This window comes from Brevundimonas sp., assembly GCF_044336875.1.
Lineage (GTDB): Bacteria > Pseudomonadota > Alphaproteobacteria > Caulobacterales > Caulobacteraceae > Brevundimonas.
Genome location: NZ_JBIIOP010000008.1, coordinates 1 through 53,653, shown reverse-complemented (window position 1 = coordinate 53,653; position 53,653 = coordinate 1). Strand labels below are relative to the sequence as shown.

The 53,653-nt window shown below is 67.6% G+C and carries 57 protein-coding genes, 2 tRNA genes and 1 other annotated feature (1 of these 60 cut by a window edge); of the genes, 25 read left to right on the top strand and 34 right to left on the bottom strand.

All coding sequences use genetic code 11. The annotated features are described in order from the left end of the window. A protein-coding gene (locus ACIQ1T_RS11375) for a DUF4170 domain-containing protein (RefSeq protein WP_395944664.1) crosses the window boundary here: on the bottom strand, nt 1–208 show its 5' portion. 35 nt of this gene lie to the left of the window's left edge; 208 of the gene's 243 nt are visible here — the first part of the coding sequence; the start codon lies at nt 206–208; its stop codon lies beyond the left edge, outside the window. A gap of 170 nt (nt 209–378) precedes the next feature. Between ACIQ1T_RS11375 and ACIQ1T_RS11370 the strand changes: the two genes are divergently transcribed. After that, nucleotides 379–633 carry a hypothetical protein gene (locus ACIQ1T_RS11370; protein WP_395944663.1) on the top strand — a complete coding sequence of 85 codons (255 nt, stop codon included), beginning with the start codon at nt 379–381 and terminating at the stop codon, nt 631–633. On the opposite strand, the gene ACIQ1T_RS11365 is transcribed toward ACIQ1T_RS11370, so the two are convergent. The 7 genes from ACIQ1T_RS11365 to ACIQ1T_RS11335 form a co-directional block, all read right to left on the bottom strand. Further along, nucleotides 630–1,424, bottom strand: a complete 795-nt coding sequence (locus tag ACIQ1T_RS11365) for a 3'(2'),5'-bisphosphate nucleotidase CysQ (RefSeq protein WP_395944662.1) — start codon at nt 1,422–1,424, stop codon at nt 630–632. The genes ACIQ1T_RS11370 and ACIQ1T_RS11365 overlap by 4 nt on opposite strands. Next, a complete protein-coding gene (locus tag ACIQ1T_RS11360; RefSeq protein WP_395944661.1) occupies nt 1,421–2,776 on the bottom strand; it encodes a TldD/PmbA family protein in 1,356 nt (451 codons plus the stop codon). Before ACIQ1T_RS11360 ends, ACIQ1T_RS11365 begins: the two co-directional genes overlap by 4 nt. Before the next feature lie 41 nt (nt 2,777–2,817). Further along, complete coding sequence (locus ACIQ1T_RS11355) at nt 2,818–3,225, bottom strand: MAPEG family protein (protein WP_395944660.1); 408 nt, start codon at nt 3,223–3,225, stop codon at nt 2,818–2,820. Nucleotides 3,226–3,228: 3 nt separating this feature from the next. Further along, nucleotides 3,229–5,010 (bottom strand): M14 family metallopeptidase, encoded by a 1,782-nt coding sequence (locus tag ACIQ1T_RS11350; RefSeq protein ID WP_395944659.1) that lies wholly within the window; start codon nt 5,008–5,010, stop codon nt 3,229–3,231. A 178-nt stretch (nt 5,011–5,188) separates the two neighbouring features. Continuing rightward, nucleotides 5,189–5,506, bottom strand: coding sequence for a type II toxin-antitoxin system PemK/MazF family toxin (locus ACIQ1T_RS11345; protein ID WP_395944658.1), 318 nt, complete (start codon nt 5,504–5,506; stop codon nt 5,189–5,191). Further along, nucleotides 5,503–5,835: an AbrB/MazE/SpoVT family DNA-binding domain-containing protein gene (locus ACIQ1T_RS11340; RefSeq protein ID WP_395944657.1), complete on the bottom strand. Its 333-nt coding sequence runs from the start codon at nt 5,833–5,835 to the stop codon at nt 5,503–5,505. Before ACIQ1T_RS11340 ends, ACIQ1T_RS11345 begins: the two co-directional genes overlap by 4 nt. Before the next feature lie 62 nt (nt 5,836–5,897). Then, entirely contained in the window at nt 5,898–6,512 is a 615-nt protein-coding gene (locus ACIQ1T_RS11335) for a hypothetical protein (protein WP_395944656.1), read from the bottom strand. 155 nt (nt 6,513–6,667) lie between these two features. Between ACIQ1T_RS11335 and ACIQ1T_RS11330 the strand changes: the two genes are divergently transcribed. After that, on the top strand, nt 6,668–6,955 hold the full coding sequence (locus ACIQ1T_RS11330) for a hypothetical protein (RefSeq protein ID WP_395944655.1): 288 nt from the start codon (nt 6,668–6,670) through the stop codon (nt 6,953–6,955). Nucleotides 6,956–6,959: 4 nt separating this feature from the next. Here ACIQ1T_RS11330 and ACIQ1T_RS11325 read toward each other — a convergent pair whose 3' ends face one another. The 7 genes from ACIQ1T_RS11325 to folE form a co-directional block, all read right to left on the bottom strand. Beyond that, nucleotides 6,960–8,489: a UbiD family decarboxylase gene (locus ACIQ1T_RS11325; RefSeq protein ID WP_395944654.1), complete on the bottom strand. Its 1,530-nt coding sequence runs from the start codon at nt 8,487–8,489 to the stop codon at nt 6,960–6,962. Nucleotides 8,490–8,653: 164 nt separating this feature from the next. Beyond that, nucleotides 8,654–9,316 (bottom strand): Pr6Pr family membrane protein, encoded by a 663-nt coding sequence (locus ACIQ1T_RS11320; protein WP_395944653.1) that lies wholly within the window; start codon nt 9,314–9,316, stop codon nt 8,654–8,656. Nucleotides 9,317–9,331: 15 nt separating this feature from the next. Beyond that, a complete protein-coding gene (locus tag ACIQ1T_RS11315; RefSeq protein WP_395944652.1) occupies nt 9,332–10,174 on the bottom strand; it encodes an aldo/keto reductase in 843 nt (280 codons plus the stop codon). Nucleotides 10,175–10,206: 32 nt separating this feature from the next. Next, the gene (locus tag ACIQ1T_RS11310) at nt 10,207–11,091 is read right to left on the bottom strand and encodes a serine aminopeptidase domain-containing protein (protein ID WP_395944651.1); all 885 of its coding nucleotides are present in this window, start codon (nt 11,089–11,091) and stop codon (nt 10,207–10,209) included. A gap of 57 nt (nt 11,092–11,148) precedes the next feature. Next, on the bottom strand, nt 11,149–11,490 hold the full coding sequence (locus ACIQ1T_RS11305) for an MmcQ/YjbR family DNA-binding protein (protein ID WP_395944650.1): 342 nt from the start codon (nt 11,488–11,490) through the stop codon (nt 11,149–11,151). 88 nt (nt 11,491–11,578) lie between these two features. Beyond that, entirely contained in the window at nt 11,579–12,013 is a 435-nt protein-coding gene (locus tag ACIQ1T_RS11300; RefSeq protein WP_395944649.1) for a biopolymer transporter ExbD, read from the bottom strand. Between the two features lie 157 nt (nt 12,014–12,170). Beyond that, entirely contained in the window at nt 12,171–12,785 is a 615-nt protein-coding gene (gene folE / locus ACIQ1T_RS11295; RefSeq protein WP_395944648.1) for a GTP cyclohydrolase I FolE, read from the bottom strand. Between the two features lie 131 nt (nt 12,786–12,916). Between folE and cysS the strand changes: the two genes are divergently transcribed. Continuing rightward, nucleotides 12,917–14,341 carry a cysteine--tRNA ligase gene (gene cysS / locus ACIQ1T_RS11290; protein WP_395944647.1) on the top strand — a complete coding sequence of 475 codons (1,425 nt, stop codon included), beginning with the start codon at nt 12,917–12,919 and terminating at the stop codon, nt 14,339–14,341. Nucleotides 14,342–14,488: 147 nt separating this feature from the next. Here the strand turns inward: cysS and ACIQ1T_RS11285 are convergent, their stop codons facing one another. The 3 genes from ACIQ1T_RS11285 to ACIQ1T_RS11275 form a co-directional block, all read right to left on the bottom strand. Next, nucleotides 14,489–16,900 (bottom strand): TonB-dependent receptor, encoded by a 2,412-nt coding sequence (locus ACIQ1T_RS11285; RefSeq protein WP_395944646.1) that lies wholly within the window; start codon nt 16,898–16,900, stop codon nt 14,489–14,491. Between the two features lie 106 nt (nt 16,901–17,006). Continuing rightward, nucleotides 17,007–17,405: a hypothetical protein gene (locus tag ACIQ1T_RS11280; RefSeq protein ID WP_395944645.1), complete on the bottom strand. Its 399-nt coding sequence runs from the start codon at nt 17,403–17,405 to the stop codon at nt 17,007–17,009. Between the two features lie 69 nt (nt 17,406–17,474). Next, nucleotides 17,475–18,497: a DNA topoisomerase IB gene (locus tag ACIQ1T_RS11275; RefSeq protein WP_395944644.1), complete on the bottom strand. Its 1,023-nt coding sequence runs from the start codon at nt 18,495–18,497 to the stop codon at nt 17,475–17,477. A 114-nt stretch (nt 18,498–18,611) separates the two neighbouring features. On the opposite strand from ACIQ1T_RS11275, the gene rlmJ reads away from it, so the two are divergent. From rlmJ to ACIQ1T_RS11260, 3 genes are all read left to right on the top strand, one after another. Beyond that, a complete protein-coding gene (gene rlmJ / locus ACIQ1T_RS11270) occupies nt 18,612–19,424 on the top strand; it encodes a 23S rRNA (adenine(2030)-N(6))-methyltransferase RlmJ (RefSeq protein WP_395944643.1) in 813 nt (270 codons plus the stop codon). 78 nt (nt 19,425–19,502) lie between these two features. Continuing rightward, nucleotides 19,503–20,234 (top strand): type 1 glutamine amidotransferase, encoded by a 732-nt coding sequence (locus ACIQ1T_RS11265; protein WP_395944642.1) that lies wholly within the window; start codon nt 19,503–19,505, stop codon nt 20,232–20,234. After that, nucleotides 20,234–21,307 carry an FUSC family protein gene (locus ACIQ1T_RS11260; RefSeq protein ID WP_395944641.1) on the top strand — a complete coding sequence of 358 codons (1,074 nt, stop codon included), beginning with the start codon at nt 20,234–20,236 and terminating at the stop codon, nt 21,305–21,307. The genes ACIQ1T_RS11265 and ACIQ1T_RS11260 overlap by 1 nt, the downstream gene beginning before the upstream one ends. Here the strand turns inward: ACIQ1T_RS11260 and ACIQ1T_RS11255 are convergent. Further along, on the bottom strand, nt 21,288–22,346 hold the full coding sequence (locus tag ACIQ1T_RS11255; protein WP_395944640.1) for a YeiH family protein: 1,059 nt from the start codon (nt 22,344–22,346) through the stop codon (nt 21,288–21,290). The genes ACIQ1T_RS11260 and ACIQ1T_RS11255 overlap by 20 nt on opposite strands. A 79-nt stretch (nt 22,347–22,425) precedes the next feature. On the opposite strand from ACIQ1T_RS11255, the gene ACIQ1T_RS11250 reads away from it, so the two are divergent. Continuing rightward, complete coding sequence (locus ACIQ1T_RS11250; protein ID WP_395944639.1) at nt 22,426–23,301, top strand: LysR family transcriptional regulator; 876 nt, start codon at nt 22,426–22,428, stop codon at nt 23,299–23,301. A 414-nt stretch (nt 23,302–23,715) separates the two neighbouring features. Here ACIQ1T_RS11250 and ACIQ1T_RS11245 read toward each other — a convergent pair whose 3' ends face one another. Both ACIQ1T_RS11245 and hemF read right to left on the bottom strand, forming a co-directional pair. Beyond that, on the bottom strand, nt 23,716–23,907 hold the full coding sequence (locus ACIQ1T_RS11245) for a hypothetical protein (protein ID WP_395944638.1): 192 nt from the start codon (nt 23,905–23,907) through the stop codon (nt 23,716–23,718). Then, nucleotides 23,904–24,785: an oxygen-dependent coproporphyrinogen oxidase gene (gene hemF / locus ACIQ1T_RS11240; RefSeq protein ID WP_395944637.1), complete on the bottom strand. Its 882-nt coding sequence runs from the start codon at nt 24,783–24,785 to the stop codon at nt 23,904–23,906. Before hemF ends, ACIQ1T_RS11245 begins: the two co-directional genes overlap by 4 nt. A 101-nt stretch (nt 24,786–24,886) precedes the next feature. Here hemF and ACIQ1T_RS11235 point away from each other — a divergent pair, with 101 nt between their 5' ends. Further along, nucleotides 24,887–26,146, top strand: coding sequence for a dipeptidase (locus ACIQ1T_RS11235; protein WP_395944636.1), 1,260 nt, complete (start codon nt 24,887–24,889; stop codon nt 26,144–26,146). Nucleotides 26,147–26,192: 46 nt separating this feature from the next. Continuing rightward, nucleotides 26,193–26,254 (top strand) — a sequence feature (sul1 is cis-regulatory element that is thought to sense ions involved in sulfur or methionine metabolism; They are found in Alphaproteobacteria). A gap of 57 nt (nt 26,255–26,311) precedes the next feature. Then, a complete protein-coding gene (locus ACIQ1T_RS11230; RefSeq protein WP_395944635.1) occupies nt 26,312–27,751 on the top strand; it encodes a SulP family inorganic anion transporter in 1,440 nt (479 codons plus the stop codon). A 365-nt stretch (nt 27,752–28,116) separates the two neighbouring features. On the opposite strand, the gene ACIQ1T_RS11225 is transcribed toward ACIQ1T_RS11230, so the two are convergent. The 4 genes from ACIQ1T_RS11225 to ACIQ1T_RS11210 all read right to left on the bottom strand — a co-directional run bounded on the left by ACIQ1T_RS11225 (nt 28,117) and on the right by ACIQ1T_RS11210 (nt 31,648). Further along, nucleotides 28,117–29,691, bottom strand: a complete 1,575-nt coding sequence (locus tag ACIQ1T_RS11225; RefSeq protein ID WP_395944634.1) for an EAL domain-containing protein — start codon at nt 29,689–29,691, stop codon at nt 28,117–28,119. Between the two features lie 81 nt (nt 29,692–29,772). Next, on the bottom strand, nt 29,773–30,210 hold the full coding sequence (locus tag ACIQ1T_RS11220; RefSeq protein WP_395944633.1) for a flagellar basal-body protein FlbY: 438 nt from the start codon (nt 30,208–30,210) through the stop codon (nt 29,773–29,775). Next, nucleotides 30,207–30,518: a rod-binding protein gene (locus tag ACIQ1T_RS11215; protein WP_395944632.1), complete on the bottom strand. Its 312-nt coding sequence runs from the start codon at nt 30,516–30,518 to the stop codon at nt 30,207–30,209. Before ACIQ1T_RS11215 ends, ACIQ1T_RS11220 begins: the two co-directional genes overlap by 4 nt. Nucleotides 30,519–30,520: 2 nt before the next feature. Then, nucleotides 30,521–31,648, bottom strand: coding sequence for a flagellar basal body P-ring protein FlgI (locus ACIQ1T_RS11210; RefSeq protein WP_395944631.1), 1,128 nt, complete (start codon nt 31,646–31,648; stop codon nt 30,521–30,523). 183 nt (nt 31,649–31,831) lie between these two features. Between ACIQ1T_RS11210 and ACIQ1T_RS11205 the strand changes: the two genes are divergently transcribed. The 3 genes from ACIQ1T_RS11205 (at nt 31,832) to gltX (ending at nt 34,296) form a co-directional block, all read left to right on the top strand. Continuing rightward, complete coding sequence (locus ACIQ1T_RS11205; RefSeq protein ID WP_395944630.1) at nt 31,832–32,257, top strand: flagellar assembly protein FliX; 426 nt, start codon at nt 31,832–31,834, stop codon at nt 32,255–32,257. A gap of 178 nt (nt 32,258–32,435) precedes the next feature. Further along, nucleotides 32,436–32,870: an RNA polymerase-binding protein DksA gene (gene dksA, locus ACIQ1T_RS11200; protein WP_395944750.1), complete on the top strand. Its 435-nt coding sequence runs from the start codon at nt 32,436–32,438 to the stop codon at nt 32,868–32,870. Nucleotides 32,871–32,961: 91 nt separating this feature from the next. Further along, entirely contained in the window at nt 32,962–34,296 is a 1,335-nt protein-coding gene (gltX, locus tag ACIQ1T_RS11195; RefSeq protein WP_395944629.1) for a glutamate--tRNA ligase, read from the top strand. A 15-nt stretch (nt 34,297–34,311) separates the two neighbouring features. Here the strand turns inward: gltX and ACIQ1T_RS11190 are convergent, their stop codons facing one another. Together ACIQ1T_RS11190 and ACIQ1T_RS11185 are read right to left on the bottom strand one after the other, a co-directional pair. Then, entirely contained in the window at nt 34,312–34,605 is a 294-nt protein-coding gene (locus ACIQ1T_RS11190) for a CC_3452 family protein (RefSeq protein WP_395944628.1), read from the bottom strand. 105 nt (nt 34,606–34,710) lie between these two features. Continuing rightward, nucleotides 34,711–35,316, bottom strand: coding sequence for a TIGR00730 family Rossman fold protein (locus tag ACIQ1T_RS11185; RefSeq protein ID WP_395944627.1), 606 nt, complete (start codon nt 35,314–35,316; stop codon nt 34,711–34,713). A gap of 111 nt (nt 35,317–35,427) precedes the next feature. Between ACIQ1T_RS11185 and ACIQ1T_RS11180 the strand changes: the two genes are divergently transcribed. Next, nucleotides 35,428–36,171 (top strand): hypothetical protein, encoded by a 744-nt coding sequence (locus ACIQ1T_RS11180; RefSeq protein ID WP_395944626.1) that lies wholly within the window; start codon nt 35,428–35,430, stop codon nt 36,169–36,171. A 109-nt stretch (nt 36,172–36,280) separates the two neighbouring features. Here ACIQ1T_RS11180 and panC read toward each other — a convergent pair whose 3' ends face one another. Then, nucleotides 36,281–37,141, bottom strand: a complete 861-nt coding sequence (gene panC / locus ACIQ1T_RS11175; protein WP_395944625.1) for a pantoate--beta-alanine ligase — start codon at nt 37,139–37,141, stop codon at nt 36,281–36,283. A 75-nt stretch (nt 37,142–37,216) separates the two neighbouring features. Between panC and ACIQ1T_RS11170 the strand changes: the two genes are divergently transcribed. The 3 genes from ACIQ1T_RS11170 to ACIQ1T_RS11160 all read left to right on the top strand — a co-directional run bounded on the left by ACIQ1T_RS11170 (nt 37,217) and on the right by ACIQ1T_RS11160 (nt 39,334). Then, on the top strand, nt 37,217–37,909 hold the full coding sequence (locus tag ACIQ1T_RS11170) for an SPOR domain-containing protein (protein ID WP_395944624.1): 693 nt from the start codon (nt 37,217–37,219) through the stop codon (nt 37,907–37,909). Nucleotides 37,910–38,034: 125 nt separating this feature from the next. Further along, entirely contained in the window at nt 38,035–38,871 is an 837-nt protein-coding gene (locus ACIQ1T_RS11165) for a division plane positioning ATPase MipZ (protein ID WP_395944623.1), read from the top strand. A gap of 34 nt (nt 38,872–38,905) precedes the next feature. Then, complete coding sequence (locus ACIQ1T_RS11160) at nt 38,906–39,334, top strand: molecular chaperone DnaJ (RefSeq protein WP_395944622.1); 429 nt, start codon at nt 38,906–38,908, stop codon at nt 39,332–39,334. Between the two features lie 272 nt (nt 39,335–39,606). Here ACIQ1T_RS11160 and ACIQ1T_RS11155 read toward each other — a convergent pair whose 3' ends face one another. Next, nucleotides 39,607–40,350 carry an SDR family oxidoreductase gene (locus ACIQ1T_RS11155; protein WP_395944621.1) on the bottom strand — a complete coding sequence of 248 codons (744 nt, stop codon included), beginning with the start codon at nt 40,348–40,350 and terminating at the stop codon, nt 39,607–39,609. Nucleotides 40,351–40,454: 104 nt separating this feature from the next. On the opposite strand from ACIQ1T_RS11155, the gene ACIQ1T_RS11150 reads away from it, so the two are divergent. Beyond that, nucleotides 40,455–41,111, top strand: a complete 657-nt coding sequence (locus tag ACIQ1T_RS11150) for a TetR/AcrR family transcriptional regulator (RefSeq protein WP_395944620.1) — start codon at nt 40,455–40,457, stop codon at nt 41,109–41,111. Nucleotides 41,112–41,207: 96 nt separating this feature from the next. On the opposite strand, the gene ACIQ1T_RS11145 is transcribed toward ACIQ1T_RS11150, so the two are convergent. Next, entirely contained in the window at nt 41,208–41,819 is a 612-nt protein-coding gene (locus ACIQ1T_RS11145) for a TIGR02466 family protein (RefSeq protein WP_395944619.1), read from the bottom strand. A gap of 248 nt (nt 41,820–42,067) precedes the next feature. Here ACIQ1T_RS11145 and ACIQ1T_RS11140 point away from each other — a divergent pair, with 248 nt between their 5' ends. Next, entirely contained in the window at nt 42,068–44,032 is a 1,965-nt protein-coding gene (locus ACIQ1T_RS11140; protein WP_395944618.1) for an acetyl/propionyl/methylcrotonyl-CoA carboxylase subunit alpha, read from the top strand. 9 nt (nt 44,033–44,041) lie between these two features. Here the strand turns inward: ACIQ1T_RS11140 and ACIQ1T_RS11135 are convergent, their stop codons facing one another. Next, on the bottom strand, nt 44,042–44,332 hold the full coding sequence (locus ACIQ1T_RS11135) for an antibiotic biosynthesis monooxygenase family protein (RefSeq protein WP_395944617.1): 291 nt from the start codon (nt 44,330–44,332) through the stop codon (nt 44,042–44,044). 107 nt (nt 44,333–44,439) lie between these two features. On the opposite strand from ACIQ1T_RS11135, the gene ACIQ1T_RS11130 reads away from it, so the two are divergent. The 5 genes from ACIQ1T_RS11130 to ACIQ1T_RS11110 all read left to right on the top strand — a co-directional run bounded on the left by ACIQ1T_RS11130 (nt 44,440) and on the right by ACIQ1T_RS11110 (nt 50,972). After that, nucleotides 44,440–44,838 carry a DUF1489 family protein gene (locus ACIQ1T_RS11130; protein ID WP_395944749.1) on the top strand — a complete coding sequence of 133 codons (399 nt, stop codon included), beginning with the start codon at nt 44,440–44,442 and terminating at the stop codon, nt 44,836–44,838. Nucleotides 44,839–44,856: 18 nt separating this feature from the next. Beyond that, nucleotides 44,857–46,248, top strand: coding sequence for an MATE family efflux transporter (locus tag ACIQ1T_RS11125; RefSeq protein ID WP_395944616.1), 1,392 nt, complete (start codon nt 44,857–44,859; stop codon nt 46,246–46,248). A 117-nt stretch (nt 46,249–46,365) separates the two neighbouring features. Next, nucleotides 46,366–48,345, top strand: coding sequence for an ATP-binding protein (locus ACIQ1T_RS11120; protein WP_395944615.1), 1,980 nt, complete (start codon nt 46,366–46,368; stop codon nt 48,343–48,345). A 186-nt stretch (nt 48,346–48,531) separates the two neighbouring features. Continuing rightward, nucleotides 48,532–50,235, top strand: a complete 1,704-nt coding sequence (gene metG / locus ACIQ1T_RS11115; RefSeq protein ID WP_395944614.1) for a methionine--tRNA ligase — start codon at nt 48,532–48,534, stop codon at nt 50,233–50,235. Between the two features lie 23 nt (nt 50,236–50,258). Further along, nucleotides 50,259–50,972 (top strand): 2OG-Fe(II) oxygenase, encoded by a 714-nt coding sequence (locus tag ACIQ1T_RS11110; protein WP_395944613.1) that lies wholly within the window; start codon nt 50,259–50,261, stop codon nt 50,970–50,972. Between the two features lie 135 nt (nt 50,973–51,107). Here the strand turns inward: ACIQ1T_RS11110 and ACIQ1T_RS11105 are convergent, their stop codons facing one another. Genes ACIQ1T_RS11105 through rlmB form a run of 3 tightly spaced genes read right to left on the bottom strand, consistent with a single transcriptional unit; the run spans nt 51,108 to nt 53,180 of the window. Beyond that, complete coding sequence (locus tag ACIQ1T_RS11105) at nt 51,108–51,443, bottom strand: rhodanese-like domain-containing protein (protein WP_395944612.1); 336 nt, start codon at nt 51,441–51,443, stop codon at nt 51,108–51,110. Beyond that, the gene (locus tag ACIQ1T_RS11100; protein ID WP_395944611.1) at nt 51,440–52,249 is read right to left on the bottom strand and encodes a YjbE family putative metal transport protein; all 810 of its coding nucleotides are present in this window, start codon (nt 52,247–52,249) and stop codon (nt 51,440–51,442) included. Before ACIQ1T_RS11100 ends, ACIQ1T_RS11105 begins: the two co-directional genes overlap by 4 nt. A gap of 31 nt (nt 52,250–52,280) precedes the next feature. Further along, nucleotides 52,281–53,180: a 23S rRNA (guanosine(2251)-2'-O)-methyltransferase RlmB gene (gene rlmB, locus ACIQ1T_RS11095; RefSeq protein WP_395944610.1), complete on the bottom strand. Its 900-nt coding sequence runs from the start codon at nt 53,178–53,180 to the stop codon at nt 52,281–52,283. Nucleotides 53,181–53,328: 148 nt separating this feature from the next. Here rlmB and ACIQ1T_RS11090 point away from each other — a divergent pair. Together ACIQ1T_RS11090 and ACIQ1T_RS11085 are read left to right on the top strand one after the other, a co-directional pair. Then, nucleotides 53,329–53,412 (top strand) — tRNA-Tyr (locus ACIQ1T_RS11090). An 80-nt stretch (nt 53,413–53,492) separates the two neighbouring features. Next, nucleotides 53,493–53,566, top strand: a tRNA-Gly gene (locus ACIQ1T_RS11085). The last annotated feature ends 87 nt before the right edge of the window (nt 53,567–53,653 follow it).

Genomic DNA, 53,653 nt, shown 5'->3' with positions numbered 1-53,653 from the left:
CGTGCAGGATGAAGTAGCGCATATGGGCGTTGTCGACGGTCGCCTGGGCGCGGGCCTTCCAGGCCTTCTTGGCTTCGTCATAGCTGCCGTAGGCGCCGACGAACTCGACCTGGGTCACGTCGCGGAACACCGGCTCGTTCGGGTGGCGCAGCTCGCCGCCGATGACGATGTGCAGCAACTGGGACGGAACGGAGTTCAGGTCGGCCATCGGGGGAGATCCATGGGCTGGGAGGAGGTTTGCGCGGGGCATAGGCCGAGAACGCCCAAGGATCAATGTGCGCCGGGGTTTTTCCGTCCTCGGCCTAGGTCGAATACGGCACGTTTTTACAGGTCTGTCGCGCGTTTGCCGCTGCCGTCGCGATCAGGCATTATCGGGGCATGAGCCGCGATCCCGAAAATCTGACGCTCGTCTTCCTGCGGCGTATCGACGCCAAGATCGATGCGCTCGGTCTGGACGTGCGCGAACTGAAGGAAAGGGTGTCCGGCGTCGAACTGGGACAGACCTCCATTCGGCGCGATCTGGCGACCTTGGCCGAGACGGATGTGCGGCTCCAAGCTTCGTTCGACCGGATGCGCGAAGATGTCACCCGTATCCAGCGTAGGCTCGATCTCTACGAAGAACCGGCGACCTAGAGGGCCAGGGGCGCGCTGCGGCTGCGTCTGACGATCAGCGGATGCAGGGCCGGGGCGGCGCAGACCAGGCTGGCCTGGCGCGGGTCCGGCCGGTTGAAGGCCCAGGGCCGGCCGTGGTGATCGCTGACGATGGCCCCGGCCTCCTGCGCGATCAGGCATCCGGCGGCGACGTCCCAGTCCCATTTGGGCGTCAGGGCCAGGGCCGCGTCGAAGGCGCCGGCCGCGACCAGGGCCATCCGATAGGCCAGGGCGTTGCGTTTCTCGAAGCGCAGAGGCGGCCAGGGCTCGTCCCAGTGCGTCCCTTCGATCATGCGCGCGTCGCCCAGCACCGAGGCGTCGTCCAGGGTCTCGGCGTCCGAGGCGCGGATGACTGCGCCGTTTCGCCGCGCCCCGCCGCCGCGCGTCGCCTCATAGGTCTCCTGCACCTCGGGGGCGTGGATGACGGCGGCGACCACCTGGCCGTCCTCGACGACGGCGATGGGCACGCACCACCAGGGCTGACGCTTCATATAGGCGACCGTGCCGTCGACCGGATCGACCACGAAGATGCGCCGTTTCGACAGGCGGTCGGGTGAATCCGCCGTCTCCTCAGACAGCCAGCCGTAATCCGGCCGCGCCGACAGCAGCCGGTCCTTCAGCATGGCGTCCACCGCCAGATCGCCGCTGGTGACCGGAGAGCCGCCGGGCTTGGACTCGATCTTCAGCCCCGCCTCACGCTCGGCGACCGCCAGGGCGCCGGCGTCCAGCGCGGCCTGGCGGATCAGAGCGAGGTCGGCGGACAGGTCTGTCATTTGCCCGCGATCGCCACCGCGTCGAACATCAGGCTGGGCACGTTGAACCCGCCCCGGAACTCCAGGTCCGAGCCGCGCTGAATGCGAAGATAGAGGTCGGTCAGCTTGCCGGCCACCGTGACCTCGCTGACCGGATAGGCGATGGCGCCGTCCTCGAACCAGAAGCCCGACACCCCGGCGGACCAGTCGCCCGTGTTGCCGTTCAGCGACGGCCCGAACATCGAGGTGACCAAGAGGCCGGACCCGGCGTCAGACATCAGCCCCGCCAGATCCCGGTCGCCCGGCTCCATGTGCAGATTGTGGGTCGAGACCCCGGCCGGCCCCGCCAGGCCGCGCGAGGCGTGTCCGGTGGATTGCAGCCCCAGTTGCCGGGCCGAGGCGCTGTTCAGCAGCCAGGTGGTCAGCACCCCGTCGTCGAACAGGGCGCGCCGCTCGACCGCCACCCCTTCGTCGTCGAACGGAGTGGAGCCCAGGCCGCGGGGGCGGAACGGGTCGTCGATCAGGTTCACCCCATCGGCGAACACCCGCTGGCCCAGCCGGTCCTTCAGGAAGGAGGTGCCGCGCGCGATCGACGGGCCGGAGATGGCGCCGATGGCGGGCGAGACGATCTGGCCGGCCATGCGGTTGTCGAAGATGACGGGGGCGGTGGTCGAGGCGATCTTGCGCGGCCCGACGCGGGCTGCGGCCCGCTCGCCGGCCGTGCGGCCGATGATCTCGGCGCCGGGCAGGTCGGCCAGGTGCCGCACGCCCCGGCTCTCGCCGCCGCGCTCCATGGCGCCGTCCTTTTCGGCGATGACGCCGACGCCCAGCGAGAAGGACGAGCCGCGATAGTCGCCGTCGAACCCGTGCGAGGTGACCAGCCGCCACTGGCTGGACGACCAGGCGGCGTGCCCGCCCTCGGACCGGGCCACGCCCTCGACCGCCAGGGCCGCAGCCTCGGCCTCGGCCGACACGGCTTCCAGCGCCTCGGCGCTGCGTTCGGTGGGATCGAACAGGTCCAGATCGGCGAAGGGGCCGCGCGCCAACCGATCCTCGGGGGCGAAACCGGCGTGGGGGTCTTCCGGCGCCAGTCGCGCCATGGCCACGGCCCGCTCGACCAGCCGCGCCCGCGTCGCGGGGGACAGGTCCGAGGCCGAGACCGAGGCCTGGCGCTGTCCGACGAAGACCCGCAGGCCCAGGTCGCGCGATTCCTCGCGTTCGACGTCTTCCAGCTTGCCGTTGCGGACCCCGACCGACAGGGACTTGCGATCGGCGCTGACCGCCTCGGCCGCATCGGCGCCGGCCCTCAGGGCCGCCTGGACGATGTCGTTGAGCAGATCGGTGGAAACGGACGCTTTGAGGACTTCAGTCATGCCCCGATATGGCGGACCGCTTGCTGCACCGCAACCTTGGCTCAGACGACGGCGAAGGCGATCAGCCCCACGGCGGCGGTCAGCAGGGCCACCCAGGTCAGCAACATGCCGATCACCCGGCCCAGCGACGGTCCGGTCTGGAACAGCAGGCCCAGGGCGTGGACCACCCGCCCGGCCAGCAGGGTCGCGCCCACCGCATGGACCATCCAGGCCGGGGCCCCGACGGCCGCCAGCAGCAGCATGGCGATCATGCCCGGCGTCGCATATTCCACCAGATTGCCGAAGGCGCGGCTGGCGGCCATCAGGTCGGCGTTGCCGCCGTCCCCGAACGAGACCATGTGCTTGCGCCGTCCGCTGACCACCACGCCTGACAGGACCAGCATCAACAGGATCAGCAGGCCGCTCCACAGGGCGGCGGCCTGGACGGCGTGCATCAGGGGTTCGTTCATCGATCAGTCCTCACGCCCGACGGGGTACAGCAGATAATGGTCGTCGTAGAAGGGCGTCCGCTCGTAGAACCAGGCCAGACGCGCCTGGGCGTCGGCGGCGAACGCAGGCTCCGCCGCCAGTTTCGCCTCGAATTCGGCCTTCAGCGCCGGATCGGCGGCCAGCATCTTTTCGGCCAGGGGCGCGATGGCGTAGGCCTCGATATATTCGACCCGGCTCATCACCTCGGGGAACATCCCCCAGGCGAAGAAGCTCTCGCTCGACTGCGGCTCCAGCAGCAGGACGACGATGTCGCCCAGCGGCTGGTCGGTCGGCACCCGCACCGATCCGGTCGGGAAGGTCCAGGCGCGCTGCTCCACCTCGACCGTCTCGACCGAGGCCTGGACATGGCCCTCGTTGGCGCGACCGGCCAGTTTCGGATCGACCAGGCGCAGCATGGACACATCGACCACGCGCGGCGTCTCGACCGTCTCCATCGCGATCCCGTGCGCCTTCAGCCGCTCGATGAGGTCGGCGCGATAGCCGGGCACCCAATAGGCGGTCGGCCGTTTCAGCGTCAGGGTCGGCTTCGAGCCATAGAAGGGCATCCGCCACAGCTCGGGATCGGCCCGGCCCAGCCAGCGCACCTCGTCGCGGCCCGAGGCGGCGCTGGGATACATCTCGAACAGGATGCCCTTGAACGGCCGGGTGGACGACGGCGTCTCCTCGGCCTCGAAGTTCGCCGGGATTTCTGCGGGGCGCAGGGCCATGTCCTGCGTCGTCGCCGCCTTCAGGGCCGCCCCCTGTTCGGCCAGCAGCCGCAGGGATTCCTCGATGAAGACATAGGTGCCCAGCACCCGCTGCTCGTGCGGCTTCAGGCTGTGGTTCTCGATCAGTATGGTCGGCACATGGGCGGCCGCGCCCCAGCCGTTCGAGAACCGCTCGCCCAGACCGCCGTCAGACAGACCCTTCTTCGGTTCGTCGTCGTCGATGCCGAACACCAGTTCGCCGGGGATATGGCCCTCGGCCTCCAGGGCCGCATTCATCGCCGGCTTGAACACCGTGTCCAGCCAGGCCGATCCGTGGGGCGAGCGGGTGAAGGCGCCGTCCTCGCCGTTGAAGCCGTAGGTGACATCGTACTGGTAATCCATGCCGTCGGTGACATGGACGTCGACATAGAGGTCCGGCCGGTATTTCAGGATCAGGCCGCGCACCGCCCGCATCTCGGGCTGGTCCAGTTTCAGATAGTCGCGGTTCAGGTTCTGGTTGGTCGCCGTATTGCGCCAGCCCTGGATGCGCGGCCCGCGCTGGTTCGGACGGGAATAGGCGCTGGCCCGTTCGTGCCCGTCCACGCTCAGGATCGGGATCAGGATCAGGTTCACCCGGTCCAGCAGGGCGTCCTTCCCATAGAAGGCCATGTCGCGCAGCAGCATCATGCCCGCGTCCTTGCCGTCGATCTCGCCGGGGTGGATGCCAGCCTGGATCATCAGCACGGGCTTGGCCGGATCGAGCTCGGCGCCGTCTTTCGAGGCGATCACCGCATAGATCGGCCGTCCCTCGGGCGAGACCCCGAACTGTTCGATGCGGATCAGGTCGCTGACGGCGTCCAGCCGGTCGAACCAGGCGCGGGTGTCGACATAGTTCGGGCTGAAATCATGCGCCGGATCGGCCTCGAAGGCGGTGACCCAGGGATCGCCCGCGTCGCGCAGCAGCGCCTTCGACGCCCCGTCCCAGGCCGGGGCGGGCGGCAGGAAGGCCTGGTCCCACGGCGCCGCGTTGGGAACCGAGGCGGGCGGGGTCTGGGACATGGCGGGACTCACGCTGTAGGCAAGGGCTGCAAGGAGGGTCGAAACCAGAAGAGCGGAATGCATGGCCTTTCGTGAGCCGATTGCGCCGGGCTGACAAGCGGCGTCGGCGCCCGACAATTCCGACGGCAGGCCGTGGGCGTGGGAGCAGAATTCCGACGCGCGCGGATCACCTGCGGGCCTATTCTTCGAACATTTCTCGCAGCGTGGCGAGAAGGATCGCCATTTCTGGCGCTCTCAACGCGCCGATCCGACGGATCATTCGCGAGCGATCTACGGATCGCATATGGTCCGGCAGCAGAAGACCAGTCTTGGATCCGAAATGCACCTCAGGGCGAAACCGCGAGGGTATGCTGCCGCTGGTCAGCGGCACGATGAGGTGCAATGGCAGGTGGCTCAAGCCGTCTGGCGAAATAATGACACAGGGTCTGGTCTTGCGGATTTCGCTGCCGACGGTGGGATCAAGCCGAACCAGCCAAACATCGCCTCGCTTGATCAAGACGGATCGCTATCACGGGCGAGCGCGGCTTCCAGTTCGGCGATATCCTCATCCGTCCAATCGTCGCCCAGAGCGTCCCTGTCCGTCTCAGGGGTGAGATTTGCGTCCAGCCATGCGCGTTCCTCTTCGGTCAGGCCCGCCGCCGCAATCCGTTTGGCGTCGTCCTCCCAGCCCTGGCGGGGCTGTTTGCGGGCCGGCACGATACTGATCTTGCCGGGTTCGTAGATAAACTCCACGGCGGCGCCTTCGCCGACGCCGAGCGCCGCCAAGGCAGGCTTGGGCAGGATCACCCCTGCCGAGTTGCCGATCTTGCGTATGGCCGAGGACATGACACGCTCCGTTAGAACATAGTTATAACACGACGCATGCGCCTGAGACAGAAGTCGTCAGCCTACTCCTTCGCCACCAGCGACCAGCCGCCCTCGTTGATCAAGGGGGCGGCGGCCCGCACTATATTGGAACTGTAATAGACCAACAGGGCGATCAGGGCCGCTTTCACGATCCACGGCCGACGCGCCAGGGCGGCGACCACGGTCAGGCCTGTGAACAGGCTCAGGCCGAACCAGAAATACCAGGTCTTGGCCACCAGATGCAGTTCGCCCTGGGCGGCGCTGACCCCGATAATCAGGCTGGCCACGATCACATTGGCGCTCAGCAGCAAAAGCAGGATGGTGCGTTTGTTGCGCCAGAAATGGGTGTCCAGATCCTCGATCCGGTCCTCGTCGCGTGGGAACACCAGGGTCGCGGCGATATAGAACAGGCCCGCGATCAGCAGGCCCAGCATCAGCAGGGCCAGGTTGAAGGGGGCGGGCCGGAAGATGATCCAGGCCTGATACCAGAAGGTGGTCACGTCCACCGCCGCAAACACCGCCAACAGCGGCGTCAGCAGACCGAAGCGCGGTCTCGGATTGCGGTTCACCGTCCGCGCGAACCCGCCCAGCAGTTCCGCCACCGACAGGCCCAGGATCAAGCCATAGAAGCTGAAGAAGAATTCGAACGCGCTCAACCCATGTCCCCCGACAATCAGACGGGGAAGCTAGACGTTAGGAGGCCTGTTCGCCAGTCACCGTTGGCGCGGATGCGATCAGCTGTGGATTGTAGGGAGCCAACCAAGCTTCACGGCATTACGGACAGGTCGTCTTTCCTGTGCCTGGGATCGTTATGCACCAGATCATCTCGCTCGGCCTGATCCTGGCCACAGCCTTCCTGTTCAACGCCCGCGCAGCGGCGGACATGGCCTCGGTCGGTTTCTGGGGCGGGGCGGTGGGCCAACTGTTCTTCGCCCCGGTGGTCTTCTTCTTCCTCGTCCACACGGTCGTCTATTTCGTCGTGCGACTGGTGCGCGGCAGGGATCGGGTGCGGTCCTACACCCGGTCCCGGCTCAACTATGTCGCCGCCGTCCTGACGATCCTCGGCACGATCGGCGCGGCGGCCGGCCCTCCCGCCTGACGGCCTATTTCCAGATCGGCGTCTTGTCGCCGGGCAGGCCCAGCCGGTCCCAGATGTCGGACACCCGGTCGATGACCTCCTGCTCCATCCGGATCTCCTCGCCCCATTCGCGCTTGGTCTCGGGCTCCCACTTGTCGGTGGCGTCCAGGCCGATCTTGGAGCCCAGGCCGCTCTCGGGGCTGGCGAAGTCCAGATAGTCGATCGGGGTGTTCTCGATCACGGTGATGTCGCGGGCCGGATCCATCTTGGTCGAGATGGCCCACATCACGTCCTTCCAGTCGCGGGCGTCGATGTCGTGGTCCACGACGATGACCCATTTGGTGTACATGAACTGGCGAAGATAGCTCCACACGCCCAGCATCACCCGCTTGGCGTGGCCCGGATAGGCCTTCTTCATCGACACCACGGCGATCCTGTAGGAACAACCCTCGGGCGGCAGCCAGAAGTCGACGATCTCGGGGAACTGCTGACGCAGCAGCGGGATGAAGACCTCGTTCAGCGCCTCACCCAGCACGCTGGGCTCGTCCGGCGGCCGGCCGGTGAAGGTGGTCAGATAGATCGGGTCCTTGCGCATGGTGATGGCGCTGACCTGGAAGACCGGGAATTTCTCGACCGAATTGTAATAGCCGGTGTGGTCGCCGTAGGGGCCTTCGTCCTCGAACTCGTCCAGCAGGACGTGGCCCTCCAGCACGATCTCGGCCTGGGCCGGCACCATCAGCGGCACGGTCTTGCACGGGACCAGTTCGGCCTTGGCGCCCCGCATCAGGCCGGCGAACTGATACTCCGACAGGGTGTCCGGCACCGGCGTCACCGCCGCCAGGATCGTGCCCGGATCGGCGCCCAGCACCACGGCGCAGGGCAGGGGCTCCTTCTTTCCGGCCTTCTTGTGCCGGGCGTAGTGTTGCGCCCCGCCGCGATGGGCCAGCCAGCGCATGATGGCCTTGTCCTTGCCCAGCACCTGCATCCGGTAGATGCCCAGGTTGAAGTCGTCCTCGCGGTCGTCCGACGGCCCCTTGGTCACGACCAGACCCCAGGTGATCAGGGGCGCCGGTTCGCCGGGCCAGCACGACTGGACGGGCAGGGCGGTCAGGTCGATCTGGTCGCCCTTCAACACCACTTCCTGCACCGGCGCCTTCTTCACCGTCTTGGGCCGCATCGACATGACGGTCTGGGCCAGGGGCAGCATCTCCATTGCGTCGCCCAGGCCGCGCGGCGGCGTCGGATTGCGCAGGAAGGCCAGCAGTTCCCCGACCTCGCGCAGTTCCTCGGTGGTGGTGCGGGCCTTGCCCTCCAGCGTCACGCCCATGGCGACCCGTTTCACCGTGCCGAACAGATTGGCCAGGCAGGGGATGGGGCTGATGGTACCGTCCGGCATGACCGGCTTTTCGAACAGCACCGCCGGCCCGCCGTTGCGCAGCAGCCGGGTCTGGATCTCGGTCATTTCCAGCACGGTCGAGACGGGCTCGGACACCCGCACCAGTTCGCCGTCGGCTTCCAGCTGCTCGATGAAGTCGCGGAGGGATTTGTAGGCCATGAAGCGTCCGGTCTTTTCCTTTCCGCTCATCCCCGCGAAAGCGGGGACCCAGTGGTTTGGGCGTTCCGGCCTCGACGTCGCGCGCGACTCTCGATCCCTGACAAACTGCCTCGCGAAAGAACTGGGTCCCCGCTTTCGCGGGGATGAGCGGTGTCGGGGGATGCCTAGAGCGCCGGAGCGGAACTGTCACGCGCCGTTCGACCGAACGCCCGGTCGAGCCCCGCCAGCGTCAACCCGACCAGCAGGAAGAAGACCAGCAGGCCGCCGAAGATCGTCAGCACGCGCGTCAGGCCCAGGTCGTCCACATTGACGAACCCATAGGGCCACCAGTGGGCGATCAGGCCGTGCGCCAGGGTCCAGACGGCGTAGACCAACGGGAAAGCCAGCCATTTCACCGGATCGATCCAGCGCAATCTTCCCTTGGGCGTGAACCACAGCCAGTCCAGCAGGAAGGCGACGGGCATGACGTAGTGCAGCACCAGATTGACCCCGAAGGTCAGGCCCTCGGGCTTCCAGTAGGGGGCGATCATGAAGTGGTACACGACGCCGACCACCACGACATACAGGGTCACAGCCGCCCGAACCCCCTCGCCGGCGCTCCACCGCGCCACGCGCCGATCCGGGCTCATCAGCGGCCCGGTCAGGGCCAGGGCGACCAGGATATTGGTCAGGATGGTGAAGAAGCTGAAGTAGTTGACCGTGCGCTCCAGCACGGCCCAGCCCTCCACCGGCCCGACCATCAGTATATATTGCAGGACCAGCGCCGCCCAGCCGATCACGGCGAAGGCGGCGCGCCACAGTCGCGGTCGGTCCCGTTCACGCAGCACGCGCCTCTCCCTCGATCAGGCCGCAGTCTTGTCCCATTCGAAGGCGTCGTCCAGCCACGGCCCCAGGCGTTCGCCGCGATCCAGGGCGTCCATCCGCTGCATCTCCTCGCCCGACAGTTCGAAGTCGAAGATGTCGAAATTCTCGCGCGCCCGGCTTTCCTTGGTGGTGCGCGGAATGGCGATAATCTTGTTCTGGATCAGCCAGCGCAGGGTGATCTGACCATTGGTCTTGCCGTGGGCCTGGGCGATCTCGGAAATGGTGACGTCGTCGGCGATCTTGCCCTGGGCCAGCGGCGACCAGGCGGTGATCGAAGAGCCCAGCTCGGTCGCCGTGGCGACCAGTTGATCCACGCCGAGATAGGGATGATGCTCGACCTGATTGGTCAGCAGCCGCGCCTTCGACAGGCCCTGGGCCTGGCGGAATTCCTTCGACGGGAAGTTCGACAGGCCGATGGACCTGGTCAGGCCCTGATCCTTGGCCTCGTTCAGCGCGCCCAGGGTCTCTTCGAACGACGGGGTCGGCTTGGGCCAGTGCAGCAGCAGCAGGTCCGGCGTCGCGCCCAGGCTTTCGGCGGACTCTTTCGCCTGCTTCAGCAGGGCGTCATGGGTGAAATGCTCGACCCAGATCTTGGTGGTCAGGAAGATGTCTTCGCGGGCCACGCCCGAATCCCGGATGCCTTCGCCGACCGCCTTCTCGTTCTTGTAGATCCAGGCCGTGTCGATATGGCGGTAACCGATGCGCAGGGCTTCGGCGACCATGCGCCGCGCGTCCTCGGGCTCCAGCTGCCAGGTACCGAAGCCGAGCAGGGGGATTTCGATCCCATCGACAGTGATGGTGGGCTGATCGCCGTAGGCCATGGGGAAATCCTTCATTCTCGGGAGCGGCACAGTTAGGCGCCGGGGCCGGTCTTCGAAACCCCCGCGTCGAACCAATCCAGAATTTCCTGCCACAGCGGCTCCATCCCCTTGCGGAAGGCGCCTTCGTGTCCGATCCGGCGTGCTCCGTAATCGGCGGCGCGGCGCAGCACGATCTCGCTGGGCGCATGGGGATAGGCCTTCAGCAGGCTCGCCCCCGTGCCCGGCGTGGCGATGGGGTCGTCGGGAAAGATCCAAGAGCGGATCGGCGACCGCACCTGGTCGAACGCCTGCGGGTCCAGCGCGCCGGACGTCAGTTCGTCCAGGAAATAGGCCGGCTTCAGGCACCACCGTTTCCAGGTCTCGAACACCCCGCGCGGCAGGTCCGTGCCGCGCCACAGTTTCCCCGCGCGGACATAGCCGTGGCGACGCAGATGGGCCGGGCCGAAGCCGAACCAGAAGAACAGCTCCATCGGATTGTAGCTGCGGTGGTGTCCGCCCCACCAGCCGGTTCCCACCGAGACGAAGGCGTGGCGCGCGATCTCGGCCTGGTTGGGCATGAAGCCGACGAAATGGCCGCCGACGCTGTGGCCGACATGGAAGACCGGCAGGCCCGGCGCCGCCTTCTTCAAGGCCTTCAGGGCGGCGGGCATGTCCAGACGTCCCCAGTCGGGATAGTCCATCTTCATCGCCGCCAGATCCTCCGGCCGCGATCCGCCGATGCCGCGATAGTCGTAGGTCAGGACCACGCAGCCCCGCTCGGCCATCCATCGGGCGAACCGGGCGTAGAAACCGCGCGGAAACCCGGTCCCGGCCGAGACCAGCACGGCCATGCGCGGCGCATCGGCGCGAAACAGGGTCGCCTCCAGCGGCCAGCCGTCCTCGGCCCTGATGACCCGATCCTCGACCGCCAGTCCCATGTCGTTTCCGTCCGTTGTTATTTTCAACGGACCCTGCCTGCTTTCCCCCGCGTCAGGTCAAGCCGCGTCGAACGCCTTGACCAGCCGCTTGGGCGCCACCCGGCGCCATCGCTTCTCCAGTGCGGCCTTCAGCCAGACGGGATCCACCGTGGCGATCCGCGCCAGCACGATCGGATGGTCACGATAGTGGTCGGTGTAGTGGAAGGTCGCCGGATCCATCTCGATCAGCAGGTCGCGCTGATCCAGACTGTCCAGATGCACCACTATGCTGTCGTCCAGCCGAGGGCGCAGCCAGGTCAGGAATTTCCCCGCCACCTTGAACGACGGCTCGCCATAGGAGACCGCATCCTCGACGCCGGGAAAGGACAGCAGCAGGGTGCGGACTTCGTCACGGGTCATGGCGCGATCAGACGCCGATTTCGGCCAAAGAAAAAGGCCGCGTCCCTTTCGGAACGCGGCCCTGATCCTGGTGAAGAGGACGAACGTCCTATTCGATGTCTTCGTTCAGCAGGCCGACCTTGAAGAAGCCGTTCTCCTGCATCTTGTTCATGACTTCCATGAACTGCGAATATTTCACTTCCGGCTGAGCGCGGACGAAGACGCGCTCTTCCTGGCAGGCGCCGCCGCCCAGGGCGGTGCAGACGTCGGTGGCCAGGTTGTCGACCGAGCTTTGCTTCTCGGCGATGAAGATCTGACCGTTTTCCTGGATGGTGATGTACACCGGTTCCTTTTCTTCGGTCGGGTTCACCGGGGGCTGCGCAGGCGGCAGGTCCAGGCGGATCGACACGGTCGCCATCGGCGCGGCGACCATGAAGATGATCATGAGCACCAGCAGAATGTCGATGAACGGCGTGATGTTGATATCCGCCGTCTGTTCGATCGTGTGCTTGTCCCCACCGGAACCACCGAGCTTGGCAGCCATGCATCGTCTCCGTTACTCGCCGGCCGCGATCCGCGCCGGCACATCCCATGGATCCCCGAAGGGCCTGATCGGTTCTTGGCGTCCCGATGCGCGCTTGTAAAGCGGTTCTAAACGATCATGCGTTCCTGAACGGCAATTACCCGCGTGAGGGGAGGGCTTACGCCTTCGCCAGCTTGAGGAAACGGTCCATCAGGGCAGGATCTTCCTTGAAGGCGCCGGTGAAACGCGTCGTGATGGTCGAAACGTGCCGGTGATGCACGCCTCGGGTCGTCATGCACTGGTGTTCGGCGTCCAGCATCACCGCCACGCCGCGCGGCTGCAGGTGCGATTCGATGGCGTCGATGATGTCGTTGGTCAGGGTTTCCTGATTCTGCAGGCGGCGCGCGAAGATCTCGACCACCCGCGCCAGCTTGGAGATGCCGACCACCTTCTCGCCCGGCAGATAAGCGACATAGGCCTTGCCCAGGAAGGGGGCCATATGGTGCTCGCAGTGGCTCTCCACCTCGATGTCGCGCAGGATGACCATGTCGTCGTAGCCGGTCACGTCCTCGAAGGTGCGGCTCAACTCCTTGGCGGCGTCGGCCTCATAGCCGTCGAACCATTCGCCATAGGCGTCCACGACCCGTTTCGGCGTATCGACCAGGCCCGGACGGTCCGGATTGTCGCCGGCCCAGGCGATCAGGGTCCGTACGGCTTCCAGCGCCTGTTCGCGGCTGGGACGCTGCACGGTTTCGTCGCTGACAAGGACGGGCTTGGCGGGGATGACGCTCATGAAACTCGATTTTCCGGCCGGGGCGGGCGGGTGCGCCCGGTATAGCTTCTACAATCCGTCGGGACTGTATATCAGGCCGCTATATGGGACGGAGCCTCCGTCCCGCAAGAAAACCCGCTGAAGACTTATCCATGCCGCTGCACATCCACGACACCCTGCGCCGTGAAAAGCGCCTGTTCGAACCGCGCGATGCGAACCGGGTGACCCTCTATGTCTGCGGCCCGACCGTCTATGACTACGCCCATATCGGCAATGCGCGCCCGCCGGTCGTCTTCGACGTCCTGGTGCGTCTGCTGCGCCGGACCTATGGCGCGGACCAGGTGATCTACGCCCGCAACGTCACCGACGTGGACGACAAGATCAATCAGAAGGCGGCCAGGGAAGGCCTGCCGATCGGCGAGATCACGGCCCGCTACGAGGCCGCCTATCTGGCCGACATGGGTCTGTTGAACGTCTCGCCGCCCGACCTCGCCCCCCATGTCACCGACTATATCCCGGCCATCGTCGACCAGATCCAGGCCATCATCGACGCCGGCTGCGCCTATGCCGCCCATAGCGAAGATGAGGGGGGCCATGTCCTGTTCGACGTCTCGTCCTACAAGGCCTATGGCGCTTTGTCGGGCCGGAACCTGGACGACATGATCGCCGGCGCCCGCGTCGAGGTCGCCCCCTACAAGAAGAACCCCCACGACTTCGTCCTGTGGAAGCCCGCAAAGCCGGACGAGCCGTCCTGGCCGTCGCCCTGGGGCGAGGGACGTCCCGGCTGGCATATCGAATGCTCGGCCATGATCGAACAGACCCTGGGCCTGCCTATCGACATCCACGGCGGCGGCATCGACCTGGTCTTCCCCCACCACGAGAACGAGATCGCCCAGGGCGTCTGCGCCCACGGCCACGCCCACGGCGAGAAGGCCCATGACGAATACGCCCGCTACTGGATGCACAACGGCTTCCTGACCGTGGACGCCGAGAAGATGTCCAAGTCGGTCGGCAATGTCCTGCTGCTGCACGATCTGGTTCAGACCATGCCGGGCGAGGTCGTCCGCTGGGCCCTGCTGTCGGCCCATTACCGCCAGCCGCTGGACTGGAACCAGGCGCTGCTGGATCAGTCGAAGAAGTCGCTGGATCGCCTCTACGGCGCCCTGCATCGCTCGGCCGCCGTCCAGGCCGACGACATCGATCCGCCCGCCGACTTCCTGAAGTCGATCGAGGACGACCTGAACACCCCCGGCGCCATGGCCAGCCTGTTCGCCCTGTCCAGCGAGATCGAGCGCGGCATGACGGCGGGCGACACCGCCGCCGTGGCCCAGGCGCGCGGGCGCCTGATCGCCTGCGCCTCCGTCCTGGGCGTGCTCCAGGCCGATCCCGCCGCCTGGCTGGAGGGCGAGGTCTCCGACGCCCTGCGTGTCGAGGTCGAGGCCCTGCTGGAACAACGCGCCGCCGCCCGCGCCGCCAAGGACTGGCCCGCCGCCGACCGCATCCGCGACCGTCTCAACGAACTGAACGTCGTCGTCATGGACGGCCCCGAAGGCGCGACCTGGCGGATGAAAAACTAGGATCCGTCACCCTCGGGCTTGTCCCGAGGGCCCACGGTTCAGCAGGTGCAAATGCATAAGGGGCGCACGGTCTGTGCGCCCCTTTTTGTTTCGAGCGGGTCTTGATCTAGACCCTCGGGACAAGCCCGAGGGTGACGGTTTTGAGGATCAATATCGCGCCCGCAGGGTGAAGCCGATCGTGCGCGGATCGCCGGGATTGCCGATGATCAGGCCCGAGTTGCCGGCCTGGACCGAGACGAACTGCATATAGTCCTCGTCCAGGGCGTTCTTGACCCAGACGAACCCCTCCCAGCCGTTGTCGGCGCGATAGCCGGCGCGCAGGCTGACCAGGGCGTAGCCGTCGATCTCGGTATATTGCGACACGGCCGCGTCCGAATTGTAGGTCGAGCGATAGCTCAGGTCGGCGCCGAAGAAGGCCTCGCCCGTCCGGCCGAACCAGGCCGCCGGTCCGTGAACCTCGCCGCCCGCGCCGGCCGCCCAGGGCGACACGCCCGGCAGGTCCTTGCCCGACAGGTCGCAGGCCGCCGTCGAGGTCCCGACCCGTTCCAGCGGGCAGGGGCCGTTGGCGAAGCTGGCGTATTTCCCGTCCGTCCAGGCGACATTGGCGTAGAAGTCGAGGTTGTCGTTCGGCCGGGCCACCGTATCCAGCTCGATCCCCTGGATTTCCACCTTGTCGGCGTTGGCCAGATAGCCGCGCAGGGCGCCGGGGCCGGAATCCACGACATTGGCCTGATAGTCTTCGACGTCGGTGCGATAGGCGGCCAGATTGGTGGTCAGGCGGCGGTCGAACCACTGGGCCTTGACCCCCAGTTCATAGGTGGTGACCACCTCGGGCTTGACCACGGCGCTGGTCAGGGCCGGGGTTCCGTCCGCCTGGTTGGGGATGCCGGCCATATTGATCCCGCCCGACTTGTAGCCCCGCGCCCAGGATCCATAGACCAGCAGATTGTCGTTCAGGTCGTAGGACAGGGCGACCTGACCCGACAGGTCGTCGTCCTCCAGACTGGCCTGATAGGCCTGGGCGCGCGCCACGCCGTTGCGGGCGTTGAGCTGGGCCGTGGTCGGATTGGCCAGACCCCCCTCGGTCGTGGCGGCGTACCAGCCCTCCTTTTCCTCGCGGGTGTAGCGCAGGCCCGGCGTCAGGTGCAGTTTCGGCGTGATGTCCCAGGTCACCTGGGCGAAGGCGGCGTAGCTGTCGGTCTCGATCCGGCTGTCGTTATAGACGGTGTAGCCGTCCAGCAGGGCGTCCAGGGTCGCGCGCCCGGTCGAGGCCAGATTGGCCTGATAGAAGGAGGACGCCAGCCAGTAGGTCCCGTCGGCGCCGTATTCGGTCACCCCGTGGGTCTCGACCGCCTGGTGGAAGGCGTACAGGCCGCCGACCCAGGTGAAATTCCCCGACCCGCCGGACAGGCGCAGTTCCTGGCTCCACTGGTCCTGATCGGACGGATTGGCCGACTGACGGGTGATGTCCAGGGCGGTGTAGTCGCGATCGTTCTGCGGCCGCCAGTCCCACGACCGCCAGGCCGAGACCGAGGTCAGGCTGGCCCAGCCCAGGTCCCAGTCGACGATGGCCGAGACGCCCCTGTGGATCTGGTCGGCCAGAATGCCGCCGTCGACATCGGCGATCCGGTCATAGGGATTGGTGCTGGCCGGCGTATAGCCGCGACCGGCGGCCAGGGCGGCGAACTCCAGGTTCGACGGCTTCAGCGTCTCCCCGACCCGGACATAGACCTGGGTGCAGCACTCCGGCGTCTGGTCGCTGTAGTCGGCATAGAGGCGGACGCGCAGGTCGTCGGTCGGTTGGAACAGCAGTTGCCCGCGCAGGCTGATGCTCTCCTGGCTGTTCTGCTTTTCGCCCTGGGTGACATTGTCGAGCACGCCGTCCCGCTGGGTGGAGACGAAGGACAGACGTCCGGCGAGCTTGTCTGCGATAAGCGGCCCCGTCACCGAGGCCTTGGCCTGGACGAAGTCGTAATCCCCGATGGTCACCTCGGCGACCCCCTCGGGCGTGAAACTGGCGGCCTGGGTGCTGATGTTCAGGGCGCCGGCGGTGGTGTTCTTGCCGAACAGGGTGCCCTGCGGCCCGCGCAGGATTTCGATCCGGTCCAGATCGACGAAGTCCAGCGTCGCCGTCGCCGGCCGGCCATAATAGACCTGGTCGATATAGACCCCGACCCCCTGTTCCAGCCCGTCGTTGGCCAGACCGTAGCTGGCGCCCAGGCCGCGAATGGTGATGGCCGTGTTGCGCGGGTTGGAACTGAGCAGTTGAACGGTCGGCGCGACCTGGCTGATCTGGCTGACGTTGTAGGCGCCGGTCCGCTCCAGCAGTTCCTCGTTGATGACGGTCAGGGCGATGGGCACATCTTGAACCCGTTCCTCGCGGCGGCGGGCGGTGACGACCACGTCGCCGACGCTGGCGACGGACGGATTGATCGCCCCGCGGGGCGGCTGGGTTTGATCTTCTTCGGCGGCCCAGCCCACGGCGGGCGCGCCCAGGCAGGCGACCAGGGCGGTGGCGGAAAGCAATCGGCGGGCAGGCGATTGAGCGACGACGGACATGATCCCCTCCAGTGCGGATGCGTGGGGAAGAGTGGTCGTATTAAAATCTACTCGACAACTAGGATTTTCTATCGCCGTCCGATAGCGGCGCTCTCAGCGAACGCCGTCAGGCCGGAACGGCCCGGTCGCCCGTGTGCCGAAACACGATCCCGGCGAACAGGATCATGCCGATCACCACCAGGGTCGGGCCGACGATCAGGCCGACCTCCGCCATGCCCCTCAGGCTGCGCGGCCCCAGCAGTTCAACGGCCAGGGCGGGCATGAAGACCAGGAAGCCCGCCACCGCCACGCCCAGGTGAATCCACGGCAGCCGCCCTGCGGCCGCACCGGGCACGGCGCGATAGAACAGGCCGTAGAGGAACATCGACACCCACCCCAGCAGGTTGATGTGGGCGTGGACCGGGCTGCCGGCGAAATTCTGGGTGGCGCCCATATAATAGCCGAGGCCGACCCCGATCAGGACGAAGACGACGGCGAGACGCAGGAACAGGTTGGACAGGCTCATGTTGAGTTTCCCCCGACGAAGACGCTCAACGAATATGAAAGAACGTCGATCTTCCAACTTAAACATAATTCAGGGTTGTGTCAGCAGTCGGATCAAGGCGGTTTCGAAACCTTTTGCGGTCGGGCCGGGCAGGGCGTCGCGCAATCCATTCTTTTCGAACAATTCCAGCACCCTGGGATGAACATATGACGCCCGGCACACGGTCGGCGTATTGCCCAGCAGGCCCGCGACCGTCTTCACGCAGACGACGACCTTGCGTTTCGCATCGGTCGCCGAGGTCGGCGCCTCGGCCTCCCGCAGCGCCCGCGCCGCCGCCAGTGTGCCGGCCCAGGTGCGGAAATCCTTGGCCGAGAACTGCTCGCCCATCGCCTCGCGGATATAGGCGTTCACATCGTCCGAGGTGACGGGGCACAGGTTCCCGTCCGCCGTCCGATATTTGAACAACTGCCGTCCGGGCAGGTCCTCCAGGGTCCGCACGATCCGCGCCAGCCGCCGGTCGCGCACGCTGACCCGGTGGTCCTTGCCGCTCTTGCCGCGAAACTCGAAGGTCAGGGCCGCCCCGTCCACCTCCAGATGCCGCTTGTGCAAGGTGGTCAGGCCGTAGCTGCGGTTTTCCCTGGCGTAGGTCGCATTGCCGACCCGGATCAGGGTCACCTCCAGCAGCCGCACGGCGGTGGCCAGCACCTTGGCCTTCACCGGCCCGCGCAGGCCCAGGTCATGCTCCACCTGCGCCCTCAGCTTTGGAAGGGCGCGGGAGAAGGCGGGCAGGCGGTCGAACTTGTTCTCGGACCGCGCCGTGCTCCAGTCGGGGTGATAGCGATACTGTTTGCGCCCCTTGGCGTCGCGGCCGGTCGCCTGGATATGGCCATTGGTCTTGGGGCAGATCCAGACGTCGACCCAGGCGGGCGGAATGGCCAGGGCGCGGATCCGGGCCAGGGTCCTCGGATCGCGGACCAACTGGCCCCTGGCGTCGCGATAGGACCAGCCCTTGCCCGCCTTGCGCCGACTGATCCCCGCGAACTCGTCGCTGCACCAGCTCAGCCCCTGCGGGACCTCTGCGGCGACATCGAAGGCGTGGGATCCGTCGGGCATGGCCCGTTTCCTTTCGGCAAGTCCTTCAGCGGCTTGCTTCAGACCAGCGACGAACGCGGCGTCGCGGCGGCGAGTTCCCCTTGACCCCGCGACCCGGCCGGGGGACGAGGCGGCATGAACTATCGCCACAGCTTCCACGCCGGAAATTTCGCCGACCTGGTCAAACACGCCCTGGTCCTGTGGCTGGTCGAGACCCTGCAGGCGCGCGGTCCCCTGACCGTGCTCGACACCCATGCGGGCGCCGGTCTCTACGACCTGTCCGGCGACGCCGCCCGCTCGAAGGAGGCCGAGGCCGGGGTGGCGCGGCTGATGTCGGCCGAGGGCCGCACCCCGCTGATGGACGCGCTCGCCGCCCGCGTCGCCGCCCTGAACCCCGACGGCGGCGTCCGCTACTATCCGGGTTCGCCACTGCTGATCGCCGACGCCTTGGCGCCCGGCGGCCGCTATCTCGGCTTCGAACTGAACCCGCCGGTCCGCGAGCTTCTGACCCAGGCCCTGTCGGACCGCCCGAACGCCGAGGGGCGCGAGGGCGACGGCTATGCGATGGCGACCGCCGAAGCGGCCAGGGCGCGCGGCCCCCTGGTCCTGATCGACCCGCCGTTCGAAAAGCCCGACGACTATATCCGCTCGGCCGAGACCGCCCTGGCCGTGGTCAGACGCGACCCCGCGGCCACGGTCGCCGTCTGGACCCCGCTGAAGGATCTGGAGACCTTCGACGCCTTCACCCGCCGCCTGGCCGGCAAGGCGCCGGTTCTGGTCGCCGAGGCCCGGCTGCGCCCACTGACCAATCCGATGAAGATGAACGGCTGCGCCATGGTCGTCGTCAATCCGCCGCCGGGCGCCGAGGCGGCGGCCGCCGAAATCTGCGGCTGGGTCGCCGACAGCCTGGGCGATCCGGGCGGTCGGGCCGAAGTCTGGATGCTCTGACGCGGCGGAAACTTTTCCTCACAGGATGTCAGGCCGGGCCGGATGTCGCATCGCGGGAAAGCTGGCTATGGTCGGCCCATGACCCGCATCGCCATTCTGGAAACCGGCCATCCGCCGGAAAATCTGAAGGACGACTTCGACGACTATCCCGCCCGGTTCCGCGCCCTGCTGGGCGAGGGGGTGGCGACGACGCGGTTCAATGTCCAGGCCGGCCATCTGCCCGACGACCCGGCCGCCTTCCAGGGCGCCATCGTCACCGGTTCGGCGGCGGGGGTCTATGACGACCTGCCGTGGATTCCCCAGTTGGTCACCTGGCTGCGCGCCGCGCGCGGCCGGACCCGTCTGGTCGGCATCTGTTTCGGCCATCAGGTCCTGGCCCACGCCTTCGGCGGCGCGGTCGAGAAGTCGGACCGGGGCTGGGGCGTCGGCCTGCATCGCTACGACGTCCGCCTCGACGAGCCGTGGATGCACCCGCGCGCCCGCACAATCGCCATCCCGGTCTCGCACCAGGACCAGGTCGTCGCCGTCTCGCCGGACGCCCGCGTCATCGCCTCCAGCGGCTTCACCCCCTACGCCGGTCTGGCCTGGGGCCAGGACGCCATCTCCTTCCAGTGCCATCCCGAGTTCCAGCCCGAATACGCCGCCGCCCTGGTCCAGGACCGGCGCGGCTCGCGCATTCCCGAGGCCCTGGCGGACGAGGCCCTGGACAGTCTGAAACGGCCCAATGACCGCGCCGTCCTGACCGCCTGGATCCGCGCCTTCCTGCTGCTGACCCCGCCGCCGGTCGAGGACCAGGGCAGCGGCATCTGATGGCCGCCGAGACCCGCCTTCATCGTCTGCTGCGCCACTGGCGGCCCTTCTACTGGCGCGAGGCGGCCCTGTGCCTGCCCGCCATGCCCCTCCTGCTGGGCGGAGGCGTGCTTCTGGGGCTGCCGACCGAGGGCGCCATGGCGGCGGGCTCGGCCTTCGTGGTGGGTCTGGCGGCGTCGCGCGACCTGATCGGGCGGCGCTGGGGCGCGATGCTGGGCACGGCGGCCGGTCTGACCCTGGCCGCCTTCCTGGGCACGGTGGTCGGCCAGGTTCCCGGTCTGCTGCTGGCCACGGGCTGTCTCGGCGCGGCCGTCTGCGCCGCCATCGCCCTGTATGAGGAAGACCTCTGGTGGGTCGTGCTTCAGGGGATCATCGCCTATCTGATCGCCGGCTACTACGCCGGGCCGACGGACCAGGCGGCCATTCGCGGGATCAGCGTCCTGATCGGCGGGGCGGTCCAGATCGGCCTGGTCGTGATCCTGGCCCTGATCTTCCCCAAGGCGGCCGCCCGTTTTCCCATCGGGCCCCGACCGCCCCCGCCGGGCCGCAAACTGCTGATCAGCCACATGGCCCGCGCCGCCGCCGCCGTGGGGCTCAGCATCGGCTTCGCCTGGGCCATCGATCTGCAGAACTGGGCCTGGGCGCCGATGACGGCCATGATCGTGCTGAAGCCCGGCCTGATGGAGACCCAGACGCGGGGCATCCAGCGGGTCGCCGGCACCCTGCTGGGCTGCGCCTTCGCCACTGTTTACGCCGTCGAGGTCCAGTCGGCCCATCCGTGGCTGATCGCGGCGGCGGGCGTGACCGCCTTCGCGGCCTTCGCCCTGCAACAGGCCCATTTCGCCACCCTGACCGGCGCCGTGACGGCGACGGCGGTTCTGCTGGTCTCGCTGGGTTATGGCGGAGTGCTGGCCAACGCCGAGCACCGGATCATCGCCACGGTCATCGGCGGGCTGACGGCCCTGATCGTGGCCCGGATCGCCCCGCACCGCGGCGCGGCCAACGGGGTTCAGGAAGACCGGGTCGGCGAGAACCCGGCCGCGCCCAAGGCGGCTACAGCCCCAGCAGGCTGATCAGCGCCAGGGCGATCCCGACCAGGGCGCCCAGCGACAGGACCACGGCCCCGACCACCCGTCCGCCGGCCTTCGCCACGGCCCGGATGTCGGTCTGCAGGCCCAGGGCCGCCATGGCCGCCACGGTCAGCAGGCCGGACGCCACCGCCATCGGCGCCAGGGCCGCCTGCGGGATCGCCCCCATCGACCGCAGGCCGATCATGATCAGAAAACCGACGATGAACCAGGGCAGCAGCCGGGCCAGACCCGGCTTCTTCGCCGTCGGCGCGCGGTCGCGGAAGATCAGCGACAGGGCCAGGATCACCGGACCCAGCATCAGCACCCGCACCAGCTTGACCACGGTTCCCGTCTGGGTCGCCACGACGCCCATAGGCGCGGCGGCGGCCAGCACCTGCGGCACCGCATAGACGGTCAGACCCGCCAGCGCCCCATACTGGACCCCGCTCATCGACAGCAGGCCGCCCAGCAGCGGCAGGCTCAGCACCACCACCACGCCCAGAACGGCGGTGAAGGCGATGGAGGCGGCGATCTCCTCGCCGTCGGCGTCGATCACCGGGGCCACGGCGGCGATGGCCGAGTTGCCGCAGATGGCGTTGCCGCACGCGACCAACAGGGCCATGCGCGGCGTCAATCCCAGCATCCGGCCGACCCCGAAACCGACGACGATGGCCGCCGCCACCACGGCCAGTATCCCCAGCACGAACCCGGCCCCCAGGGCCGACAGGGTCGCCGCGCTGACCGAGGCGCCCAGCAGCACCACCGCGACCTCCAGCAGGATCTTGGCGCTGAAATCGATCCCGACCTTGAACCGCGCATCCGGGGTCCACACGGCCCGCACCCCGGCGCCCAGCAGGATGGCCAGGACCAGGGGCTCCAGCCAGACCTTGCCGAACGCATCATGCTCCATGCTGGTCAGGCCGACGGCCGCCAGGGCCACCACCAGACACATGGTCAGGCCGGGCCAGATCGACCGCGCGAAGGTCCGGACATTCGCCAGCAGGGGCGAGGCGACGGGCGAGGGCAGGGCGGCGGTCTTCATGGTCCAGCCTGATGCGCCGCGCCTCGACGGGCGTCCAACGGATTGTTATGGTCATTTCAATCCGATTTGGAGATCAATCGTGACCCTGGAACGCCTGCGCATCTTTGTCGCCGTCGCCGAGCGCCAGCACGTCACCGCCGCCGCGCGGGCGCTGAACCTGACCCAGTCGGCCGTCTCCAACGCCATTGCGGCGCTGGAGGCCGAGCATGACGTCCATCTGTTCGACCGGGTCGGGCGGGGCGTGGTGTTGAACGAGACGGGCCGCGCCTTCCTGCCCGAGGCCAGGGCCGTCCTGGCCCGCGCCGCCGCCGCCGAGGCGGCCCTGGCGGACATGAGCGCCCTGCGGCGCGGCCGTCTGGCGGTCTTCGCCAGCCAGACCATCGCCTCCTACTGGTTGCCCCGCCGTCTGGTCGCCTTCCACGCGGCCCACCCCGGCATCGAACTGGACGTCCAGATCGGCAATACGCGCGAGGCCGCCGCCGCCGTCCTGGCCGGCGCCGCCGAGATCGGCCTGGTCGAGGGCGCGGTCGATGAGGCCGCCCTGGAACAGACCCGCATCGGCTCCGACCGGCTCGCCGTCGTCGTCACGCCTGACCACCCTTGGGCGACCCGACGCAGCCTGTCGGCCGCCGACCTGGCCTCGTCCGCCTGGGTGTTGCGCGAACTGGGGTCCGGCACCCGTTCGACCCTGGAAGAAGCCGTGCGTCAGGCGGGCGTCGATCCAGCCGACCTGCCGGTGGCCATGACCCTGCCTTCGAACGAGGCCGTGCTCGCCGCCGCCGAGGCCGGCGCCGGCGCCACCGCCCTGTCCGAAAGCGTCGCCTACGCCTCGGTCGCCGCCGGTCGACTGGTCAGCGCCCCCTTCGCCCTGCCGGAACGCCCCTTCCGCCTGCTGCGCCACGCCGAACGCTATCGCAGTCGTGCGGGCGACGCCTTCGTGGCCGCGATGGGCTGAGCGGAAGAACGAGGGCTTGGTCACATAATGACCCTGGCCCGCCCTTTGATTGTTCAAGCAAAATCAGAAAATTCGCACAATCGGCGCAGCGCCCGCCGTAGCGGGGTTAGAATACCGGCCGGGTCTTTGACAATCGAAGCTGGGCGCGCCGCGAAAATGCACTCTTTTGCATGTTGCGCCGTTTTCGCCTGCGCAGCGCAAGTTCGGGCCCGCCGGGATTTCGGACATTTCGGACATTTCGGACGCTCTTTTTCGAGTCCGAAATCGCCGGATCAGAGTCCGATCTTCGGAAACACGAACCGTTCCATCGGCAGCGAGGCCGCGAAATGGAAGCCGATCACTACGACCGGGGCAGCCGGACTTCGGACATTTCGGACATTTCGGACACTCTTTTTCGAGTCCGAAATCGCCGGATCAGAGTCCGATCTTCGGAAACACGAACCGTTCCAGCAGCAGGGACGCCGCGAAATAGAAGCCGATCACCACGAACAGGGTCAGGGGGATCTGCGGCTGGTGCGACAGGGTCAGATAGATCCCGTAGAGGACGGCGAACAGGACCGAGGTGACCAGCGGCCGCAGCAGGATCTTAGCGAGAGGGGACTTCACGGCCATTTCACCACCGGGGGCATGGAGCTGAGGATCGAATCGACGTTGCCGCCGGTCTTGAGGCCGAACATGGTGCCACGGTCGTAGAGCAGGTTGAACTCCACATACCGTCCGCGTCGGATCAACTGCTCCTCGCGCTCCTCCGGCGTCCAGGCCTCGGTCATCCGCCCGGCCACGATCTTCGGATAGACGTCCAGGAAGGCCAGGCCCACGTCGCGGGTGAAGGCGAAGTCGCGGTCGTGATCGCCGCTGTCGTGATGGTCGTAGAAGATCCCGCCGGTGCCGCGCGGCTCCTTGCGGTGCGGCAGCCAGAAATACTCGTCGCACCAGGCCTTGTAGCGTTCGTGCCAGGCGGGGTCATGGGCGTCGCAGGCGGCCTTCATCGCCGCATGGAAGGCCAGGGTGTCCGGGTGGTCCTGCCGCCGATCGGCCTCCAGCACAGGGGTCAGGTCGCCGCCGCCGCCGAACCAGGCCTGGGTCGTGGCGATGAAGCGGGTGTTCATATGCACCGCCGGGATCCTCGGGCTGACCGGGTGGCAGATCAGGCTGATCCCGGTGGCGAAGAAGCGCGGATCCTCGGCCGCGCCAGGCACGGTCTTGGCGTAGTCGGCGGGGAACTGGCCATGAACGGTCGAGACATGGACGCCCACCTTCTCGAACAGCCGGCCGTGCATCATCCCCATCACGCCGCCGCCGCCCTCGGCCCGCTCCCAGGGGGTTCGCACGAACCGCCCCGGCTCGCCCGGAAACAGATCGGCCGGCGCTTCATCCTCCAGCGCCTCGAAGGCGGCGTGGATCCGGTCGCGCAGGTGCTCGAACCAGGCGCGGGTCTCGACCTTCTTCAGGTCCAGCGGGTCGGAAAAGGCGGCGTCGCTCATGCCGGTGTCTCTAGCCCCTGCTCGCCTTAGGGCAAAGGAGGCTTTGTCTGCGTCGAATCCTCTGCAAGTGTGCGTCGCAGCATTCAGGGGAGTAGGCCTTCATGTTTCGTCATCTGCTGGCCGGCGTCGCCGTCGCCGCCATCGCCACGGTCGCCGCGGCCGCCCAGGCCCAGGACGCCAGCGAGGCCCGTGTGCTGGAGATCTTGAAGACCACCCCGCTGATCGACGGTCACAACGACCTGCCGTGGGCGCTGCGTCAGAACTATGGGAATGATGTCTACGCCGTTGATCTGGCGACCAATCTTGAAGCCGACACCAAGCTGCACACCGACATCGTCCGCCTGCGGGCCGGGGGCGTCGGCGGGCAGTTCTGGTCGGTCTATGTCCCCGCGACCTTCACGCCGCTGGAGGCCGTGGAAGAGACCTTCGAGCAGATCGATACAGCCAAGCGGATCATCGCCGCCCATCCTGAGACCTTCGGTCTGGCCACCACGGCGGACCAGGTGGATGCGGTCTTCGCCTCGGGCCGGATCGCCAGCCTGATCGGCATGGAGGGCGGCTATTCGATCGACGACTCCCTGGCCCTGCTGCGCGAGTTCTACGGAGCCGGGGCCCGCTACATGACCCTGACCCATTCCAAGACCACCACCTGGGCCGACAGCGCGACCGACGCGCCCAAATGGGGCGGGCTCAGCCCCTTCGGCGAGGCGGTGGTCAAGGAGATGAACCGCCTGGGCATGATGGTCGACCTCAGCCACGTGTCCGAGGACACCATGCTGGACGCCATGCGGGTGTCCGACGCCCCCGTCATCTTCTCCCATTCCTCGGCGCGGGCGGTGACGGCCCATCCGCGCAACGTGCCCGACCGGGTGCTGCGCATGATGCCCGAGGACGGCGGGATCGTGATGATCAACCTGGCGCCCCAGTTCGTCAGCGAGACGGTGCGGGCCTGGGGCGCGGCCAGGGCCGGCGAGGACGCCCGGCTGAAGTCGATGCACCCCGGCGATCCCTCGGCGGTCGAACGGGGCATGGCGGCCTGGATCGCGGCCAACCCGACCCCGCGCGCGACCCTGGCCGACGTGGTCGCCCACATCCAGCATGTGCGCCAGGTGGCGGGGATCGACCATGTCGGCCTCGGCGCCGACTTCGACGGCATCGGCAGCCTGCCCGAGGGCGTGACCGGCGTTGACGCCTATCCGCGCATCCTGGCCGCCCTGATGGACGCCGGCTGGACCGAGGCCGACATCCGCAAGATCGCCGGCGAGAACCTGTTGCGCGTCATGCGGGCGGTCGAGGCCACGGCGGCGTCGAAGGCGAACGAACGGCCGTCGCTGGCGAAGATCGCGCCGGCCGCCGACTAGGTGCGCTTGCCTTTCGGGGGCTGAACGGGCATCAGGCGGGCCTCACCTCGGACCCGGCCTGTTTGAAGCGTCGGGTGGCTATCCCGGCCGCCGATCCGCCGGGAAACCCGCCGAACACGACCCATGGCCGCGCGCCGGGTCGTCGGCAGATCCCCGGCTGATCCCATGTCCCTCATCGCTTCCGCGCGCCAGCAATGGCTCGCCAGTCCGCGCCGCGACCTGCTGGCCGGCACCGTCGTCGCCCTGGCCCTGATCCCGGAGGCCATCGCCTTCTCCATCATCGCCGGGGTCGATCCGGCGGTGGGCCTCTACGCCAGCGTGGTCATCGCCGTGACCATCGCCTTCGTCGGCGGGCGCCCGGCCATGATCTCGGCCGCCACCGGGGCCATGGCCCTGCTGATGGTCGGCCTGGTCCGCGATCACGGGCTTGAATATCTGTTCGCCGCCTCGATCCTGTGCGGCGTCTTCCAGATCGTCATCGGCCTGCTCAGGCTGGGCCGCTACATCCGGTTCGTGTCCAAGTCCGTGATGACGGGTTTCGTCAACGCCCTGGCCATCCTGATCTTCATGGCCCAGATGCCGCAGCTGATCGGAGCAGTCTGGCAGACCTTCGCCCTGCTGGGAGCAGCCCTGGTCATCCTCTACGGCTTTCCCCGGATCACCCGTGCCGTGCCCGCTCCCCTGGTGGCCATCGTCGTGATCAGCGGCTTCGTCATGATCACCGGTCTGGACGTGCGCACCGTCGGCGACATGGGCCGGTTGCCGACGGCCTTGCCGATGTTCCACCTGCCGGCCGTGCCTCTGACCTGGGAGACGCTGACCATCGTCGCGCCCATATCGGCCACCCTGGCCTTCGTCGGCCTGCTCGAAAGCCTGTTGACCGCCAATCTGATCGACGACGTCACCGACACCCCCTCGGACAAGGACCGTGAGACGCGCGGGCAGGGGATCGCCAACATCCTGTCGCCCCTGTTCGGCGGCATGGCCGGCTGCGCCATGATCGGTCAGTCGATGATCAATGTCGGGTCGGGCGCACGGGGACGTCTGTCGACCTTGTGGGCCGGGGTCTTTCTGCTGTTCCTGATCCTGGTTCTGCGGGACTGGGTCGCGCGCATTCCGATGGCGGCGCTGACGGCGGTCATGATCATGGTCTCTATCGGGACCTTCGACTGGGGATCGGTGTTGAAGATCCGGTCGATCCCCTTCCAGTCGTCGCTGGTGATGGTCGCCACGACCGCGACCGTGGTGGCGACCCACGACCTGTCGAAGGGCGTCGTGCTGGGCGTGCTGCTGTCGGCGGTCTTCTTCATGCGCAAGGTCGCCAAGACCCTGACCGTCGTCGAGATCGGAACGCCGCAGGAGGGCGTGGTCCGATATCGCGTGGAGGGCCAACTGTTCTTCGCCTCGGCCGGCCTGTTCGCCGCCAGCTTCGAGCACCATGGCCGCCCGTCGCGGGTGGAGATCGACATGGCCGGCGCGCATCTGTGGGACGTGACCGGCGCTGCAGCGCTGGAGAAGGTGGTCGACCGCTACCGCCGTCAGGGCGCGGAGGTGACCGTCACCGGGCTCAACACCGCCAGCCCGGTCTTGGCGGCCCAGGCCTAGGCGGAACCAGAGACGGCTGGGATCAGAAGGCCAGGGCGGCGCTGATGTGGGCCACGCCCGAAACCATCGCCCAGACTCCCGCCGCAGCAACCACCATGGCCACGGCCTTTCCGTATTTCAGCATCGCTCAACCCTCCACAAATCATCCGTGCCCCAACAACGCAGGTATTCGGATTTCGATGCGAGGGGAAGGCCGCATTTGCGACACAAAACAAAACGGCCTGCCCCGGAGCCAGTGAAGGTTCGGAACAGGCCGTTTCTTCCGGCGTTCATCCTCCCCGGATGGGCCTTCAATAACGTTGATACGTCAACAGGTCTGAAGTCAACCTTAACGGCGCCTCAACCTGGATCGCGACGGTTGCGGCTCAGCCCCAGGCCTCGACGGCGCCGCGGCGGCGGACGGGGGCGGCGCTGGCCAGCTGGGTCCGGGGTTCCGCTTCTGCGCGGCCGAACAGCCAGCCCTGGCCGTATTCGACGCCCAGCGCCTTCAGTTCCGTAGCCACGCCTTCGGTCTCGATCATCTCGGCGATGGTCTCGAGCTTCATCGAACGGCACAGTTCGACCGTGCTGCGCAGCATGTTGCGGGTCAGCTCGTCTTTCTCGATATCGCGAACCAGGGAGCCGTCGATCTTGACGGCGTCGACCGTGAGCTTGCGCAGATAGTCATACGAGGTGGCGCCCGCGCCGAAGTCGTCGATGCAGACCTTGATGCCGGCCTCGCGAAGGCTCGCCAGGCGCCGGTTGGCGGCCTCAATGTCGGCCAGGGCCGAGGTCTCGGTCACCTCGACGATCAGACGCTTGCGCTCTGCGGGCGCGCCGGCGGTCATGCGCAGCAGGTTCTCGACATAGGAGTCGTCGCCCAGCGACGCGCCTGAGACGTTGACGGCCATCTTCAACAGGCCCGCGCCGGGAGCGCGCATCCGCTTCAGCACCTTCTCGGCGACGGCCAGGTCGAAGGACTCGATCAGGTCCAGTTCCTCGGCCATGCGGATGGCGTCGGCGGGACCGTTGTTGGAGCTGAACCGCGCCAGGGCCTCGAAATGGTGCACCGACCGCGACGCCAGATGGACGATGGGCTGGTAGTGGACCTGGAACTCGCGCGACTTGACCACGCTGCGGAAGGCCTCGGCGTCGCGGAAGGTGCGTTTCAGCGAGTCCGAGAAGGCGATCTGCGGATTGGCCAGGCCGCCGTCCTTGAGGCAGCCCTCAATGGCGTAACGCATGGCGCGCAGGACGCACAGGGTGTCGGACCCCTGGGGAACGTTGGAGGAGAAGGCCTCGGCGCCGATGGCCACGCCCTCGGCGCGACCGGCCTCTACGATTTCGGCCGCCAGGTCGCGCGTGTCGCCGCTGGGGCGCAGCACGGCGAAACGCTGGGGGGTGATCTGGGCGGCGGTCGAGCCTTGAGCCGCAGCGGACTGCAGGGTCGCCTCGATGCGACGATGCATTCGTTCGGCGACGTCGCCGGCCAGATCCTCAAGGCCGCGAACGTCCAGGAAGGCCAAGGACAGGCCGGGGTTTCCCTCGATGACGCGGGCGGCGTCGATCAGGAAGCCTTCGGCCTCGACCAGGGGCGGGGTCTCGATGTCGGCCACGGCGATGGCCGGGCCCTCGTAGGAGATCGAGCAGGAGATGGCCGGAGCCAGCTGGGGCAGGATGAAGGCGCGGAGCGAGGCGCGGCGCACGCGGTCGGGGCCGGCCGCGATCAGGATCTGGGTGGCGGGGCTGCGGGCGCCGGGCTTGGTGGCCAGCAGGGCCTGAACGACGGTCGCGCCGCCCTCATGAAGGAAGTTGGCGAGCGGCTTGCCGGTCCACAGGGCGGCGACGTCCTGGCCGGTGGCCGGACCGGCCCCGAGCGCGAAGGCGACAGAGCCCTTGGCGTCGATCTCGACGAGCGCATCGGCGGATGCAAAGGCCAGACCCAAAAGGCGAGCAGTCATCGTCATGCCCGCAGCATGCACGGCGTCGCTTAAAAAATCGGCAACGCGGTCAGCAACTTGGGCTTGCGGAATATCGCTGGTCTATGCCTTGCGATTGTAGGCGACCGCGCGGCCGTCGCCTTGGGCCGCGCGTCCGTCGGCGGCGTAGGCGGAGGCTGGGGTGCGGGCGGCCGCGACCTCGTGGGCGATGGCGCGGACCAGGCCTTCGGAAATCTTGCGGGCCGCCTCGACCGCGCCGGCGTGGCGGGCCAGGACGGCGTTGAAGGCGCGAGTGGCTTCGATCAACTGCATCCGGTCGGAGGCGGGGGCGCCGGCCAGCAGGGCGGGGTTGGCCTTCACATGGGCGGAATCGCGCCGATAGAGATTGGCCATCTCCTGCGTCTCGGCCAGGCTGGCGGCGACATCCTGCGGACGGCCTTCCTGGAAGGCCAGGGTCTCGGCGGTCAGGCGCTCGGTCAGGCGTTGGGTCAGGTCCAGCAGTTGGCGCACGCGGGCGCCGGCCAGTTCGGCGTCGTTCATTGCGCGCCCTCCTGCATCTTCAGCATTTCGGTCATGACCGGTCCGGCCAGGCCAATCCCCCCCGCAGCGACCGTCTTCTTGGCCATTTCGTCCAGCAGGAAGCTGCGCCAGGTCGCCTCGCCCTGGCCGCCGCCGAACAGGCCGTCGGTCGACAGGCCCTCGAACATGGGCTTCAGCATCTGGGACAGGAAGGTGGCCTCGAAGGCCTCGGCGGTCTGTTTGATCTTCTCGGCCGAGGCGCCCTTGGGCGTGGTCGATACGCCCTGTGGGGCGCGCAGCAGGTCGGCTGAGGCGGTCAGGTCGGTCATGCTCACATCACCTCGATGTCGGCCTGCAGGGCGCCGGACGCCTTGATCGCCTGCAGGATGCTGATCATGTCGCGGGGGCTGACGCCCAGGGCGTTCAGGCCGTTGACCAGGGTCGACAGGCTGGTGCCGCCGCCGACGATCCGCATCTGGGTGCCCAGATCCTCCTCGACGCTGACCTGGGACGAGGGGACGACGGCGGTCTGGCCCTGGCTGAAGGGGGCGGGCTGGCTGGCGAAGGGCTGTTCATCGACCGAGATGGTCAGATTGCCCTGGGCGATGGCGACACGCGAAATGCGAACCGCGTCGCCCATGACGATGACGCCGTTGACCTCGTCGATGATGACCTTGGCGGGGGCGTCCACCGTGACGGGCAGGTTCTCGACCCGGCTGATGAAGCCGGCCATGCCCAGTTGACCGGGCGCGCGCAGGGCGACCACCGTGCCGTTCTCGGCCAGGGCTGAGCCGGGGTAGGCGGCGTTGACGGCGGCGGCGACGCGCTGGGCCGTGGTGAAATCGGGATTGCGCAGGTTCAGGCGCACCTCGTTCATATTGGCCATTTCGAATCCGGTCTCGCGTTCGACCGAGGCGCCGGAGGCGATGCGGCCGGCGGTCGGCACGCCGCGCGTCACCGACGAGCCCGAACCGCCCGAGGCGGAGACGGAGCCGGTCTGGACCGAGCCCTGGGCCACTGCATAGACCTGGCCGTCCGCGCCCTGCAGGCTGGTGACCACCAGGGCGCCGCCCAGCAGGCTCTTTGCGTCGCACATGGATGAGACATTGACGTCGATGCGCGAGCCGGGCGTGGCGAAGGCCGGCAGCTCGGCGGTGACCATGACGGCGGCCATGTTCTTGGTGTTGGCGTTGGCGCCGCGGATATTGACGCCCAGCCGCTCGGTCATGCCTTCCAGCGACTGGCGGGTGAAGGGGCAGTTGCGCAGGCTGTCGCCGGTGCCGGCCAGGCCCATGACCATGCCGTATCCGACCAGCTGGTTGCCGCGAACCCCCTCGACGGCGGCGATGTCCTTGATGCGGGACTGGGCCAGGGCCGGCGATGCAACGACGCCCAGCGCGGCCGCGACCACCAGCGGGGCGGCGAGGGGGGCGACAAGGCGGGCAAGCAGATTCTGCATCGGTCGGACGTCCTTACGGCGTTTCATTTACCGCGTTGCGAGGATCGTGCCGCGCTATAACTCATTGAAAAGAAATACAGCGACCAGCCAAGCTCGCCGAGTTTGCGGCAGTTTTTGCCCAGGCGTTAACCAAACAGTCACCCTGGTCGCCAAGTATGGTCTCATGAGCCGGAGCATCCGCCGATGAAGGTCACACGGACCACCGCGCCCGCCGCCCCGACCGGGGGCAAGGCGGCGCGCGCGACGGACGGCTTCTCGCTGGGCCCGTCGGAATCGGCCGCCGCACCTGCGGCCTCGACCGCCAGCGCCTCGACCTCAGGTGTTTCCGATGTCTCCGCCCTGATGGCCCTGCAGGGGGTCGAGGGGCCGCTGGAAAAACGACGTCGCGCCGTGAAGCGGGGGGCGGGGCTGCTGGACCGGCTGGACGAGATGAAGATGGCGCTCCTGTCCGGCGAGGCCGACGCGGCGACGCTGGACCGACTCGCTCGGACGTTGCGCGAGGAACGGCCTGACGACGGAGACGCGGGACTGAACGCCGTACTGGATCAGATCGATCTGCGCGCCTCGGTCGAACTGGCCAAGGCCGAGCTTCGCCGCGGCGGCGGTTAACTTCAAAAACCGGCGTAATTCAAAATCCAAGCGCTCATGACCGCGCGCGAAATGTCACGCGCCGATTGTGGCTCGCATAATCATGATCACGGAATCGCGAGCGCCGTTGCCGCGACTCGTCGGGCTGCCTATACGGCCCCTACGCCACAGGGGGGCGTGCTTAGAGAGCGTGTGTGCGATGAACGCTTTGGCGTCCGTTGTGTCCGAGGGAACCGCCGTTTATCGGCCTTCCGACGACGAGCCGTTCATGAACGAGCGGCAGCTTGCCTATTTCAAGAAGAAGCTTCTGGACTGGAAGGACGAGATCCTTCGAGAGTCCAAAGGCACGGTCGTCAATCTGAAGGCCGAGACCGAAAACCATCCCGACCTGGTGGACCGCGCCTCGTCGGAATCGGATCGCGCGCTCGAGTTGCGCACCCGCGATCGCCAGCGCAAGCTGATCTCCAAGATCGACGACGCCCTTCGGCGGATCGAGGACGGTTCCTACGGCTATTGTGAGGACACCGGCGAACCGATCGGCCTGGGACGGCTTGAAGCCCGCCCAACGGCGACCTTGTCGGTCGAGGCTCAGGAGCGTCACGAACGTCGCGAACGCGTCCACCGCGACGACTGACGGACGGTTTAACGGCTTCCAAGCCCGCTCGGCCTTGACTTCGCCGGGTTGCGGCGCGACCTAGCCGCCTCGTTTTCGAGGTCGCCATCCCATGTCCGTCAAGGTTCGTTTCGCCCCGTCGCCGACGGGTAAGCTGCACGTCGGCAATGTCCGCACCGCCCTGGTGAACTGGCTGTTCGCGAAAGGGCAGGGTGGTTCGTTCGTGCTGCGTATCGACGACACCGACCTGGCCCGTTCGACGCCCGAGTTCGAACAGGGGATCGAGGACGACCTGACCTGGCTCGGCATGACCTGGGACGAGCGCTACAACCAGTCCAAGCGGTTCGACCGCTATGAGGAAGCCGCCGCCAGACTGAAGGCCTCGGGCCGGCTTTATCCTGCCTATGAGACGGCCGATGAACTGGACCGTCGTCGCAAGGTGCAACTGTCGCGCGGCCTGCCGCCGATCTACGACCGCGCCGCCCTGGAACTGACCGACGAGGAGAAGGCCGCCTACGAGGCCGAGGGGCGGCGTCCCCATTGGCGATTCAAGCTGGAGGGCAAGCGGGTCGCCTGGGAAGATCTGGCGCGCGGCCATGCCGAGGTGGATACCGCCTCCATGTCCGATCCGGTGCTGATCCGCGAGGACGGCCTGTTCCTCTACACCCTGCCGTCAGTCGTCGACGACATCGACATGGCGATCACCCACATCATCCGCGGCGAGGACCACGTCACCAACACCGGCGCCCAGATCGAGATTTTCGAGGCGCTCGGGGCCAAGGTTCCGGGCTTCGCCCATATGCCGCTGCTGGTCGGCGCTGACGGGGCGGCCCTGTCCAAACGCCTGGGTTCGCTGTCGATCAGCGATATGCGCGAGCAGGGCTATGAGCCCATCGCCATCACCAGCCACCTGGGTCGGATCGGCACATCGGATCCGCTGGAAGTCGGCGCCTCGGTCGAGGCTCTGGGCGCCAGCTTCGCCTTCTCCAAGATGGGGCGTTCGCCGGCGCGCTACGACACGGCGGACCTGGACCGTCTGAACGCCCAGGCGCTGCATGTGATGGACTACGCCACGGCCCAGCCGCGCCTTCAGGCGCTGGGCGCCGATCTGGGCGACGTGTTCTGGAACACGGTGCGGGGCAATCTGACCCGGTTCGGCGATGTCGCGGACATGGCCAAGATCGTCCAGGGGCCGGTCCAGCCGGTGATCGAGGACGTCGACTTCATCGCCGCCGCGGCCAGGTTGCTGCCCGAGGTGATCGACGAGACCGCCTGGTCGACCTGGACCAACGCCGTGAAGGCCGAGACGGGCGCCAAGGGCAAGGCGCTGTTCATGCCGCTGCGCCTGGCGTTGACGGGCCAGGCGCACGGGCCGGACATGGCGGCCATGGCGCCGCTGATCGGTCGCGAGACCATTCAACGGCGGCTGGGCGGCGAGGCGGCTTAAGGCCGCCTCCGAACCCTATGCGTTGCAGGTCGCCACTTCCTCGGCGCTGAGCGCAGTTCCCTTGTAGGAGAAGGCGGTCACGGGACCGAACTTCTGCACCACGCGACGGCAGGCGCGCGTCGCGGGCTGCTCCGTGCCGCCCGATGCGGTGCAGGTTGCGCCGTCGCAGGACCAGCGGGCGCCGTCGATGATGGTGGCGCGGGCCGGCGCCTTGGCGGCGTCGGCGAGGGTCAGGCTGGTGGCGGCGGGCGCCTGGGCCATGGCCGGGGCGGCGGCGAACAGGGCCGCCGCGAGGAGCAGGGCGCGCATAGATAGTCTCCGTTTTGAAGAACGGCGTCGCGCCGTCGCGGCCAATGTCAGTTTTTCATAAAAACTGTCAATACGCGGCTGCGTCTATTCGTTAGCGACGATCACCTAGCGGAGATCGTGCTTTCGCCCGGGCGCGGCGTCGCCGGTCTGAATCTGCGCCATGGCTTCCTCGACTGAATCGGCCACCGTCCAGGCGTCCAGGAAGGAGGCGGGGGTCATGCCCTCGTCCACGCTGTGGCGCATCAAGGCGAAGAAGCCTTCCCAGAAGCCGTTCAGGTTCAGGAAGACGACCGGCTTGTGGTGCAGGTCCAGACGTTTCCAGGACAGGAGCTCGACCACCTCCTCCAGGGTGCCGATGCCGCCCGGGGCGACGACGAAGGCGTCGGATTCATCGTACATCAGCTGTTTGCGCTCGTGCATCGAGGTGACGACCACGGTTTCGACCTCGTCGAACAGGCGTTCTCGGCTGCGCAGGAAGGCCGGCATGATGCCGACGACGCGGCCGCCGGCCTCGTGAGCGCCGCGCGCCGAGGCGCCCATCAGGCCCACGCCGCCGCCGCCGTAGACCAGACGCCAGCCGGCCTCGGCCGTCGCCTTGCCGAAGGCGCGGGCGGCCTCGGTATAGGCGGGATCGGCGCGATCGGACGAGCCGCAGAACAGGCAGACGGATTGGCCGTCGAAGGGCTGGATCGAAACGGGGGGCAGGGACATGGGGCCTCGGACTGAACGAATGCGCGCTTGGCCCATGGCCAAACCGGCGGCGGTCGAGCTAACAGATTCCCGAGCCGCTGGGTCGCCAGCCATATATCGTCGGGACGAAGGATGAAACGCCGGATCATCGCCATGGCCGCCCTATCGGCGACGCCGCTTGTGGTCCTGGCCGCCTGTTCGCGGAACGGCGAGGGCGCGGCGCGGCCGGCGGACGCCCAGACGGCCTCGGCCTGGGTCCAGCCGCCGCATGTGGACGCTGCCTTCCGCGACGGCGGGGTGGTGGTCGTACGCGGTCTGGCGGGACCGGACGCACGGGTCGTGCTGCGCGGCGCCAATGGGGCGGCGGTGGCGGTGGGCGCCGATGCGACGGGGCGGTTCGAACTGCGGGCGCCGGCGGCGACCGGCGACATTCGACTGACGCCCGAGGTCCAGGTCGGTGAGGACGCCGCGCCGTCGCCGGAGACCCTTGTGCTGATCCGCGGCGGAACAGGCCCGATGATCCTGATCGCGGCGGGCGAGCCGACGGTGCGGCTGGACGGCCGGGGCGTTTTGGACGCCGTCGATTCCGACGGCTCGGCCGTCATCGTCTCGGGCCGGACCGCCGGCGGACCGCCGACGGTGCTGGTCGACGGCGCGCGGGCGTCAGTGATGGCGGGAGCGGGCGGGACATGGCGGGCGACCGCCTCGGGCAACGGTCCGGCCGTAATCATGGTCGGGGATGCGCGGTTCGACTTTCCGGGCGTAGGCGCGGAGTCCGATTTCACCCCGGTACGGGCCGGTCAGGGCTGGCGGCTGACCTGGCCGACGGGACCCAGCGGGCGCCAGACCACGTGGTTGCCCGATAGAGCGTCTTAAGGTCTCGTTAACCAAAGCGGTCAATGAAGGATGTGTCCCTTTTTGGGACGCACCATCACCGAACCTTATTCAGCCCGGCGCCCGCGTCGGGCTTCTTTTTGACCGACGCTCAGATGGCCATGTTGTCGATCAGCCGGGTCTTGCCCAGCCAGGCGGCGACCAAGATCCGGGCGGGGGCGTCGACGATACCGTTCGGGAAGGGCGACAGATCCTCGGCGTGGCGGACGGCGACATAGTCGACCCGCTCAAAGCCGGCCTTGAGAAGGGCGGCGTAGGCGTCGCGTTCGATCCCCGGCAGGGGACGACCCGAGGCGGCGGCGTCGGCGGCCTGGCGCAGGATCAGGTTCAGCTTGCGCGCGGTCTCCAGATCGGCCTCGGAGAGATAGGCGTTGCGCGAGGACAGGGCCAGGCCCGCCTCGTCGCGCTGGGTCGGTGCGCCGATGATTTCGACCGGCAGGTCCAGGTCACGGACGAAGCGGCGGACGACCATCAACTGCTGATAATCCTTCTCGCCGAAGACGGCGATGTCCGGCTGGACCTGGTTGAACAGCTTGGTGACCACCAGGGCGACGCCGCCGAACATCTGGGGGCGGAAGTCGCCCTCCAGCCCCAGGGCCGGGCCGGTCATCGCGATACTGGTGGCGAAGCCCTCGGGGTACATGGCCTCGGCCGCAGGGGCGAACATCAGGTGGCAGCCGGTCGCGGCCAAAAGGCGGGCGTCCTCTTCCTGGCGGCGGGGATAGGCGCCCAGGTCCTCGTGCGCCGCGAACTGGGTCGGATTGACGAAGTTGGAGGCGACCACCCGATCGGCCCGACGTGCGGCCTTGCGCACAAGAGTCAGGTGGCCCTCGTGCAGGGCGCCCATGGTCGGAACCATGCCGACGGTCAGGCCTTGTCGTTTCCAGTCCCGCACGGCGGCGCGCAGATCGGCGACGGAGCGGACGACGGGGAGGGACGCGGTCTCGGTCATGGTGAAGCGATTAACCCTTTGGCTTAAGCCTGTTGATGCACCAGACTTCAAACCCTGGTTGCTAGGGTCGTGCTTATGACGCCAGCAGAAGCTCATCGTCCAGTTCTGATCGCGCTCGCCGCCCTGACCCTGACGGGATGCGGCGCGGTGGAGGGCGACCGTCACCGGTTTCAGGTCATGGCCGACCATGTGGCGTCGATCGACATCCCGATGAATCCCCGCGACGACCGGCCCGGCGACCCGCCGATGCGCCGCACCGCCGAAGATCAGGGACTGCGTCCGGCCAAATTCTCGCCCATGCAGGTGGCGCTGATGACGCCGCACCAGATGTGGGACGCCCGCGACGCCCAGGCCGGGGCCGGTCGTCCCGATGGTTTGCGCGACGCGGCCCTGCGGATGGCGGAGCCGGCCGTGGAGCCCGTTATGCGGGCCGCGGCGCCCGTCGTGGCCAAGGCTGTGGTCGAACAGGCCGCAGCCCGCGTCGCGCCCCAGCCGAGCCTGCGCCCGGCCGCGATCCGCACCGAGACCGCCGCCCCTGGCCGCACCATCCAGTTGGGGGCCTATTCCAGCGAAGCCGGCGCCCGCGCGGCCTGGAGCCGTCTGAAGGCCAATGCCGACCTGTCCAGCCTGTCGCCGGTGTTTGAGGGCGTCGAGGTCAATGGCCGCAGTCTGACGCGGCTGAAGGTCGGGCCGATCCCCGCCGAGGCGGCGTCCGCCCTGTGCCAGGCGGCTCAGGTGGCCGACCCCTGGTGCCGGCGCCAGGGCTGAGGTCGGGTTAAGTCCACAGAATAGGCGTTAACCCCTCGTTGACGTTTGGCGTCGGTACGCCGACTCTCGGTCGTCCTAGGGCCGCGCAGTGTTGAGTCGCGTCGGTCGCCACAGAGGGTTTCCTCATGACGCAGCCTCACGTGATCGTCCTCGGCAACGAGAAAGGCGGGGCCGGCAAGTCCACCCTGGCCATCCATATCGTCACGGGCCTGCTGCACGCGGGCTGCACCGTGGCGATCATCGACCTGGACCTGCGCCAGCGGTCGATGCAGCGGTTCTTCACCAACCGACTGGCCTGGCTGGCCGCGAACGCGCAGAAGCTGCCCCAGCCCTTCATGCCCGACATGGGCGACGGCAAGGCCCTGGCCAAGGCGGGGGTCGACGAGCAGATCGCCGCCTTCGAGCGCGCCTTCGACGAGGCCGTGGCGGCGGGCGTGGACGCCATCCTGATCGACACCCCCGGCGGCGACACGGCCGTGTCCAGCGCGGCGCACGCGCGGGCCGACCAGATCGTCACGCCGATGAACGACAGTTTCGTCGACTTCGACCTGCTGGGCGAGGTCGATCCGGTGACGCTGGATCTGCTGAAGCCGTCCATCTATTCCGAGAGCGTCTGGGAGGCGCGCAAGCACCGGGCGATCAGCCAGGGCCGCAATGCGACCATCGACTGGCTGGTGGTGACCAATCGCCTGGCCGTCGCCGAGGCCCGCAATCGCAAGCGTCTGGAAGAGCGGATGAACAAGCTGGCCAAACGGGTCGGCTTCCGCGTCGGGCCGGGCCTGCGCGACCGGGTCATCTATCGCGAACTGTTCCCCTTCGGCCTGACGGTGGCGGACCTGTCGAACGAGATCCGTCCGGTGGCCGTCTCCCTGGCCCACGTCGCGGCGCGCCAGGAGATGCGCAACCTGATGAAGGCCATGGGGCTGGAGCAGGCGCTGACGCCGCTGGACGTGGCGGCCTGAACGCACCCCACGGCCCCGAAGACCCCGTGATCCGATGCTGCTGATCTGGCTGGCCCTGGCGGCGATCGCCGTCTGGGCCATGGCGCGGCTGGGCCGTCAGACCGAGCGGCGCGGGCGTGGCCACTGGCGGGTGACGGCGACCCTGCTGGGCTCGGCCCTGCTGGCCGGCGGGGCGCTGGCGGCGTTTCGTGGTTCCTGGCTGACCGGCGGGGCGCTGGCGGCGGCGGGCCTGTATCTGGCCTGGGCGTCGCGGGCGCGGGCCGAAGTCCGTTCCGAGCCGATCAGCGCCGCTGATGCGCGCGCCGTGCTGGGCGTCGGCCCTGTTGCGACCGAGGCCGAGATCCGCGCGGCCTGGAAGAAGGCCATGGCGCGGGCGCACCCCGACCAGGGCGGCACCGAAGGGCTGGCGACGCGGGTCAATGCGGCGCGGGATCGGCTGTTGAGAAAGACCGGACGAGGCTGATCGCCCCGGGCTTTCGCCGCGGAATTGATGGAGGGCCGGGCGGGGCTCCGGGCCTTCGCCCGGAGACTTGTTTTAGTATTCCCTCGCAGACCTTCCTCCGCTTGAGGGGGAGGTGTCAGGCCGTGGCGCGAAGCGACACGCCTGACGATGGGGAGTGTCGCCTTCTTCAAGGCAAGACTTCCCCTTCGTCGCTGGATCGGCTGCGCCGATCGACGCCACACCTCCCCCACAAGCGGGGAGGGTCTGTGCAAGAACTCTTTCGGGCCTTGAGGTCAGGCGTTGGCGCCGCCGTCGACCAAGATGCCGTCGCCGGTGATGTAGCCGGCGTCGGGGCCCGCCAGGAAGGCGACGGCGGCGGCGACTTCCTCGACGCGGCCGTAGCGGCCGACCGCGACGGTGGGCAGGACCATGGCGGACAGCGGACCTTCGGCCGGGTTCATGTCGGTGTCGGTCGGGCCGGGGCGGACCAGGTTCACGGTGATGGCGCGCAGGCCCAGTTCACGGGCCAGGCCGCGATTGAAGGACTCCAGCGCCGATTTCGAGGCGGAATAGACCGTCAGGCCGGCGAAGGGGACGCGCGTGCCGACATTGCTGCCGATGGTGACGATCCGGCCGCCGTCGGGAATATGTTTCAGGGCCGCCTGGGTGGTCAGGAAGACGCCGCGCACATTGACGTTCAACAGGGCGTCGATGTCCTCGATCGACTGTTCGGCGAAGGCGCCGGCGCGGGCCACGCCCGCATTATTGACCAGGATGTCGATGCCGCCCAGGCCCGCGACCGCGCCGTCGACGGCGGCGTTGGCGCCCGCCGTGCTGCCGGCGTCGGCCTGGATGGCGACGGCGGTGCGGCCCAGGGCGCGCAGCTCGGCGGCCAGGGCCTCGGCCTTGTCGGCGGATTTCTCGTAGGTGATGGCCACATCGGCGCCGTCGGCGGCCAGGCGGCGGGCGATGGCGGCGCCGATGCCGCGGCTGGCGCCGGTGACGAGGGCGCGTTTGCCGGAGAGGGGAAGGGACATTTCGAGCAGACCTTATCTGTAGTGATCGATACAGATCAGGTGGTGCGTTGTCCGGCGGCCGCAAGAGGCTTATCTATCGATCGCTACAAAAAAGGAGAAGGCCGGTGTCCGAGCGCGGACGTCCCCGCAGTTTCGATCGTGACCAGGCGTTGCAGAAGGCCATGGAGGTCTTCTGGGCGCGCGGCTATGCGGGCGCCTCGGTGGCGGAGCTGACCCAGGCGATGGGGATCGCCGCGCCCAGCCTGTATGCGGCCTTCGGCGGCAAGGCGGACCTGTATCGCGAGGCCATGGACCGCTACATCGCCCAATCCGGCGGCCGGGTCTGGGCGCAGCTGGAACAGCCGACGGCGCGCGCCAGCGTCGAGGCCGTGCTGCGCGAGGCGGCGCGGGGCATGACCGCGCCAGGACAGCCGGCCGGCTGCATGGTCTCGCTGAGCGGGGCGCAGCCGGGGGATCTGGGCGCGGAACTGTGCGCCGAGATGGCGGCGCGGCGCAGTGAGATGCTGGCGATCTTCAGGGCGCGGCTGGACCGCGGACAGGCGGACGGGGAGATCGCGGCGACGACGGATCTGGAGGCGCTGGCGCGCTTCTATGTGGCGGTTCACCAGGGCATGAGCCTGCAGGCCCGCGAAGGGGCGACGGAGGCGCAACTGCAGAAGCTGGTGGATGCGGCGATGGCGGGGTGGGGGGCGTTGACGGGATCAGACCTTCCCCCGCTTGCGGGGGAAGCAGCAGGTCATCGAGCGAAGCGAGACGCCTGACGATGGGGGAAGTTTCGCGAGACTTCCCTCTCCGACCCTGGTCCGCTTCGCGAACGCCGGGCCACCTCTTCCGCAAGCGGGAGAGGGTCTGTGCGGTCAGGCGTAGTTGAAACTGATCGAGATACGGTCGGTCCTGGCCAGATTGGTCGGCACCTCGTGGCGCAGCCAGCTTTCCCACATCAGCACCGTACCCGCCTGGGGCTTCAGATAGACGAAGGGGCGTTCGGTCTCGGTCGCCTCGTCAGTGACGCCGGGACGGGCCATCATGAAGGGCAGGCGCGGATCCTCCAGCTTCAGCGACGAGGCGCCGTCGGGGATGTCGATATAGACGGTGCCCGACAGGAAGGCGTGGGGGTGGATATGGCCGGTGTGGCCGCCGCCCGGCTTGAGGATATTGACCCACAGATTGTCGAGGCGCGGCTTGCGCGCCAGGTCGAAGTTCAGCGCCTTGGCGTAGGCGACGGCGTGGCGGTCGAGATGGCGTTTCAGCTCGGCGAACTCGGGGAAACGGTGCGGCAGGTCGTTCAGCGAGGCGTAGGAGGTGTAGCCGCGATAGGCGTTGGCCTTGCACCAGCGACGCCCGGCCTCGTCCTCCTCGGCCATCATGCGGACGACGTCGATCAGTTGCTCGTTGAATTCGGGCCAGCCGCGGGTGTCGGCGAGGCTGGCCTCATAGACCTGGGTGACGAAGAGGGGGCGCAGGGACATGGGGAGGGGCTTAACGGTTGAGGGGCGGGCTGAAAACTCTCCCTCCCCATTTTGGGGAGGGTGGTCGCGCAAGCGACCGGGTGGGGCGGCCTGGCAGGGACGCACTTGCCGAATGTGGGACAGGTCGGTGGGGCGTCGGCCCGCCGTCCCCACCCGACCTCGCTCCGCTCGGCCACCCTCCCCGAACGGGGAGGGAGAAGGTTCGTGTGCTGCTCGCCACCCGCGCACGATCCCGCTAAGACTTCCCCATGTTCAAGTCCGTCCTGGTCGCCAATCGCGGCGAAATCGCCTGTCGTGTCTTCCGCACCGCCAAGCGGATGGGGATTCGCACCGTCGCCGTCTATTCCGAGGCAGACGCCGACGCCCTGCATGTGCGCGAGGCCGACGAGGCCGTGCTGATCGGCCCGGCGGCGGCGCGCGAGTCCTATCTGGACGGCGCCAAGGTGCTGGCGGCCGCCAGGGCCACGGGCGCGGAGGCCATCCACCCCGGCTACGGCTTCCTGAGCGAGAACGCCGACTTCGCCGAGGCGGTCGCAGCGGCGGGCCTGGTCTGGGTCGGACCGGACCCCAAGTCGATCCGGGCCATGGGGCTGAAGGACGCGGCCAAACAGCTGATGATCGAGGCCGGGGTGCCGGTGACGCCGGGCTATCAGGGCGCGGACCAGTCCGACGAGACCCTGACGGCCGAGGCGGCGCGGATCGGCTATCCGGTGCTGATCAAGGCGGTCGCCGGCGGCGGCGGCAAGGGGATGAAACGGGTCGACGCGGCCGAGGACTTCGCCGCCGGCCTGGCCAGCGCCCGGCGGGAAGGCGCGGCGGCCTTCGGCGACGACCGGGTGCTGATCGAACGCTACATCACCCGGCCGCGCCATATCGAGGTCCAGGTGTTCGGCGACCGGCACGGCAACGTCGTCCACCTGTACGAGCGCGACTGTTCGCTGCAGCGCCGCCACCAGAAGGTGATCGAGGAGGCGCCGGCGCCGGGCATGAGCGAGGCGGTGCGGGCGGCGGTCACCGGGGCGGCGATCAAGGCGGCGAAAGCGGTCGATTATGTCGGGGCCGGGACCATCGAATTCATCGCCGACGCCTCGGACGGGCTGAAGGCGGACGGCATCTGGTTCATGGAGATGAACACCCGGCTGCAGGTCGAACATCCGGTGACCGAGAGGGTGACCGGCGTCGATCTGGTCGAATGGCAGTTCCGCGCGGCGGCGGGCGAGCCCCTGCCGCTGAAACAGGAGCAGATCCGGCTGAACGGCTGGGCCATGGAGGCGCGCCTCTACGCCGAGGACCCGGCCAACGGCTTCCTGCCGAGCATCGGGCGGCTGGAGCATTTCGTCCTGCCTGAGGACATCCGCGTCGATACGGGGGTGGAGCAGGGCGGCGAGGTCAGCCAGTTCTACGACCCGATGATCGCCAAGCTGATCGTCCACGCCGACACGCGCGAGGCGGCGGCGGCGAAACTGGCCGAGGCGGCGGGCGAGGTCGAGATCTGGCCGGTGCGGGCCAATGCCGGCTTCCTGAAACGGTGTCTGGAGCATCCCCGGTTCGTGGCGGGGGACGTGGACACCGGCTTCATCGCGGCGGAGGAGGCGGGCTTGCAGCCGGTCGAGAGCGCTGAAGCCAATCTGGCGGCCCTGACCCTGATCGCCGAGGCGGCGGCGGAGACGGTCGAGACCCGCGCCGATCCCTACAGCCCCTGGGGCGGGCAGCCGGGCCTGTCCTATGGGGTGCGGCTGAACGCCTCCGCCCAGACGACGGTCTGGGCCCAGGTGGACGGGCGCGGCGTGTCCGGTGAGGTCGCGCCGGTCGAGACCGGCTGGCGCGGGGCTGAAGGGCTTTCGGTCCAGGTCGGCTTCGACCAGGTCCAGTCGGGAGATCGGCTGTTCGGCTATCAGGCGGTCGAGGACGGTTTCGTCCTGTTCGTCAACGGCGAGGCGCGACGGGTCACGCCGTATCGCGCGGCGACCGGCGGCGGGGCCGGCGCCGTCTCTGACGGCTCGCTGCGCGCGCCCATGCCGGGCAAGATCGTCGCCGCCCCGCTCAAGCCGGGCGATACGGTGGCCAAGGGCCAGCCGGTCGTGGTGCTGGAGGCGATGAAGATGGAACACGCCCTGACCGCACCGTTCGACGGGGTGGTCGAGAGCGTGGCGACGGTCGGGGATCAGGTGGTCGAGGCGGCCGTGCTGGCGGTGGTCAAGGCCGCCGACTAGGGCGGCCGGCTAGAGGCCAACCCCGCCCAGCGGCCGGGTGAAGGTCGTGTCGCCCCAGGTGGCGATCAGGCCCAGGGCCGGCAGCATCTCGTGGGTTTCCATGATCGTGTGAGACCAGGCGGTGTGCGTCGCCTCGTCCATCCAGACCTCGGTGATCCACAGGGCGTCGGCGTCGTTCAGGTCGTGGGCCACGACATAAGAATGGCAGCCCGGCCGCTTCACATTGGGGTCCAGCAGGCACAGGGCCAGTTCGTCGCGCCGACCGGCATGGGCCGTCAGCCGGGTGATCAGTCCGTACATTGTCTCGATGGGCTCGGCGGGAGCGGGGGGAGGGGCCGCCGATTCTTTCAGCGGACAAAGTAACGCCCGATCTGGCCAAGCGGTATCCGGACCATTACGTGGGCGACATGCCTCTCCATATGATCAAGCTGTGCGTCGGGGTCTCGGACGTCGAATGGCTGGAGGACCGCGCCGCCAAGGGCGGGCCTCTGGTGGTCCATACGAAAATGACGCCGAAACGGGCGGCCGAGATCGAGGACGGCGGCTCTCTCTACTGGGTGGTCAAGGGGATCGTCGCCTGCCGCCAGCCGATCACGGACATCACCACCCTGGGCGAAGGACAGCAGAGCCGCTGCGAGATCACCCTGGCGCCCCAGGTGATCCGCACCAGCCCGATGGCGCGCCGCCCCTTCCAGGGCTGGCGCTATCTGGAGCCCAAGGACGCCCCGGTCGATATTGACACCCTGGACGCCGGCGAGGCGCCCGAGGAACTGGTCCGCCAACTGCGCGAACTGGGCGCCTGGTAGCCAAAGAGCCCGAAAAGAATGGGAGTTGACCCGGCGGCGGGGCCGTGGCCTGTGCCGCCTCCCATGGCCTTCCTCAGTCTCCAGACCCGTTCCGCCTTTCGCGACCTGATGGCCCTGGCCTGGCCGGTGGTGCTGGCGCGGATCGGCATCATGACCATGGGGCTGACCGACGCCATTGTGGTGGGCAACTTCTCCAGCCGCGAACTGGCCTTCCACTCCCTGGCCTGGGCGCCCAGCTCCATCGTCGTGACCACGGCGGTCGGGCTGATGCTGGGCGTGCAGGTGATGACGGCGCGGATGCTGGGCGAGGGCCGCAGGCACGCCGTCGGCGCCGTGCTGCGCCGGGGCATGGTCTATGCGGTCCAGATCGGCCTGGTCTCGATGGTCGCCCTGATCGTCGTCGGCCCCTGGGGCCTGGGCAAGATGGGGCTGGAGACCGGCCTGGCCGAGGGCGCCTCGCCGGCCCTGATCGTCTTCGCCCTGTCCATGCCCTTCTATCTGATCTCGGTCGCGGGCCAGTTCTTCCTCGAGGCCCTGGGCCGGCCCAAGCCCGGCATGTGGGCCATGTGGGTGGCCAACGGCGTCAATCTGGCGCTGAACCTGCTGCTGGTCCCCGACCTGCTGGGCATAGGGTTCGACGGCGCCTTCGCCTCGGCCTGGGCCACCTTCGGGGCGCGGGCGGCCCTGGCCGTGTTTCTGGTCATCTACATCCTGCGCCTGCCCGAGGCGCGGTCGCTGGGCGTGTTCGACAAGCCCCAGCGCGATCCCGCCGCCGCCCGCGAACAGGTCAAGGTCGGCCTGGGCGCCGGCGCGTCGTACTTCATCGAGGTCGGGGCTTTCGCGGCCATGACCTTCACCGCCGGCCAGATCGGTACGGCCGAGACCGCCGCCTGGGCGGTGGTGCTGAACGTCTCGGCCATCGTCTTCATGATCCCGATGGGGCTGTCGTCGGCGACGGCGGTGCTGGTCAGCCGCAGCTATGGCGCGGGTGACGGGCGCGGCGTGCTGCGCGCGGGCCTGGTCGGCCTGGGGGTGGTGACGGCCCTGACCTTCGTGGTGGCTCTGGCCGTCTGGCCCAGCGCCCATGTCATCGTCGCCGCCTACAACCGCGATCCGGCCCTGCTGGCCATCGCCGCCCCGGCCCTGGTCCTAGCCACCCTGTTCTTCGTCGCCGACGGGATCCAGGTGGTGGCGGCCCAGGCCAATCGTGCGGCCGGCGACGTCTGGTGGCCGACCATCATGCATTTCACCGCCTATGGGGCGGTGATGATGCCGCTGGGCTGGGTGCTGGCACACAGGATCGGCGTCGACGGCCTGGTCTGGGCCGTCATCATCGCCAGCCTGGCCTCGTCCACCCTGCTGACCGGCCGGTTCGTGCGGGTGGCGCGGCGGATGGCGCCGGCCGTCTGAGTTCGGCGGTTCATAGCCGTGCACAAGCACGGGCTGGGCGGCAAAGAGACCTTGCAACTACAACGCTTGCGAGGCCAAATCGCCACGCTCAGATAGAATAAGAAGAGACCTTACCTGATGGCTGGGGCAACGACGGACACACTAATCAAGCCGGATATGCAGGCGGTTCTATCCCGTACGCATATCGGCACGGACCTGCATGCCTTTCTGCTGCCTACGCTGGAGGCGGTTTCAAACGCGATGCATGGCATCGAGGCTAGGTTTGGTGATAGCGCCAACGTCCAAGGTAAGGTCGACATCGTCATCACCGATGCAACCGATCCGGCGAAAATCATGGTGTCGGTGACGGATAACGGGATCGGCCTCAACGACGAAAATTACCGGTCTTTCAAAACTCCATTCTCAGGTCACAAGCTGAAAGCGCGCGGCCGCGGGTTCGGGCGCTTCATCGCCTTTAAGGTCTTCTCCCGGATTATGTACTCGAGCCGTTACGAGTTGCTCAGCATTGAGTCAGCTCGCACGTTCCGGTTCGACATCACGCGCGAACAGGAGCTCATCTTTTTCGACGGCGATCCCGACTTCAAGCACGTCGGTTTGAGGGTTGAGTACGACTCACCCCTGACCAACTGGCATGACCTCATCCGAACGCTCGACAAGAACGATGTGGCCGATCACATCGCCAGCCACTTCATGCCGCAGTTCCTCTACGGCTGGCTGCCGGAGATCACGATCAGGTTTGATGATGCCGAGCCGGAAAGCATCACATCGCGCTTCAACAATGTGTTCGTGGAAACGGCTAAAGGTTCGGTGGATGTCGATATCGACGGCGTCGTCGAGAAGCTCGATTACAGCCTGACGAAAATCCAGAAGACGCGGTCGTTCAAAAACCACTGCCTCCTGTTCGCGGCCGCTGACCGGATTGTGGGTAGCCCGAAAGATCTGACGAACGTCCTCGGCACACCCCATTTCACTGACGACAAGGACGACAACTACATCGTGCTTGGTGTCGTCAGGGGGGAGGCCTTCGAGACGCGGCTCAACGACTCCCGAACGGCGATCAACATCACGCCCAAGGCAGTCGAACGCATCGTCACCGCTGTGAGCGATGTGATCCAGCAGGATGAAGCGCAGCAGATTGCCAAGATCAAAAAGGGGCAGTCCGAAGACCTTACGGACGCGCTACGCGAGAACCCGATTCTTCGTATGGGCCTGAAGGGGCGCTCGCTATCGGAATATGTGACTGCCAAGCCGAACAACTGGACAGCTCAGAACTTCGTTTCCGATCTGGCCATCGAGCGCTTCCGTGCGTCGAAGGAGCTGACCAAGGCGATCACACTGGCTGCTTCCGACCCGGAAAAGTACGTCGAGTCGATCAAGGAGATCGTCTCGAAGATCGATGAGAACAACAAGGAGGCTTTGGCCGAGTACATCATCCATCGCAAACGAGTGATCGAAATGGTGGAGGCCGCTCGGAAATATACGGACGGGTCAAAGCATGCCGCCGAGGACGTCATTCACGACCTCGTCTTCAAGCGATTTTCCGATACGGCCGAGCTCGACTATTTCGAGCACAATCTGTGGCTCATCGACGATGCATTGGCGTTCCTGCCCTACGCATCGAGTGACCGCACCGCGAAGGGGGCCGGTCGTAAAAAAGGGGACAAGGTCCCCGACCTCGCTTTCTTCGACGACAGCCTTATCCTCGGCGATAATGACGGGACAACGGTCACGATCGTCGAGTTCAAGAAGCCGAGCCGCAACGACTATGTCTTCGGGCCTGCCAAAACCGACCCGGTGAAGCAGGTTCTCGAAACGCTCGATCTGGCGGTTCGAGCGGGTGGCGTCACCAAGACTGACGGAACGCATATGTCATTCACTGGGGTCATAAGACGCTTCGCCTACATCGTCGCCGACCACACGCCCTCGTTGGTGTCGGTGCTGAAGGACCATGACTTCAAGAACGACCAGAACCCGAAAATCTTCTTCCGCTATCGCGACAACGAACGCATTTTCATTCAAGCGATTGGATACGACACCCTGGTAGAGAATGCGAAGAAGCGAAATCAAGCTTTCTTCACTGTTCTACTTGGAGAGTAGCGATATCGATTTCTGATGCGATAGGTAGCATTATCGTCGCGTGATGCCTTGGCTACATAAGTGGGTTCTAAAATAGACGGCATCTTGTAGGTTTTCCGAAACCACCCCCATCCCCACACCCCGACAGGTGACGACCCCGCTTCGTCCCTCTATATCCCTGCGCTTCCCCGAACTTCCTGGACGACCATGGCCCGCATCCTCATCACCTCGGCGCTGCCCTACATCAACGGCATCAAGCACCTGGGGAATCTGGCGGGCTCGATGTTGCCGGCCGACGTCTGGGCGCGGTTCAAGCGCGGGCAGGGGCACGAGGTCCTCTATATCTGCGCCACCGACGAGCACGGCACCCCGGCCGAGCTGGCCGCCGCCGCCGCCGGGCAGGACGTGCGCACCTATTGCGACGAACAGCATCTGATCCAGAAGACGGCGGGCGAGGCCTTCGGCCTGAGCTACGACTGGTTCGGCCGGTCGTCGAACCCGCAGAACCATCGGCTGACCCAGCATTTCGCCGAGGCCCTGGAGAAGAACGGCCTGATCGAGGAACGGGTCGACCGGATGATCTATTCGATCGACGACGCCCGCTTCCTGCCCGACCGCTATGTCGAGGGCACCTGCCCGCACTGCGGCCATGTGGGGGCGCGCGGCGACCAGTGCGACAACTGCGGCCGGCTGCTGGACCCGACCGACCTGATCGACCCCTATTCGTCGGTGTCGGGCTCGCGGAACCTGGAGGTGCGCGACACCCGCCACCTGTATCTGCTGCAGACCAAGATCGAGCCCGAGATCCGCGCCTGGGTCGACGCCAAGAGCGGCTGGCAGGTGCTGGCCAAGTCCATCGCCTACAAGCATCTGGACGAGGGGCTGATCGACCGGGGCATCACCCGCGACCTGGCCTGGGGCGTGCCGGTGACGAAGGACGGCTTCCCCCGGCCGGGCATGGAGGACAAGGTCTTCTACGTCTGGTTCGACGCCCCCATCGAATATGTGGCCGCGACGCAGGAGTGGGCCGAGGCGACCGGCGGCTCGTGGCGCGACTGGTGGCGTCTGGACGAGGGGGCGGAGGACGTTCGCTACGTCCAGTTCATGGGCAAGGACAATGTCGCCTTCCACACCGTCAGCTTCCCGGCGACCATCATCGGCTCGGGCGAGCCGTGGAAGACGGTGGATCAGCTGAAGGCCTTCAACTGGCTGAACTGGTATGGCGGGAAATTCTCGACCAGCCAGAAGCGCGGCGTCTTCATGGACCAGGCGCTGGAGCTGCTGCCGGCCGACTACTGGCGGTGGCGCCTGACGGCCTATGGGCCGGAACACGCGGATTCGGCCTTCACCTGGGAGGATTTCCAGGCCTCGACCAACAAGGACCTGGCCGATGTGCTGGGCAATTTCGTCAACCGGATCGTCAAGTTCGCCGAAAGCAAGTTCGACGGCGTCGTGCCCGAGGGCGGGACGGCCGGGCCGGTCGAGATCCAGCTGGAGGCCGACATCAGGGCGGCTGTGGCCGAGGCGACCGAACAGCTGGAGGCGATGGAGTTCCGCAAGGCCGCCGTCGCCATCCGCGCCGCCTGGGTGCTGGGCAATGAATATCTGCAGGTCGCGGCGCCCTGGACGGCGCTGAAGACCGACCGTGATCAGGCGGCGGTGGGGGTGCGGACGGGTCTGAACCTGGTCGCCCTGTTCGCCCGTCTGGCGGCACCGATCCTGCCATTCACGGCGCCGAAGATCGCGGCCTCGGTGGGGGTGGACGACCTGAGCTGGCCGGGCGCGGACGAGGATCTGCTGAATGTGCTGCCGGTCGGCGGCAAGGTCGAGGCCCAGGGCGTGCTGTTCGCCAAGATCGAGGACGCCCAGGTGGCGGAATGGTCCGAACGCTTCGGCGGCGCGGACGCCTGATCGAACGGCAGGGGGCGCGGACGATGACAGTGACTCTGGCTCCCCTGACCGAGGCGCAGCGCGCCGTGATCCGTGAGCGTCTGAGCCGCACCGGCCGCGCCCAGGTCGACGGGATCCTGGCCGAGGGCGACGCCGTGGCCCTGCATCAGGCGGCGGCCGGGGCCGAGTACAATGTGGTGACGCGGCGGGGCACGGGCCATGTCGACCTGCCGGCCGCCTGGCTGGCGTCGCTGAGCCCCGAGCAGAGGATGGGTCTGGGCCAGGCGGTTCAGGTCTCGGCCCGCGACGACTTCCAGTATCTGTACGACAACCACCCGATCTATGATCTGGTCGAGACGGATCAGGCGGCGCCGGCCTGGCGCGACCTGGTCGCCTTCCTGAACGGCGAGGCCTTTCTGGCGCAGATGCGGGATCTGACGGGCGAGCCGCGCATCGCCCTGGCCGACGCCCAGCTGACCCGGTTCCGCCCCGGTCATTTCCTGACCGAGCACGACGACCACGCCGAGGGCAAGACCCGGTTCTTCGCCTATGTGCTGAACCTGACGCCGGCCTGGCGGATCGAATGGGGCGGGCTGCTGGCCTTCCACGGCGCCGACGGCAATGTGGCCGAGGCCTTCACCCCGCGCTTCAACACCCTGAACCTGCTCAAGGTGCCGTCACCCCATTCGGTGACCCAGGTGGCGCTGTCGGCCGGGGCCGAGCGGCTGTCGGTGACGGGCTGGCTGCGGGCGAAATAGAATATCCGCTCATCCCCGCGAAAGCGGGGACCTAGTCTTTCGCTAGCGACAGGCGTGGGATCGCCAAACAGCCGCCGTGACTGTCGTTTGAGCGCCCAAAGCACTGGGTCCCCGCTTTCGCGGGGATGAGCGGTATTATTGTTCCGCGAACACCACAGGCAGGCCGGCCGAATGCCAGGCCTGGATGCCGCCCAGCAGGTTGAACAGCGGCTGGCCGTCGGCGGCGGTCGGGCCGACGAAGGCGCAGACCTGATGGCTCCGGCCGCCCTTCAGGCACATGACGACCAGCTTGCGGTCCGCCGGCAGGTCCAGGGCCTCCCAGGCGGCGGGCATCTGGCTGAGCGGGGCCAGGATGGCGCCCTCGACATGGGCGGCGGCGAACTCGTCCGCCTCGCGCACGTCGATCAGGACCGCCTCGCCCGACTGCAGCCAGGCGGCGGCCTCCTCGACCGTGACCGTGGCTACGCTCACGCGCCGGGCCTCGACGGCGTCGCCGGGGCGTGGGTCGGGCTGGTCTCGCTGCGCTGTTGGCCCATGTGGTGGGCGGCTTCCTCGGGGCCGATCTCGATGAAGGCCGGGGCCGCAGAGTTGAACTGTTCCATGTTTCCGGTGCGGACCACCACCTGGCGGGCGCCGTCCCAGATCATGTGGAGGGCGACGTACAGGACGACGACCAGTCCGATATAGCCGATCCAGGTGAAGCGGTGCAGCAACTTGGCGATATAGCTGGCGGCGATCCCCATCAGGGCGATCGACAGGATCAGGCCGAAGACCATGATCCAGGGGTGTTCATGGGCGGCGCCGGCGACGGCCAGCACATTGTCCAGCGACATGGTGATGTCGGCGACCATGATCTGCAGCAGGGCGGCGCCGAAGCTCTTGCGCTTGACGCCCAGCTCTTCGGGCGACGGCCCCGTGCCGTGCTCGATGCTGAGGGCCAATTCCAGTTCCTTCTCGGCCTCGGCCTGGTCATGGGTGCGCTGCTCCTGCAGTTCGCGCCACATCTTCCAGCAGACCCACAGCAGCAGCAGACCGCCGGCCAGCAGCAGGCCGACCAGGGCCAGCAGCTGGACGGTGATCAGGGCGAAGCCGATTCGCATGACCACGGCCGCAGCCAGGCCGATCAGAATGGCCTTCTTGCGCTGGTCCTGGGGCAGGGCGGCGGCGGCTAAGCCCACCGCGACGGCGTTGTCGCCGGCCAGGACCAGATCCATGAGGAGCACCTGGCCCAGGGCGGCGGCCTGGCTGGCGAGTTCGGGAGAAGAGAGGAATTCCATCCTCGCTCCATAAACGGGGTGCGGCGTTCTGTCAGCCGCGTTGCGCGCGCGCCGCCTCATAAAGCGCCACGGCGGCCGCGTTGGAGACATTCAGGCTTTCGAAGCCGCCCGGCATGGGGATCTTGGCCAGGACGTCGCAGTGTTCGGCCACCAGCCGGCGGATGCCGTCGCCCTCGGAACCCATGACCAGGACTGTGGGCTGGCGGTCCAGCGCCTCTTCCAGCGTCTGTTCGCCGGCGCCGTCCAGCCCGACGGCGCGCCAGCCCAGATCGGCCAGGCGCTCCAGGGCGCGCGACAGATTCGTCACCCGCGCATGGGGCAGGCGTTCGGTGGCGCCGACGGCGGCCTTGGCCAGGGCGCCGGCCAGTGCGGGGGCGTGGCGGTCCTGGACGATGATTCCCCGCGCCCCGAAGGCCAGGGCCGAGCGGAAGATGGCCCCGACGTTCTGGGGATCCGTCAACTGGTCCAGCATGACGATGACGCCCCCTTCTCCAGGTTTGGGGGCCGGTTCGGCCAGGTCTTCCAGCGACACGCCTTCGAGGGGCTGGACCTTGAAGGCCAGACCCTGGTGCACGGCGCCGGCGGGCAGCATCCGGTTCAGGGCGAGGCTGTCGACGACCTCGATCTTGTGCCCATGGGTCAGTTTGCCCTCTTCAAGCTCGGCGGCGCGATCCGGCGTGGCCATAAGACGACCCATGCCGCGTCGTGCGGGATTCGCCAGAGCGGCCAGAACCGGGTGTCGGCCCCAGAGAAAATTATCGGCGTCCGACTTGCCCCGATCGGGCGAACGGGGCGGTCTGGGTGCGTCGTCGCGCCCGGAAAACCCTTGTGCTGCGGGCTTTTGGCCCTTTTCTCGCGATCCGGATGGCCGGTTTCCGAAGACCGGTTTTTTACCGCTTTTACGGTCGTTGCGTTCTGATTTCGACGACACTATAAGACGCCCTCCGATTTGGAGCCCCAAGGGCTTTCGGGTCTGGGCGCCCCCTCTATCCTAGAGGAGGCGACAAGCCGAAGGCTTTTGTTTCGTCCCGCTTGATTATGGGCGGAACGAGGGGTCCGGCGGTTCGACAAGGCGCGCTGGGGGAATGTCCCGAGTGGCAAAGGGGGGGGACTGTAAATCCCCTGCGTAAGCTTCGAAGGTTCGAGTCCTTCTTCCCCCACCACGCGCCCTGTTGGATACGACGGATCAGGACACCGGAGAGGAACCGGCTGCGGCGTTCCCCGGAACTTCCGCAGTCTCCGCGCGGGTATAGCACAATGGTAGTGCAGCAGCCTTCCAAGCTGAGGATGTCGGTTCGATCCCGTCTACCCGCTCCAGGTTTTTTGATCAGCATCGCGCCCCTCAACCCGGGCCATCAGGAGTTTGGCCATGGCCAAGGAAAAGTTCGAACGCACCAAGCCGCA

Coding starts and splice junctions, on each gene's coding strand:
- ACIQ1T_RS11280 (WP_395944645.1), bottom strand. CDS start 17,405: ATGAGCCTGTCCAACCTGTTCCTGCGTCTCGCCGTCGTCTTCGTCCTG.
- gltX (WP_395944629.1), top strand. CDS start 32,962: ATGTCCGTCAAGGTTCGTTTCGCCCCGTCGCCGACGGGTAAGCTGCAC.
- ACIQ1T_RS11205 (WP_395944630.1), top strand. CDS start 31,832: ATGAAGGTCACACGGACCACCGCGCCCGCCGCCCCGACCGGGGGCAAG.
- rlmJ (WP_395944643.1), top strand. CDS start 18,612: ATGAACTATCGCCACAGCTTCCACGCCGGAAATTTCGCCGACCTGGTC.
- ACIQ1T_RS11325 (WP_395944654.1), bottom strand. CDS start 8,489: ATGGCCTACAAATCCCTCCGCGACTTCATCGAGCAGCTGGAAGCCGAC.
- ACIQ1T_RS11305 (WP_395944650.1), bottom strand. CDS start 11,490: ATGACCCGTGACGAAGTCCGCACCCTGCTGCTGTCCTTTCCCGGCGTC.
- ACIQ1T_RS11360 (WP_395944661.1), bottom strand. CDS start 2,776: ATGACTGAAGTCCTCAAAGCGTCCGTTTCCACCGATCTGCTCAACGAC.
- ACIQ1T_RS11230 (WP_395944635.1), top strand. CDS start 26,312: ATGTCCCTCATCGCTTCCGCGCGCCAGCAATGGCTCGCCAGTCCGCGC.
- ACIQ1T_RS11315 (WP_395944652.1), bottom strand. CDS start 10,174: ATGGCCTACGGCGATCAGCCCACCATCACTGTCGATGGGATCGAAATC.
- ACIQ1T_RS11255 (WP_395944640.1), bottom strand. CDS start 22,346: ATGAAGACCGCCGCCCTGCCCTCGCCCGTCGCCTCGCCCCTGCTGGCG.
- ACIQ1T_RS11285 (WP_395944646.1), bottom strand. CDS start 16,900: ATGTCCGTCGTCGCTCAATCGCCTGCCCGCCGATTGCTTTCCGCCACC.
- ACIQ1T_RS11300 (WP_395944649.1), bottom strand. CDS start 12,013: ATGGCTGCCAAGCTCGGTGGTTCCGGTGGGGACAAGCACACGATCGAA.
- ACIQ1T_RS11145 (WP_395944619.1), bottom strand. CDS start 41,819: ATGTCCCTGCGCCCCCTCTTCGTCACCCAGGTCTATGAGGCCAGCCTC.
- ACIQ1T_RS11125 (WP_395944616.1), top strand. CDS start 44,857: ATGGGAGTTGACCCGGCGGCGGGGCCGTGGCCTGTGCCGCCTCCCATG.
- ACIQ1T_RS11350 (WP_395944659.1), bottom strand. CDS start 5,010: ATGTCCCAGACCCCGCCCGCCTCGGTTCCCAACGCGGCGCCGTGGGAC.
- metG (WP_395944614.1), top strand. CDS start 48,532: ATGGCCCGCATCCTCATCACCTCGGCGCTGCCCTACATCAACGGCATC.
- ACIQ1T_RS11165 (WP_395944623.1), top strand. CDS start 38,035: ATGACGCAGCCTCACGTGATCGTCCTCGGCAACGAGAAAGGCGGGGCC.
- ACIQ1T_RS11220 (WP_395944633.1), bottom strand. CDS start 30,210: ATGAACGACGCCGAACTGGCCGGCGCCCGCGTGCGCCAACTGCTGGAC.
- ACIQ1T_RS11135 (WP_395944617.1), bottom strand. CDS start 44,332: ATGTACGGACTGATCACCCGGCTGACGGCCCATGCCGGTCGGCGCGAC.
- dksA (WP_395944750.1), top strand. CDS start 32,436: ATGAACGCTTTGGCGTCCGTTGTGTCCGAGGGAACCGCCGTTTATCGG.
- ACIQ1T_RS11210 (WP_395944631.1), bottom strand. CDS start 31,648: ATGCAGAATCTGCTTGCCCGCCTTGTCGCCCCCCTCGCCGCCCCGCTG.
- ACIQ1T_RS11160 (WP_395944622.1), top strand. CDS start 38,906: ATGCTGCTGATCTGGCTGGCCCTGGCGGCGATCGCCGTCTGGGCCATG.
- ACIQ1T_RS11260 (WP_395944641.1), top strand. CDS start 20,234: ATGGCCGCCGAGACCCGCCTTCATCGTCTGCTGCGCCACTGGCGGCCC.
- ACIQ1T_RS11275 (WP_395944644.1), bottom strand. CDS start 18,497: ATGCCCGACGGATCCCACGCCTTCGATGTCGCCGCAGAGGTCCCGCAG.
- ACIQ1T_RS11265 (WP_395944642.1), top strand. CDS start 19,503: ATGACCCGCATCGCCATTCTGGAAACCGGCCATCCGCCGGAAAATCTG.
- panC (WP_395944625.1), bottom strand. CDS start 37,141: ATGACCGAGACCGCGTCCCTCCCCGTCGTCCGCTCCGTCGCCGATCTG.
- hemF (WP_395944637.1), bottom strand. CDS start 24,785: ATGAGCGACGCCGCCTTTTCCGACCCGCTGGACCTGAAGAAGGTCGAG.
- ACIQ1T_RS11130 (WP_395944749.1), top strand. CDS start 44,440: ATGCCTCTCCATATGATCAAGCTGTGCGTCGGGGTCTCGGACGTCGAA.
- ACIQ1T_RS11355 (WP_395944660.1), bottom strand. CDS start 3,225: ATGAACGAACCCCTGATGCACGCCGTCCAGGCCGCCGCCCTGTGGAGC.
- ACIQ1T_RS11310 (WP_395944651.1), bottom strand. CDS start 11,091: ATGGGACTGGCGGTCGAGGATCGGGTCATCAGGGCCGAGGACGGCTGG.
- ACIQ1T_RS11235 (WP_395944636.1), top strand. CDS start 24,887: ATGTTTCGTCATCTGCTGGCCGGCGTCGCCGTCGCCGCCATCGCCACG.
- ACIQ1T_RS11180 (WP_395944626.1), top strand. CDS start 35,428: ATGAAACGCCGGATCATCGCCATGGCCGCCCTATCGGCGACGCCGCTT.
- ACIQ1T_RS11140 (WP_395944618.1), top strand. CDS start 42,068: ATGTTCAAGTCCGTCCTGGTCGCCAATCGCGGCGAAATCGCCTGTCGT.
- ACIQ1T_RS11215 (WP_395944632.1), bottom strand. CDS start 30,518: ATGACCGACCTGACCGCCTCAGCCGACCTGCTGCGCGCCCCACAGGGC.
- ACIQ1T_RS11340 (WP_395944657.1), bottom strand. CDS start 5,835: ATGTCCTCGGCCATACGCAAGATCGGCAACTCGGCAGGGGTGATCCTG.
- folE (WP_395944648.1), bottom strand. CDS start 12,785: ATGAGCGTCATCCCCGCCAAGCCCGTCCTTGTCAGCGACGAAACCGTG.
- ACIQ1T_RS11120 (WP_395944615.1), top strand. CDS start 46,366: ATGGCTGGGGCAACGACGGACACACTAATCAAGCCGGATATGCAGGCG.
- ACIQ1T_RS11110 (WP_395944613.1), top strand. CDS start 50,259: ATGACAGTGACTCTGGCTCCCCTGACCGAGGCGCAGCGCGCCGTGATC.
- ACIQ1T_RS11370 (WP_395944663.1), top strand. CDS start 379: ATGAGCCGCGATCCCGAAAATCTGACGCTCGTCTTCCTGCGGCGTATC.
- ACIQ1T_RS11155 (WP_395944621.1), bottom strand. CDS start 40,350: ATGTCCCTTCCCCTCTCCGGCAAACGCGCCCTCGTCACCGGCGCCAGC.
- ACIQ1T_RS11365 (WP_395944662.1), bottom strand. CDS start 1,424: ATGACAGACCTGTCCGCCGACCTCGCTCTGATCCGCCAGGCCGCGCTG.
- ACIQ1T_RS11225 (WP_395944634.1), bottom strand. CDS start 29,691: ATGACTGCTCGCCTTTTGGGTCTGGCCTTTGCATCCGCCGATGCGCTC.
- ACIQ1T_RS11190 (WP_395944628.1), bottom strand. CDS start 34,605: ATGCGCGCCCTGCTCCTCGCGGCGGCCCTGTTCGCCGCCGCCCCGGCC.
- ACIQ1T_RS11100 (WP_395944611.1), bottom strand. CDS start 52,249: ATGGAATTCCTCTCTTCTCCCGAACTCGCCAGCCAGGCCGCCGCCCTG.
- cysS (WP_395944647.1), top strand. CDS start 12,917: ATGCCGCTGCACATCCACGACACCCTGCGCCGTGAAAAGCGCCTGTTC.
- ACIQ1T_RS11170 (WP_395944624.1), top strand. CDS start 37,217: ATGACGCCAGCAGAAGCTCATCGTCCAGTTCTGATCGCGCTCGCCGCC.
- ACIQ1T_RS11185 (WP_395944627.1), bottom strand. CDS start 35,316: ATGTCCCTGCCCCCCGTTTCGATCCAGCCCTTCGACGGCCAATCCGTC.
- ACIQ1T_RS11330 (WP_395944655.1), top strand. CDS start 6,668: ATGCACCAGATCATCTCGCTCGGCCTGATCCTGGCCACAGCCTTCCTG.